This window comes from Boseongicola aestuarii (genome assembly GCF_900184815.1).
Taxonomy (GTDB): Bacteria; Pseudomonadota; Alphaproteobacteria; order Rhodobacterales; family Rhodobacteraceae; genus Boseongicola; species Boseongicola aestuarii.
Window position 1 is genome coordinate 56,249 of the sequence record NZ_FXXQ01000012.1, and the last position, 54,818, is coordinate 111,066.

At 59.0% G+C, this 54,818-nt stretch carries 60 protein-coding genes and 1 riboswitch (1 of these 61 cut by a window edge); of the genes, 39 read left to right on the plus strand and 21 right to left on the minus strand.

What is annotated here, in order from left to right:
* Positions 1-81 precede the first annotated feature (81 nt).
* From rpoZ to BOA8489_RS16020, 9 genes are all read left to right on the plus strand, one after another.
* The gene (gene rpoZ / locus BOA8489_RS15980) at positions 82-435 is read left to right on the plus strand and encodes a DNA-directed RNA polymerase subunit omega (RefSeq protein WP_093975314.1); all 354 of its coding nucleotides are present in this window, start codon (positions 82-84) and stop codon (positions 433-435) included.
* A 30-nt stretch (positions 436-465) separates the two neighbouring features.
* Positions 466-2,583: a RelA/SpoT family protein gene (locus BOA8489_RS15985; protein ID WP_093975315.1), complete on the plus strand. Its 2,118-nt coding sequence runs from the start codon at positions 466-468 to the stop codon at positions 2,581-2,583.
* Positions 2,537-3,286: a DUF2062 domain-containing protein gene (locus BOA8489_RS15990; protein WP_093975316.1), complete on the plus strand. Its 750-nt coding sequence runs from the start codon at positions 2,537-2,539 to the stop codon at positions 3,284-3,286. The genes BOA8489_RS15985 and BOA8489_RS15990 overlap by 47 nt, the downstream gene beginning before the upstream one ends.
* A 46-nt stretch (positions 3,287-3,332) precedes the next feature.
* The gene (gene mtgA, locus BOA8489_RS15995; RefSeq protein WP_093975317.1) at positions 3,333-4,058 is read left to right on the plus strand and encodes a monofunctional biosynthetic peptidoglycan transglycosylase; all 726 of its coding nucleotides are present in this window, start codon (positions 3,333-3,335) and stop codon (positions 4,056-4,058) included.
* 78 nt (positions 4,059-4,136) lie between these two features.
* Complete coding sequence (fzlA, locus tag BOA8489_RS16000; RefSeq protein ID WP_093975318.1) at positions 4,137-4,802, plus strand: FtsZ-binding protein FzlA; 666 nt, start codon at positions 4,137-4,139, stop codon at positions 4,800-4,802.
* 30 nt (positions 4,803-4,832) lie between these two features.
* Positions 4,833-5,882, plus strand: coding sequence for a tRNA epoxyqueuosine(34) reductase QueG (gene queG, locus BOA8489_RS16005; RefSeq protein WP_093975319.1), 1,050 nt, complete (start codon positions 4,833-4,835; stop codon positions 5,880-5,882).
* Positions 5,883-6,137: 255 nt separating this feature from the next.
* Positions 6,138-7,076 carry a DMT family transporter gene (locus BOA8489_RS16010; RefSeq protein WP_093975320.1) on the plus strand — a complete coding sequence of 313 codons (939 nt, stop codon included), beginning with the start codon at positions 6,138-6,140 and terminating at the stop codon, positions 7,074-7,076.
* Between the two features lie 121 nt (positions 7,077-7,197).
* Positions 7,198-7,608, plus strand: coding sequence for a hypothetical protein (locus BOA8489_RS16015; RefSeq protein ID WP_093975321.1), 411 nt, complete (start codon positions 7,198-7,200; stop codon positions 7,606-7,608).
* A gap of 1 nt (position 7,609) precedes the next feature.
* Positions 7,610-7,906 carry a DUF1294 domain-containing protein gene (locus tag BOA8489_RS16020; protein WP_217897960.1) on the plus strand — a complete coding sequence of 99 codons (297 nt, stop codon included), beginning with the start codon at positions 7,610-7,612 and terminating at the stop codon, positions 7,904-7,906.
* A gap of 53 nt (positions 7,907-7,959) precedes the next feature.
* Here the strand turns inward: BOA8489_RS16020 and BOA8489_RS16025 are convergent, their stop codons facing one another.
* A complete protein-coding gene (locus tag BOA8489_RS16025) occupies positions 7,960-8,829 on the minus strand; it encodes a branched-chain amino acid aminotransferase (RefSeq protein ID WP_093975373.1) in 870 nt (289 codons plus the stop codon).
* A gap of 140 nt (positions 8,830-8,969) precedes the next feature.
* Here BOA8489_RS16025 and BOA8489_RS16030 point away from each other — a divergent pair, with 140 nt between their 5' ends.
* The 6 genes from BOA8489_RS16030 to dxs are packed head-to-tail and all read left to right on the plus strand — an operon-like array spanning position 8,970 to position 14,177.
* A complete protein-coding gene (locus tag BOA8489_RS16030; protein ID WP_093975323.1) occupies positions 8,970-9,476 on the plus strand; it encodes a MarR family winged helix-turn-helix transcriptional regulator in 507 nt (168 codons plus the stop codon).
* Complete coding sequence (locus BOA8489_RS16035; RefSeq protein WP_093975324.1) at positions 9,473-10,174, plus strand: response regulator; 702 nt, start codon at positions 9,473-9,475, stop codon at positions 10,172-10,174. The genes BOA8489_RS16030 and BOA8489_RS16035 overlap by 4 nt, the downstream gene beginning before the upstream one ends.
* A 25-nt stretch (positions 10,175-10,199) precedes the next feature.
* Positions 10,200-11,135, plus strand: a complete 936-nt coding sequence (locus BOA8489_RS16040; RefSeq protein WP_093975325.1) for a histone deacetylase family protein — start codon at positions 10,200-10,202, stop codon at positions 11,133-11,135.
* On the plus strand, positions 11,132-11,374 hold the full coding sequence (locus BOA8489_RS16045) for an exodeoxyribonuclease VII small subunit (RefSeq protein ID WP_093975326.1): 243 nt from the start codon (positions 11,132-11,134) through the stop codon (positions 11,372-11,374). The genes BOA8489_RS16040 and BOA8489_RS16045 overlap by 4 nt, the downstream gene beginning before the upstream one ends.
* The gene (locus tag BOA8489_RS16050) at positions 11,371-12,234 is read left to right on the plus strand and encodes a polyprenyl synthetase family protein (protein WP_093975327.1); all 864 of its coding nucleotides are present in this window, start codon (positions 11,371-11,373) and stop codon (positions 12,232-12,234) included. The genes BOA8489_RS16045 and BOA8489_RS16050 overlap by 4 nt, the downstream gene beginning before the upstream one ends.
* Before the next feature lie 17 nt (positions 12,235-12,251).
* On the plus strand, positions 12,252-14,177 hold the full coding sequence (gene dxs / locus BOA8489_RS16055) for a 1-deoxy-D-xylulose-5-phosphate synthase (protein WP_093975328.1): 1,926 nt from the start codon (positions 12,252-12,254) through the stop codon (positions 14,175-14,177).
* Here the strand turns inward: dxs and BOA8489_RS16060 are convergent.
* Complete coding sequence (locus BOA8489_RS16060) at positions 14,174-15,022, minus strand: SDR family oxidoreductase (RefSeq protein ID WP_176440339.1); 849 nt, start codon at positions 15,020-15,022, stop codon at positions 14,174-14,176. The two genes, dxs and BOA8489_RS16060, sit on opposite strands and share 4 nt — an antisense overlap.
* A 144-nt stretch (positions 15,023-15,166) precedes the next feature.
* Here BOA8489_RS16060 and BOA8489_RS16065 point away from each other — a divergent pair, with 144 nt between their 5' ends.
* Together BOA8489_RS16065 and BOA8489_RS16070 are read left to right on the plus strand one after the other, a co-directional pair.
* Positions 15,167-16,648 (plus strand): AMP nucleosidase, encoded by a 1,482-nt coding sequence (locus tag BOA8489_RS16065; protein WP_093975330.1) that lies wholly within the window; start codon positions 15,167-15,169, stop codon positions 16,646-16,648.
* Between the two features lie 133 nt (positions 16,649-16,781).
* Positions 16,782-17,069, plus strand: coding sequence for an HU family DNA-binding protein (locus BOA8489_RS16070; RefSeq protein WP_093975331.1), 288 nt, complete (start codon positions 16,782-16,784; stop codon positions 17,067-17,069).
* Between the two features lie 299 nt (positions 17,070-17,368).
* On the opposite strand, the gene BOA8489_RS16075 is transcribed toward BOA8489_RS16070, so the two are convergent.
* Positions 17,369-18,379: a TIGR00341 family protein gene (locus BOA8489_RS16075; protein WP_093975332.1), complete on the minus strand. Its 1,011-nt coding sequence runs from the start codon at positions 18,377-18,379 to the stop codon at positions 17,369-17,371.
* An 89-nt stretch (positions 18,380-18,468) separates the two neighbouring features.
* On the opposite strand from BOA8489_RS16075, the gene BOA8489_RS16080 reads away from it, so the two are divergent.
* The 4 genes from BOA8489_RS16080 to BOA8489_RS16095 are packed head-to-tail and all read left to right on the plus strand — an operon-like array spanning position 18,469 to position 21,172.
* Positions 18,469-19,344: a DMT family transporter gene (locus BOA8489_RS16080; protein ID WP_093975333.1), complete on the plus strand. Its 876-nt coding sequence runs from the start codon at positions 18,469-18,471 to the stop codon at positions 19,342-19,344.
* 56 nt (positions 19,345-19,400) lie between these two features.
* Complete coding sequence (locus tag BOA8489_RS16085; RefSeq protein WP_093975334.1) at positions 19,401-20,114, plus strand: cytochrome c biogenesis CcdA family protein; 714 nt, start codon at positions 19,401-19,403, stop codon at positions 20,112-20,114.
* Between the two features lie 15 nt (positions 20,115-20,129).
* Positions 20,130-20,540, plus strand: coding sequence for a thioredoxin family protein (locus BOA8489_RS16090; RefSeq protein ID WP_093975335.1), 411 nt, complete (start codon positions 20,130-20,132; stop codon positions 20,538-20,540).
* Between the two features lie 53 nt (positions 20,541-20,593).
* Complete coding sequence (locus tag BOA8489_RS16095) at positions 20,594-21,172, plus strand: cupin domain-containing protein (protein ID WP_093975336.1); 579 nt, start codon at positions 20,594-20,596, stop codon at positions 21,170-21,172.
* Here the strand turns inward: BOA8489_RS16095 and BOA8489_RS16100 are convergent.
* From BOA8489_RS16100 to BOA8489_RS16110, 3 genes are all read right to left on the minus strand, one after another.
* Positions 21,169-21,621 carry a hypothetical protein gene (locus BOA8489_RS16100; protein ID WP_093975337.1) on the minus strand — a complete coding sequence of 151 codons (453 nt, stop codon included), beginning with the start codon at positions 21,619-21,621 and terminating at the stop codon, positions 21,169-21,171. The two genes, BOA8489_RS16095 and BOA8489_RS16100, sit on opposite strands and share 4 nt — an antisense overlap.
* Positions 21,621-22,721 carry a chorismate synthase gene (gene aroC, locus BOA8489_RS16105; protein WP_093975338.1) on the minus strand — a complete coding sequence of 367 codons (1,101 nt, stop codon included), beginning with the start codon at positions 22,719-22,721 and terminating at the stop codon, positions 21,621-21,623. Before aroC ends, BOA8489_RS16100 begins: the two co-directional genes overlap by 1 nt.
* A gap of 69 nt (positions 22,722-22,790) precedes the next feature.
* A complete protein-coding gene (locus BOA8489_RS16110) occupies positions 22,791-23,234 on the minus strand; it encodes a GNAT family N-acetyltransferase (protein WP_141138314.1) in 444 nt (147 codons plus the stop codon).
* Between the two features lie 118 nt (positions 23,235-23,352).
* A riboswitch (TPP riboswitch) is annotated at positions 23,353-23,454 on the plus strand.
* Between the two features lie 34 nt (positions 23,455-23,488).
* Between BOA8489_RS16110 and thiB the strand changes: the two genes are divergently transcribed.
* Genes thiB through BOA8489_RS16125 form a run of 3 tightly spaced genes read left to right on the plus strand, consistent with a single transcriptional unit; the run spans position 23,489 to position 26,689 of the window.
* A complete protein-coding gene (thiB, locus tag BOA8489_RS16115) occupies positions 23,489-24,475 on the plus strand; it encodes a thiamine ABC transporter substrate binding subunit (protein WP_093975340.1) in 987 nt (328 codons plus the stop codon).
* On the plus strand, positions 24,451-26,013 hold the full coding sequence (locus BOA8489_RS16120) for a thiamine/thiamine pyrophosphate ABC transporter permease ThiP (protein ID WP_093975341.1): 1,563 nt from the start codon (positions 24,451-24,453) through the stop codon (positions 26,011-26,013). Before thiB ends, BOA8489_RS16120 begins: the two co-directional genes overlap by 25 nt.
* Positions 26,006-26,689: a thiamine ABC transporter ATP-binding protein gene (locus BOA8489_RS16125; RefSeq protein WP_093975342.1), complete on the plus strand. Its 684-nt coding sequence runs from the start codon at positions 26,006-26,008 to the stop codon at positions 26,687-26,689. Before BOA8489_RS16120 ends, BOA8489_RS16125 begins: the two co-directional genes overlap by 8 nt.
* 267 nt (positions 26,690-26,956) lie before the next feature.
* Here the strand turns inward: BOA8489_RS16125 and arfB are convergent, their stop codons facing one another.
* The 6 genes from arfB to BOA8489_RS16155 all read right to left on the minus strand — a co-directional run bounded on the left by arfB (position 26,957) and on the right by BOA8489_RS16155 (position 31,996).
* Entirely contained in the window at positions 26,957-27,370 is a 414-nt protein-coding gene (gene arfB / locus BOA8489_RS16130; RefSeq protein WP_093975343.1) for an alternative ribosome rescue aminoacyl-tRNA hydrolase ArfB, read from the minus strand.
* A gap of 248 nt (positions 27,371-27,618) precedes the next feature.
* Positions 27,619-28,239 carry a queuosine precursor transporter gene (locus BOA8489_RS16135; protein ID WP_093975344.1) on the minus strand — a complete coding sequence of 207 codons (621 nt, stop codon included), beginning with the start codon at positions 28,237-28,239 and terminating at the stop codon, positions 27,619-27,621.
* Between the two features lie 74 nt (positions 28,240-28,313).
* A complete protein-coding gene (locus BOA8489_RS16140; RefSeq protein ID WP_093975345.1) occupies positions 28,314-29,186 on the minus strand; it encodes an esterase-like activity of phytase family protein in 873 nt (290 codons plus the stop codon).
* Complete coding sequence (gene mepA / locus BOA8489_RS16145; protein WP_093975346.1) at positions 29,162-30,022, minus strand: penicillin-insensitive murein endopeptidase; 861 nt, start codon at positions 30,020-30,022, stop codon at positions 29,162-29,164. Before mepA ends, BOA8489_RS16140 begins: the two co-directional genes overlap by 25 nt.
* Entirely contained in the window at positions 29,995-31,389 is a 1,395-nt protein-coding gene (locus tag BOA8489_RS16150) for an MFS transporter (protein ID WP_093975347.1), read from the minus strand. Before BOA8489_RS16150 ends, mepA begins: the two co-directional genes overlap by 28 nt.
* Before the next feature lie 58 nt (positions 31,390-31,447).
* The gene (locus BOA8489_RS16155; RefSeq protein ID WP_093975348.1) at positions 31,448-31,996 is read right to left on the minus strand and encodes an acyl-CoA thioesterase; all 549 of its coding nucleotides are present in this window, start codon (positions 31,994-31,996) and stop codon (positions 31,448-31,450) included.
* 119 nt (positions 31,997-32,115) lie between these two features.
* Between BOA8489_RS16155 and BOA8489_RS16160 the strand changes: the two genes are divergently transcribed.
* Positions 32,116-32,403 carry a YggT family protein gene (locus BOA8489_RS16160; protein ID WP_093975349.1) on the plus strand — a complete coding sequence of 96 codons (288 nt, stop codon included), beginning with the start codon at positions 32,116-32,118 and terminating at the stop codon, positions 32,401-32,403.
* An 88-nt stretch (positions 32,404-32,491) separates the two neighbouring features.
* On the plus strand, positions 32,492-34,540 hold the full coding sequence (gene recQ / locus BOA8489_RS16165) for a DNA helicase RecQ (RefSeq protein WP_093975350.1): 2,049 nt from the start codon (positions 32,492-32,494) through the stop codon (positions 34,538-34,540).
* Positions 34,541-34,852: 312 nt separating this feature from the next.
* Here recQ and BOA8489_RS16170 read toward each other — a convergent pair whose 3' ends face one another.
* Entirely contained in the window at positions 34,853-35,728 is an 876-nt protein-coding gene (locus tag BOA8489_RS16170) for a TIGR01459 family HAD-type hydrolase (protein ID WP_093975351.1), read from the minus strand.
* A 6-nt stretch (positions 35,729-35,734) separates the two neighbouring features.
* Positions 35,735-36,655: a manganese-dependent inorganic pyrophosphatase gene (locus BOA8489_RS16175; protein ID WP_093975352.1), complete on the minus strand. Its 921-nt coding sequence runs from the start codon at positions 36,653-36,655 to the stop codon at positions 35,735-35,737.
* Between the two features lie 150 nt (positions 36,656-36,805).
* On the opposite strand from BOA8489_RS16175, the gene BOA8489_RS16180 reads away from it, so the two are divergent.
* Positions 36,806-37,519 carry a DUF2161 domain-containing phosphodiesterase gene (locus tag BOA8489_RS16180; RefSeq protein ID WP_176440340.1) on the plus strand — a complete coding sequence of 238 codons (714 nt, stop codon included), beginning with the start codon at positions 36,806-36,808 and terminating at the stop codon, positions 37,517-37,519.
* Positions 37,516-38,289: a sulfite exporter TauE/SafE family protein gene (locus tag BOA8489_RS16185; protein ID WP_093975353.1), complete on the plus strand. Its 774-nt coding sequence runs from the start codon at positions 37,516-37,518 to the stop codon at positions 38,287-38,289. Before BOA8489_RS16180 ends, BOA8489_RS16185 begins: the two co-directional genes overlap by 4 nt.
* 96 nt (positions 38,290-38,385) lie before the next feature.
* Here the strand turns inward: BOA8489_RS16185 and BOA8489_RS16190 are convergent, their stop codons facing one another.
* On the minus strand, positions 38,386-39,990 hold the full coding sequence (locus tag BOA8489_RS16190) for a phosphoenolpyruvate carboxykinase (RefSeq protein WP_093975375.1): 1,605 nt from the start codon (positions 39,988-39,990) through the stop codon (positions 38,386-38,388).
* Between the two features lie 395 nt (positions 39,991-40,385).
* Here BOA8489_RS16190 and BOA8489_RS16195 point away from each other — a divergent pair, with 395 nt between their 5' ends.
* The 6 genes from BOA8489_RS16195 to BOA8489_RS16220 are packed head-to-tail and all read left to right on the plus strand — an operon-like array spanning position 40,386 to position 44,853.
* Positions 40,386-41,090, plus strand: coding sequence for a response regulator transcription factor (locus BOA8489_RS16195; RefSeq protein WP_093975354.1), 705 nt, complete (start codon positions 40,386-40,388; stop codon positions 41,088-41,090).
* Positions 41,091-41,114: 24 nt separating this feature from the next.
* Positions 41,115-42,818, plus strand: coding sequence for a sensor histidine kinase (locus BOA8489_RS16200; RefSeq protein WP_245813911.1), 1,704 nt, complete (start codon positions 41,115-41,117; stop codon positions 42,816-42,818).
* Positions 42,819-42,827: 9 nt separating this feature from the next.
* A complete protein-coding gene (locus BOA8489_RS16205; RefSeq protein ID WP_093975356.1) occupies positions 42,828-43,265 on the plus strand; it encodes an HPr kinase/phosphorylase in 438 nt (145 codons plus the stop codon).
* Positions 43,262-44,185, plus strand: coding sequence for an RNase adapter RapZ (rapZ, locus tag BOA8489_RS16210; protein ID WP_245813913.1), 924 nt, complete (start codon positions 43,262-43,264; stop codon positions 44,183-44,185). The genes BOA8489_RS16205 and rapZ overlap by 4 nt, the downstream gene beginning before the upstream one ends.
* Positions 44,182-44,565 (plus strand): PTS sugar transporter subunit IIA, encoded by a 384-nt coding sequence (locus tag BOA8489_RS16215; protein ID WP_093975357.1) that lies wholly within the window; start codon positions 44,182-44,184, stop codon positions 44,563-44,565. The genes rapZ and BOA8489_RS16215 overlap by 4 nt, the downstream gene beginning before the upstream one ends.
* Positions 44,566-44,574: 9 nt before the next feature.
* Positions 44,575-44,853 carry an HPr family phosphocarrier protein gene (locus BOA8489_RS16220; protein ID WP_093975358.1) on the plus strand — a complete coding sequence of 93 codons (279 nt, stop codon included), beginning with the start codon at positions 44,575-44,577 and terminating at the stop codon, positions 44,851-44,853.
* Positions 44,854-44,858: 5 nt separating this feature from the next.
* Here the strand turns inward: BOA8489_RS16220 and BOA8489_RS16225 are convergent, their stop codons facing one another.
* Positions 44,859-45,734: a 3-hydroxybutyryl-CoA dehydrogenase gene (locus BOA8489_RS16225; protein WP_093975359.1), complete on the minus strand. Its 876-nt coding sequence runs from the start codon at positions 45,732-45,734 to the stop codon at positions 44,859-44,861.
* 155 nt (positions 45,735-45,889) lie between these two features.
* On the opposite strand from BOA8489_RS16225, the gene BOA8489_RS16230 reads away from it, so the two are divergent.
* The gene (locus BOA8489_RS16230) at positions 45,890-46,750 is read left to right on the plus strand and encodes a DUF6473 family protein (protein ID WP_093975360.1); all 861 of its coding nucleotides are present in this window, start codon (positions 45,890-45,892) and stop codon (positions 46,748-46,750) included.
* A gap of 16 nt (positions 46,751-46,766) precedes the next feature.
* Here BOA8489_RS16230 and BOA8489_RS16235 read toward each other — a convergent pair whose 3' ends face one another.
* Both BOA8489_RS16235 and BOA8489_RS16240 read right to left on the minus strand, forming a co-directional pair.
* Positions 46,767-47,693, minus strand: a complete 927-nt coding sequence (locus tag BOA8489_RS16235) for an electron transfer flavoprotein subunit alpha/FixB family protein (protein ID WP_093975361.1) — start codon at positions 47,691-47,693, stop codon at positions 46,767-46,769.
* Positions 47,690-48,451, minus strand: coding sequence for an electron transfer flavoprotein subunit beta/FixA family protein (locus BOA8489_RS16240; RefSeq protein WP_093975362.1), 762 nt, complete (start codon positions 48,449-48,451; stop codon positions 47,690-47,692). Before BOA8489_RS16240 ends, BOA8489_RS16235 begins: the two co-directional genes overlap by 4 nt.
* A gap of 163 nt (positions 48,452-48,614) precedes the next feature.
* Between BOA8489_RS16240 and BOA8489_RS16245 the strand changes: the two genes are divergently transcribed.
* The gene (locus BOA8489_RS16245) at positions 48,615-48,980 is read left to right on the plus strand and encodes a VOC family protein (RefSeq protein WP_093975363.1); all 366 of its coding nucleotides are present in this window, start codon (positions 48,615-48,617) and stop codon (positions 48,978-48,980) included.
* On the opposite strand, the gene BOA8489_RS16250 is transcribed toward BOA8489_RS16245, so the two are convergent.
* The 3 genes from BOA8489_RS16250 to BOA8489_RS16260 all read right to left on the minus strand — a co-directional run bounded on the left by BOA8489_RS16250 (position 48,977) and on the right by BOA8489_RS16260 (position 50,661).
* Positions 48,977-49,549 (minus strand): cob(I)yrinic acid a,c-diamide adenosyltransferase, encoded by a 573-nt coding sequence (locus BOA8489_RS16250; RefSeq protein ID WP_093975364.1) that lies wholly within the window; start codon positions 49,547-49,549, stop codon positions 48,977-48,979. The two genes, BOA8489_RS16245 and BOA8489_RS16250, sit on opposite strands and share 4 nt — an antisense overlap.
* Before the next feature lie 4 nt (positions 49,550-49,553).
* Positions 49,554-49,760, minus strand: coding sequence for a twin transmembrane helix small protein (locus BOA8489_RS16255; protein WP_093975365.1), 207 nt, complete (start codon positions 49,758-49,760; stop codon positions 49,554-49,556).
* Between the two features lie 61 nt (positions 49,761-49,821).
* On the minus strand, positions 49,822-50,661 hold the full coding sequence (locus BOA8489_RS16260; protein WP_093975366.1) for an SDR family NAD(P)-dependent oxidoreductase: 840 nt from the start codon (positions 50,659-50,661) through the stop codon (positions 49,822-49,824).
* 106 nt (positions 50,662-50,767) lie between these two features.
* Between BOA8489_RS16260 and parC the strand changes: the two genes are divergently transcribed.
* The 3 genes in view from parC to BOA8489_RS16275 are tightly spaced (at most 3 nt apart) and all read left to right on the plus strand, a layout consistent with a single transcriptional unit that may run on beyond the window.
* Positions 50,768-53,086 carry a DNA topoisomerase IV subunit A gene (gene parC, locus BOA8489_RS16265; protein WP_093975367.1) on the plus strand — a complete coding sequence of 773 codons (2,319 nt, stop codon included), beginning with the start codon at positions 50,768-50,770 and terminating at the stop codon, positions 53,084-53,086.
* A 3-nt stretch (positions 53,087-53,089) separates the two neighbouring features.
* Positions 53,090-54,277 carry a YjgN family protein gene (locus tag BOA8489_RS16270; RefSeq protein WP_245813915.1) on the plus strand — a complete coding sequence of 396 codons (1,188 nt, stop codon included), beginning with the start codon at positions 53,090-53,092 and terminating at the stop codon, positions 54,275-54,277.
* Positions 54,274-54,818, plus strand: partial view of a M48 family metallopeptidase gene (locus BOA8489_RS16275; protein WP_093975368.1) — the 5' end (the start) only. Its footprint extends 583 nt past the window's final position; the window shows 545 of its 1,128 coding nt (coding positions 1-545); its start codon is at positions 54,274-54,276; the stop codon falls past the right edge of the window. Before BOA8489_RS16270 ends, BOA8489_RS16275 begins: the two co-directional genes overlap by 4 nt.

Below are 54,818 nucleotides of genomic sequence, written 5' to 3' on the forward strand. Positions count from 1 at the left end.
AATATAGCATAGAATCACCTTGTGTTTCGCGCCTGTGCGTCCTATGTGCCCTGACTGATCCCCTTCTGTACGGAGAGACACATGGCCCGCGTGACGGTTGAAGACTGCGTTGACAAGGTTCCGAACCGGTTTGAGTTGGTAATGCTCGCTGCTCATCGTGCCCGCGAGATTGCGACGGGTGCGCCACTGACGGTTGATCGTGATAACGACAAGAATCCCGTTGTCAGCCTTCGCGAAATCGCCGACGAGGCACAATCTGCCGAGGAACTTCGCGAGCGGATGATTGAAAGCCACCAGACTCAGATTGAAGTCGACGAGCCTGAAGAAGATGCCATGGCTCTGTTGATGGGTGCCGAAGCCGACAAGCCGGCCGAGGATGACATGAGCGAAGAGAAACTGCTCCGCGCCCTGATGGAAGCCCAACGGCAACCTTAAAGACCAAAGCGCGGTCCTGGGAGTGGGCCGATGATTGACGCCGACGACCTGATCGCGCTTGTCCGCAATTACAATCCGAAGACCAACGCCAAGTTGATCGCCGAAGCGTATGCTTATGGCGAAAAAATGCATGAAGGGCAGAGGCGTCATTCCGGCGAACCCTATTTCACGCACCCTGTCGCGGTTGCCGCGATCCTGACCGAACAGCGGTTGGACGACGCGACGATCGTTACGGCGCTGCTGCACGATACCGTTGAGGACACGCGCTCGACTTACTCCGAAATCAAGTCGCTCTTCGGAACCGAAGTTGCCGAACTTGTCGATGGCGTGACGAAGCTGACGAATTTGCAACTGTCGTCTTCGGAAACCAAACAGGCCGAAAATTTCCGCAAGCTTTTCATCGCCATGTCGAAAGACCTGCGGGTGATCCTCGTCAAATTGGCTGACCGTCTGCACAATATGCGCACGATCCGCTCGATGCGGGTCGACAAGCAGGCTCAGAAAGCGCGGGAAACAATGGATATCTTTGCGCCGCTTGCCGGTCGCATGGGTATGCAATGGATGCGCGAAGAACTGGAAGACCTTGCGTTTCGGGTGCTTTACCCGGACGCGCGCAATTCGATCATTCGCCGCTTCATTACCCTGCAGCGCGAAACCGGGGATGTGATCCAGAAGATCACCGCCGATATCGAGGGCGAAATGGACAAGGCGGGGATCGTCGCCGAGACCTACGGGCGCGCCAAAAAACCCTATTCGATCTGGCGCAAGATGGAAGAAAAAGAGATCGGCTTTTCTCGACTGTCCGACATCTACGGCTTCCGCATATTGGTTAAGACCGAAGCTGACTGCTATGCGGCTCTGGGTGCTGTGCATCAACGCTGGCGCTCGGTTCCGGGGCGCTTCAAAGATTACATCAGCCAGCCGAAATCCAACGGCTACCGGTCAATCCATACAACGGTCTCGGGTCGCGACGGCAAACGTGTCGAAGTGCAGATTCGCACGCATGTCATGCACGAAGTGGCCGAAGCGGGCGTTGCAGCGCATTGGTCCTATCGCGACGGTGTGCGTGCGCAGAACCCGTTTGCGGTCGATCCCGCAAGCTGGATCGCCACACTGACCGAACGTTTCGATGAAGAGGACCACGACGAATTCCTCGAACACGTCAAACTCGAAATGTACGCCGACCAGGTTTTTTGCTTCACGCCGAAAGGCGAGGTGGTCAAACTTCCGCGCGGAGCCACTCCACTGGACTTTGCCTATGCGATCCACACCCGGATCGGTGACAGTTGTGTTGGTGCCAAGGTCGATGCCATTCGCGTACCTCTCTGGACACGTCTGAAGAACGGCCAATCTGTCGAGATCATGACGGCGGAAGGCCAGCGCCCGCAGGCAACATGGATCGATATCGTCAAGACTGGGCGGGCCAAAGCGTCCATCCGGCGCTCGTTGCGTGAAGAAGATCGCGAGCGGTTTATCAAGCTCGGTCGCGAGTTGGTGCGCGTGGCCTTCGAACATGTCGGCAAACGCGCGACCGAAAAGGCTCTCAGCACGGCAGCCAAACACCTCAGCCTTGAAGACCGTGATACTCTGCTTGCGCGGATTGGCTCGGCCGAACTTACGGCGCGCCAGGTCATCGAAACGCTTTATCCTGATCTTGCAAACAAAACCGGGGATGAAATCGATGCGGCCCGCGCGGTTGTTGGGCTGAAGCCCAGCCAGACATTCCGCCGCGCCGCCTGTTGCCAGCCCGTTCCCGGTGAACGCATCGTAGGCATCAGTTATCGCGGCAAGGGTGTCATGATTCACGCCATTGACTGTGAAGCCCTTGCGGAACTCGCCGAGGACTCAGGCCGCTGGGTGGACCTTCACTGGCAAGAAGGACGCCACCCCGCCGTCCATGCCGTCAGCTTTGATTTGACGATCGCGAATGACACAGGCGTGCTGGGGCGGATTTGCACATTGATTGGCGAGCAAGGGGCGAATATCTCTGACCTTGTGTTCATTGACCGAAAACCGGACTTTTACCGCCTCATTGTCGACGCGGAGTTGCGGGATATAGAGCACCTTCATGCGGTGATGTTGGCATTGGAAGCCGATAGCGATGTTGCTGCAATCACAAGGCACCGCGATCTCGGTCGCAAGCCCTAAGGCGGAGACGGACGAGCAGTTGGTATTTAAGCGGCGGACACCACGGACATATCTCCAGTCGATTACGCAGGCGCTTTATCCGCGCGGCGGTTGGTCGCGTGCGGTGCAATACATCGGCCATCGTATCCGTCGGCTTCCCGATCCTGCACACAAGATCAGCCGGGGTATCGCCGTCGGCGTTTTCACATGTTTCACGCCGTTCTTCGGTATGCACTTCTTCATCGCCGCGTGGCTGGCCTGGTTGGTGCGTGGCAATGTGATGGCCGCGCTTCTGGCGACCTTTTTCGGAAATCCTCTTACATTTCCGTTCATCGTCGCCGTCTCGATGGAACTCGGCGCATTCTTGATGGGCCGCCCGCCGATCCCGCTTCAGGATGTGGTGCCTGCTTTCTCGGACGCTGCGCTTGAAATGTGGCAGAACATGATGGCGATGTTTACCGCGGATCAAACGGCGTGGGGCAGTCTGCGTGGCTTCTTCGATCGCTATTTCCTGCCTTATCTGATCGGCGGCCTCATCCCGGGCTTCCTCTTCGGGACAGCCGGCTACTTCCTGTCCAACCCGGTCCTCAACGCCTACCAAAAAGCCCGTGTGGCTCGCCTGAAAAAGAAATTCGCAAAGAAGCGCGAAAAAGCAGAAGCCCGTCGCGCGGAATCGCGGATGCAGGGAGACGTGGAAGATCCACATGATCGGGCAGCCGAGTGATCGCCGCTGACTTGTCAGCCCCCTTCAGGCATGCGACGTGACGCCTATGGCTAAGAAGGCGACCGCAAGAAGACCCCGAAAGACAACCAAGGCCGCAGCGACACGCAAACGCGGTGTCTTGCGCGGTCTGCGGCGTGGTGCCTTTGCCTTTGCGGGGGCAATCGTTCTGAGTGTCGGTATATATGCAATTCTTCCACCTCCCACGACTCCCTACATCCTGAGTGAAGGCCTCCGGCTTGGTGACATCCGCCGCCAATGGGTATCCGCCGACTCGATTGCCCCAGAGGCCTTGCGGGCTGTGGTCGCCGCCGAGGACGCGAATTTCTGTCACCATTGGGGCTTTGACATGGAGCAGCTTCGCGCTGCAATTGAGGAAGGTGCAGATCGCGGCGCCTCGACGCTGACGCAACAGATGGTGAAGAACGTCTGGCTTTGGCAAGGGCGAAGCTGGCCGCGCAAAGCCCTCGAAGCACTGATGACGCCTGTGGTCGAGGCCATTTGGACCAAGCGCCGCATCGTGGAAGTTTACGTGAATGTTGCCGAGTTCGACGAAGGTGTCTTTGGCATCGAAGCGGCCGCCCAGCATCATTTCGGTGTCCGTGCTGCGGACCTCACGCTGCGGCAAGCCTCCTTGCTTGCTGCGGTCCTTCCCAATCCCAAGGCGCGACAGGCGGTCAACCCCTCAAGTTTCGTCGATCGGCGCGCGCGCGCTATCGCTGACGGGGCGGCGACGATCCGCGCAGATGGGCGCGCCGACTGTTTTGCCGGCTAGCGCATGCGCAGCGGTGTTGAAACCGCGCGCGGGCTCAGGCATTGAAGGAACACGCAGTCAAACAGGCCAAGCTCACCGATGATCCGGCTCTACCATGTCCCGTTGTCCCCCTATTGTCGCAAAGTGCGGCTTTCGCTTGCCGAGAAAAAGCTTGAAGTCGAGCTGATCGAGGAACGCTACTGGGAGCGTGATCCGGATTTCCTGCGACGCAATCCCGCCGGCAAAGTACCGGTGCTGAAGATTGACGGTCATACGTTCTCCGAAAGCGGCGCGATTTGTGAATACCTCGAAGAGGCCTATCCCGAACCGCCGCTGCTACCCAAAGACCCTGCTGCCCGACACGAGGTGCGCCGTCTCGTCGGGTGGTTCGACGACAAATTCCATCATGAGGTGACCTCGAAACTGCTCTACGAGCGGGTGAACAAGAAGATAACCAAAGAAGGTTATCCCGACAGCAAGAATGTCAAATCCGGTGCGCGTGCAATCAAGCTGCATCTCGACTATATGAGCTGGCTTCTTGATCAACGCCGCTGGCTGGCCGGAAACGAGCTTTCGCTGGCTGATTTCGCGGCCGCGGGCCATCTTTCCGCGCTGGATTACATTTCAGATGTGGACTGGAACGCCTACCCGACGGTGCGTGACTGGTATGCGCGGATCAAATCCCGCCCGGCCTTTCGTCGACTTCTTGCAGATACCGTTCCAGGTTTTCCACCCCCTCCACATTATGCCGACCTCGATTTCTAGAGCCGCAATCAGGGGGCAGAAGCGCACCCCATGCCTTTAGACGATCTGAAAGAGCGATTGGTGAAAGAGGCGATCCAAGCCGGTTTCGCAATGGCCCGCGTGTGCGCGCCTGATGCTGTTCCAGAAGTTCCCGAGCGTCTTTCAGCCTTTCTTAAAGCCGGGCGCCATGGGCAAATGGCGTGGCTTGAAGATCGCGCCAACTGGCGGGGTGACCCGTCCGCACTCTGGCCCGAAGCGCGGTCAATCGTCATGCTCGCCGAGCCATACACCCCTGATCATGACCCCTTGGATGACCTCAAGAACCAGGATCGCGGAGTCGTCTCGGTTTACGCCCGCAACAAGGATTACCACGACGTCGTCAAAAAGCGGCTGAAACGAGTAGCGCGCTGGCTTGTGGCTGCAGCGGATTGTGAGGTCAAAGTCTTTGTCGACACGGCCCCGGTCCCCGAAAAAGCTCTGGGTCAGGCTGCAGGGCTTGGCTGGCAGGGCAAACACACGAACCTTCTAAGCCGCGATTTGGGGAACTGGTTTTTCCTCGGCGCGATCTTCACGACAGCCAATCTCGATCCCGACACCCCGGAAACCGATCACTGCGGAAGCTGCCGTCGTTGCCTCGACATTTGTCCGACGGATGCCTTCCCCGCGCCTTATCAGCTGGATGCACGGCTTTGCATTTCCTACCTGACGATTGAACACAAAGGTCCGGTAGACGAAGCGCTTCGCCCGAAACTGGGAAACCGCATCTATGGATGCGATGACTGCCTTGCCGCTTGCCCCTGGAACAAATTCGCTTCGGATGCGAGGGACCACCGCTATGCCGCGCGGCATGATCTAAGTGCACCACCCCTTGCCAAGCTCGCCAATCTTGATGACGCCAGTTTCCGCGCCTTCTTTTCGGGCTCTCCGATCAAACGCATCGGACGCGACCGATTTGTGCGTAATGTGCTCTACGCGCTAGGGAATTCAGAGGACCAGTCCCTGATCGAATCCGCTCGGAAATGCGCTGTCGATGCGGATCCCACGGTGCGTGATGCGGCCATCTGGGCGGTCCGCCGCCTACAGGCGGTTTCAAAAAAGTAGCGTTTTGTGCTATGAAGCGATCCACCAGAGAAAGGGAGGATACCTATGCACACCCATTTGTTGCGACGCAAACGCACTCGTGGCGCCGGGCATATGACACATCTTTCAAGCGCTGCACCGGATCGCCCGACAGTACTTCAAAGCTTTAAGAACGCCAGAACGCGCGGCGCGACAAAGCTGAAAAGATACCTGCGTATCGCACGCGCCCAGAGTTAGACCACTGGTCGCGACCGCTGGCGGTTGGTAGGGAGGGGCATGAGTATTGCCCAACCCAACCCTTTTCGCGCCATCGCACTCAAAATCGCTTCGGTGCTTTTGTTCGTACTCATGGCAACGCTGATCAAGGCAGCGTCCGATGAGGTGCCGCCGGGCCAGACTGTGTTTTTCCGCTCGCTTTGCGCGATGCCGGTTATCCTTGGCTGGCTTATTTGGCAGGGCAAGTTCCCGAGCGGGTTGCGGACCGCCAATCCGCTTGGCCACCTCTGGCGCGGCCTTATCGGCTCGACTGCCATGGGCCTCAGCTTCGCCGGGTTGGCCATTCTGCCGCTTTCCGAAGTGAAGGCCATACAATACGCCATGCCGCTTTTTGTGGTGGTCCTTGCGGCATTGATGCTGGGTGAGCGCGTGCGCGCGGTGCGTCTAACCGCCGTTGGCATGGGTATGGTCGGCGTTCTCATTATTTTGTGGCCGCGCCTGACGTCCTTCACGAACGGCGAAGTCGATCCCCAATTGGCCTTTGGCGCGCTGATCGTCTTGACCGGATCGCTCTGCGCCGCCTTCGCTCAGATATTCGTGCGAAGGCTAGTCGAAACCGAAGAAACGGCCGCAATTGTCTTCTGGTTTTCCGTCACTGCGACTTTGCTATCGCTCCTGACACTGCCATTTGGCTGGCAAGTTCCGTCGGCGACCGCTCTGGCATGCCTTGTCGGGTCCGGCCTTCTCGGCGGTCTCGGTCAAATCCTACTTACAAGTGCTTACCGCTTCGGCGACGCGTCGATTATCGCCCCCTTCGAATACGCATCCATGCTGTTTGCCATTGCCATCGGCTACGCGGTTTTCGGAGAAGTCCCGACTCTCGTGATGTTGATCGGAGCCAGCATCGTCATTGCGTCCGGCGTTCTTATCATCCTGCGCGAGCACTATCTCAAGATTCAGCGTGGCAAAGGCCGCCAGCACGTCACAAAATACGGCTGATCGCCTGCGAAAAACCGCCGAAATTCAGTGTTTCGTCGTGCCCTGAACTCAGCAATGGACCAAAGCCCCGCCACTGGTGCAAGCTGCCGCCATTAATCAAGATCAATTTTGAGAGGGCCTCATGGGCTACGATGTTCATATTACCCGGAAGGACGATTGGTCCGAGACAGAAGGGCCAGCGATTTCACGCGACGAATGGTTGGAATATGTCAGTGGCGACAAGTCGATGCAGCTTGAGCGCGAGGCCATTGTCTCGAACGAGAATGGCCAGTCCTTCAGCGTTCAGGATGAGACGCTTTCGGTTTGGAAACACTGGTCAGCGCGGGTTGAAGGCAAGAACGAAGCCTGGATGTGGCATTCCGCCGGGAATGTGATGGCCAAAAACCCCGACAGCGAGATGCTGCGCAAGATGTTCCTGATCGCCGATGCGCTTGGCGCAAAGCTTCAGGGCGATGACGGAGAAATCTACAATTCAATCGGTTTGGTGGATCGCCAGGATCGTGCGAAAAAGAAGTGGTGGAAGTTCTGGTAAGGTGACTGCCGCCCTTTGGATCGCGTCCTATGTCGCCGCCATCAATCTCGCCGCGTTCCTCGCGTTCTGCTGGGATAAGCGGCAAGCGCGCCGCGACAGCCAGCGGATCAGTGAAAGCGCCCTGCTGAACATCGCGTTATTCGGGGGCAGTATCGGCGCGAAAATCGCGCAGTCGAGGTTTCACCACAAGACGCACAAGCAACCCTTTGCGCGGCAGTTGAACCTTATCGTTGTGCTGCAAGTCGCCATCATCTCTGGCGCAGTTTTTTGGGCGTTGTCTCATAATACCCAGCCTTGATTCAAAAAACGCCCGGCCTTGCGGACCGGGTGTTTCCAAATAGCTATCGCCAATCAGGCGCGAACCAGCTTCTCATAGCTTTCTGCGACATCGCGCGCCATCGCACCGACTTCGAAGTTATAGTCACCGATCTTGCCAACCGGCGTCACTTCGGCCGCCGTGCCTGTCAGCCAGCATTGCTGAAAGCCTTCCAGCTCGTCCGGCATGATGTGGCGCTCATGCACCTTCACCTGACGATCCTTCAACATGCCCACGACGGTTTGCCGCGTAATGCCATTCAGGAAGCAATCGGGCTTGGGCGTATGCACTTCGCCGTCCTTCACGAAGAAGATATTCGCGCCGGTCGCTTCGGCCACATAGCCGCGGTAGTCGAACATCATCGCGTCCGAACAGCCTTTGGCTTCTGCGGCGTGTTTGGACAGGGTGCAAATCATATAGAGACCGGCTGCTTTCGCATGGCTCGGAATTGTTTCAGGTGACGGCCGTTTCCATTTGGCAATGTCAAGCTTCGCGCCTTTCATCTTTGCGTCGCCATAGTAAGCGCCCCATTCCCACGAAGCGATCGCAAGCCGCACTGGGTTTCGCGCAGAAGCGACACCCATATCCTCACCCGCGCCGCGCCATGCAATAGCGCGGACATAGGCGTCCTTGAAACCGTTCGCGGTCAGAACTTCCTGCTTGGCGGCTTCGATCTCATCGACGGTCCAGGGGATCTGAAAGTCCAGTTGACCGGCAGAGAAATGCAGCCGCTCCGAGTGTCTGCGGCTTTCGAAGATCTTGCCGTTATAGGCACGTTCGCCTTCGAAGACGCTGGAGGCATAGTGCATCGCATGTGTCAGGATGTGCACATTGGCGTCTCGCCAATCCACCAACTTGCCATCCATCCAGATCAGTCCGTCGCGATCATCATATGCGCCTGCCATATCGGCCTCCATTTGCAAAAGTTGCGCGTTTAGGTCCGCAACGGTCATAAAGTTGCGGAAAATTCGCGAATCGCTACCAGTCGAGACTTGGAATGTCAACAAGGCTGACATAATGTCGAAGGCAACAAACGGAGGTCGAAATGGCAGACAGCGGTGGTCCCCCAAGCGGTGAAAGCCTGCTTTTCCTCACCGATGATCAATTGCGCAAAGCCATCGAAGCGATGTTTTTTGCCTATCGCGGCTTCACCGCCGACCCCGATCGTATACTTTCCGAGAAGGGGTATGGGCGGGCGCACCACCGGGCCGTTCATTTTATCAATCGCTCTCCCGGCACGACGGTCAACAACCTTCTGTCGATTCTCGGGGTCACCAAGCAGTCGCTGAACCGCGTGTTGCGCACTCTTATCAGTGACGGTCTTGTGGAAAGCCGCGTCGGCAAGCAGGACAAAAGGGAACGGCACCTTTTTCTGACCGAACCGGGTGAAGTTCTGGAGCGCGCGTTGTCGGATGCACAGCGCGATAGGATGCGCAGCGCGTTTCGGCGGGCCGGTCCTGACGCGGTATCAGGTTTTCGTCAGGTGCTGGAAGCGATGATGGACGCCGACACGGCGCGCCACTACAAGCGCCTAAAGGAGGGCGGAGCATGAGCCTCTCGGATGTCCATCTGCTGATCGTCGACGACGACGAGCGTATTCGCGGTCTGCTTCAGAAGTTTCTGATGCGTCACGGCTTTCTCGTCTCGTCTGCACGGGATGCAGCGCATGCGGAGCGTATCCTGAGCGGGCTCGATTTCGATCTGGTTGTCCTTGACGTCATGATGCCCGGCGAAGATGGGGTCAGCTTTTGCAGGCGGCTGCGGGAAACCCGCGATCTGCCGATCCTGCTTTTGACCGCCAAGAATGAAACCGATGACCGCGTTGCCGGTTTGGAAGCCGGAGCCGACGATTATCTCGCCAAACCGTTCGAGCCAAAGGAACTCCTGCTGAGGATCAATTCGATCCTCCGCCGTGTGCCTGCGACCGAACCTGCAGACATCGCACCAAAGGTGCTTCACCTCGGAACGCTTCGCTATGATGTTGAGAAGGGATCGCTTTGGCATGGTGAAAACCCGGTTCGGCTGACGGCCACGGAATCTCAATTGATGCGCATATTCTCACGTGCGCCCGGCGAAGCAATGTCCCGCACGAAGCTGGTTGAGGACCTCGGTCGGGACGGCGGACAGGCGCAGGAACGCGCGGTCGATGTGCAGATCACACGACTGCGCCGCAAACTCGAGGCCGACCCCAAGCAACCTCGTTATCTTCAAACGGTGCGCGGCGCAGGCTATATGCTGTCCCCCGACTAAGTCGCTGAATTGGACGTTAACGCTCATGACCACCGCGCTTTTTTCACACGATTCCGCTTTGAAACACATCACGCCTCCGGGTCATCCGGAAAGTACGTTTCGCTACGAGGCGATTCAGAAAGCGCTTTCGGACAAACGTTTCGCCAAGCTGGATCGCCGCGAAGCACCGCTGGCGGATCGGACCGAAGTCCTTCGGTGCCATCCCGCCCGCTACTTCGACCGCGTAAAGAACGCGATCCCGACGTCTGGCACGATTGCGCTGGATGGTGACACTCATGTCGTTCCCGGATCCCTAGAGGCGGCGCTTCGCGGCGTCGGTGGCTGTGCTGCGGCAATAGACGCCGTGATAGCGGGTGACGTAGCAAACGCTTTCGTCGCGATGCGCCCCCCCGGACACCATGCCGAATCCGAAACGGCGATGGGCTTTTGTCTTTTTGGCAACGCGGCCATCGCCGCCAAACGCGCCCTGGACCACTACGGCCTGGAGCGTGTTTCTGTTCTTGATTTTGACGTCCATCACGGGAACGGGACGCAGGATCTTCTGTGGGATGAGGAGCGCAGCCTTTTCGCCTCGTCTCACCAGATGCCTCTCTATCCCGGCTCCGGATCGGTACATGAAACAGGGGCGCATGATAATGTGCTCAACGTCCCGCTTGCCCCGATGAGCGGCGGCGCCGAAATGAAACGCGCATGGGGTGATCTCATTCTCCCTGCCATCGACGATTTTGCTCCGGACCTCATCATCATATCGGCAGGCTTCGACGCTCACGCTGCCGACCCGCTTGCCAACCTCAAGTGGAGCACCGAGGATTTTGCATGGCTGACCCATGCCATCTGCGATGTCGCGGATGCGCATGCAAAGGGCCGGGTGGTCTCGACACTTGAAGGCGGGTATGATCTGAACGCCTTGGCCGCCAGCGTTGCGGCGCATGTGGACGTGCTGATGGAGCGAGGGGCATGAGCGAAAAACCAGTAGCCGAGATGAGCTTTGAAGACGCGATGAGCGCGCTTGAAGGCGTTGTGAATCGCCTGGAAGCCGGAGACGTGCCGCTTGAGGACTCGATCAAGCTCTACGAGCGTGGCGCGGAATTGAAAGCGCATTGTCAAAAGAAGCTGGCCGAAGCTGAAGAAAAGGTCGCGCAGATCACTTTTGACGAAAACGGTCAGCCCAAAGGGACGACGCCAGTCGATCCCGCATGACGTTTCAAGACCGGCTGAAAAGCGTTGCGGCCGAGGTCGACGCGACGCTCGAGACGTATTTCAATGCACCTGCCGAACCGCTTGAAGATGCGATGCGCTATGCAGTTATGGGTGGCAAAAAGCTGCGTGCGTTTCTGGTGGTCGAAAGCTGCGCGCTTCATGGCATCAAGCACCAAGAGGCCCTCAAAGCCGCTGCCGCCATCGAGTGTATCCATGCCTATTCGCTTGTGCACGATGACCTTCCAAGCATGGACGACGATGACCTTCGCCGCGGCAAGCCTACAGTCCACAAGGCGTGGGACGAGGCAACGGCCGTTCTGGCAGGCGATGCGCTACAATCGCTTGCCTTCCTGATCCTCGGTACGCTCGATGTTCCGTCCGACCGCATCGTTCAAGCTGTCATTGGCCTTGCGACAGACGCAGGCAAGGACGGAATGGTCCTTGGACAAGCGCGCGATATCGCCGCTGAAAGCGCGGATGCGCCTTTGTCACTGGAAGCAATCACCGCGCTTCAGGCGCAGAAAACCGGCGCATTGATCCGCTGGTCCGCCACGGCGGGACCGACTCTGGCGGGCGATGACGTCGCGCCTCTTGCGGCCTATGCCACAGCCCTTGGTCTGGCGTTCCAGATTGCTGACGACATTCTGGACGAAACCGGGGACGAGGCAAAGATCGGTAAGCGCCTGCACAAGGATGCCGACGCCGGCAAGGCAACGTTTGTTTCACTTCTGGGCATTAAGGGTGCACAGGACATGGCGTGCGCACTGGTCGCACAGGCAAATGACGCGCTCTGCATATATGATGCACAGGCGGATGGTTTGCGCGACGCCGCTAATTTCGTTATCTCGCGCGAACACTGACGCGCCCCGGAGTTTCCATGACTGACCGACCCAAGACCCCAATTCTCGACCGCGTGAACGTGCCTGCCGACATGAAGCGGCTCACGGATGACGAGTTGCAGCAACTCGCGGACGAATTGCGCGCCGAAACGATCAGCGCGGTCAGCGAAACAGGTGGTCACCTTGGGGCGGGACTTGGCGTTGTTGAATTGACCGTCGCCCTGCACGCGGTATTCGATACCCCGAAGGACAAACTGATCTGGGACGTCAGTCACCAGACCTATCCACACAAGATCCTCACCGGACGTCGCGACCGCATCCGGACCCTGCGCCAGAAAGACGGCCTTAGCGGCTTCACCAAACGCTCGGAGTCGCCCTACGACCCTTTCGGCGCGGCGCATAGTTCAACCTCGATTTCCGCCGCGCTTGGCTTTTCCGTTGCGCGCGATTTGGGCGGTGCCACCCCAGAAGGTCTCGGTGACGGCATTGCTGTGATTGGTGACGGTGCAATCAGCGCCGGCATGGCCTACGAGGCGATGAATAATGCGGGCCATCTGGGCAAGCGTCTGATCGTCATTCTAAATGACAACGAAATGTCGATCGCGCCACCTGTCGGGGCAATGTCATCTTACCTGTCGCGCCTTTACGCCGGTGATCCGTTCCAGGAGTTGAAGGCCGCGGCCAAGGGCGCGGTCAGCCTTCTGCCTGAACCGTTCCGCGAAGGGGCCAAACGCGCCAAGGACCTTTTGAAGCACAGCGTGGTTGGCGGCACACTGTTCGAGGAACTGGGCTTCAGCTATCTCGGTCCGATCGATGGTCACGACCTTGAGCAATTGCTTCCTGTCCTGCGCACCGTTAAAGCACGGGCGCGTGGCCCCATTCTGATCCATGCGATCACCAAGAAAGGCAAAGGGTATGCCCCCGCCGAAACTGCGCGCGACAAGGGTCACGGCGTTGCGAAATTCAATGTCGTCACCGGCGAACAGAAAAAAACCCCGTCGAATGCACCTTCTTACACAAAAGTTTTCGCGCAATCCCTGATCGACGAGGCGTCTCGCGATGACAAGATCGTGGCGATCACCGCAGCGATGCCCGACGGCACCGGGCTGGACCTTTTCGCCGAACGCTATCCAAGCCGCTGCTTTGATGTTGGTATTGCTGAACAGCACGGTGTCACGTTCGCTGCCGGGCTTGCTGCAGGTGGAATGAAGCCGTTTTGTGCGATCTATTCCACGTTCCTGCAACGCGGTTATGATCAGGTTGTCCACGACGTCGCATTGCAGCGCCTTCCGGTGCGTTTCGCAATTGACCGGGCGGGATTGGTCGGTGCCGATGGTGCAACGCACGCGGGCGCTTTCGATATCGGTTACATGACGAACTTGCCGGGCATGGTCGTGATGGCGGCTGCCGACGAGGCGGAACTGGTCCACATGGTTGCGACGGCGACAGCCTATAACGATGGCCCTATCGCTTTTCGCTATCCACGCGGCGAAGGCGTCGGCGTCGAAATGCCGGAACGTGGCAAATTTCTTGAGATCGGCAAGGGCCGGATCATCCGCGAAGGATCACAGGTCGCCATTCTGTCGTTCGGCACACGTCTGTCCGAGGTCGAAAAAGCAGCCGAAGCTCTGGCCGCCAAGGGCATCACTCCGACGATTGCGGATGCCCGGTTTGCCAAACCTCTTGACCGCGACATGATCCTCGACCTTGTCAGCAACCACGAAGCTCTTATTACCATCGAGGAAGGCGCAATAGGCGGTTTTGCGAGCCATGTCGCCGATCTTCTTGCGAACGAGGGCGTCTTTGATCGTGGCCTCAAATTCCGCTCAATGGTGCTGCCGGATATCTTTATCGATCAGGCAAGTCCCAAGGATATGTATGACAGCGCGGCGATGAATGCAGAACACATCGAAGCGAAAGTGCTTGATGTCATGGGTATCGCAGACATTTCCAAACGGGCTTAAGTTTCCGGGGTCTCGTCTTCCAAAAGGGCGCGAAGCCCGGCGCGATAGTCCGGATAGATCAGTCTTACGCCAAGTTCGTCCTTGATGCGGTCGTTTCGAACGCGCTTGGATTCAGCATAAAAGCTGCGCGCCATTGTGCTTAGCTCGGCATCCTCCAATGCGATCGCGTCCGGCACCGGCAGACCGAGTAATTCGGCTGCATATGCAATAACATCCTGCGGCGGGGCCGGGTCATCATCGCAGACATTGTATGCACGCCCCGGATCAGGGCGGTCCATCGACGCCTCGAGGATTTGCGCAATGTCTTCCACATGGGTGCGACTGAACACCTGACCTTCCTTGATGATCCGCCGCGCTTTACCTGACCGAACCTTCGAAAATGGCCCGCGACCGGGACCATAGATGCCGGCCAGACGAAAAATGTGCAGAGGCACGCCAAGAGCGGTCCATGCGGCCTCGGCCTCAACGCGTGCAATGCCCCGTTCCGTCGATGGCTCGAGCGGCGTTTCTTCGTCGACCCAGTCTCCCTTGTGGTCGCCATAAACGCCGGTGGTGGACAAGTATCCGACCCACTCAAGATGTTTCGCTGCCGCGATATCGGGGCCATGCGCCGCCAGAACCGGATCTCCATCCTGGCCCGGGGATACGGATGTCAGGATATGCGAGACCTCACCTAACGGAAGACTATTTCCCGGCCAGACAATCGTCTCGACTCCGGACCTCTCCAATGCTTGCGCCTTCTCAGCACTTCGCGTTGTCCCGATGATGCGCCAGCCTTTTGGCAGCAATCGTCGCGCCAAAGCCTTTGCCGAATAGCCGTGCCCAATTGAAAGCAGTGTTTTCACCATGCTTCCGAAGCAATCTCAAATGCTGCTCGTAGGCAAGCGCGAACGTGCAAAACGATCTTGCAGCCATCCCGGTTCGGTGCCATTTTCAGGGATGGAAAAAAGAACAAATCTCCCCACAAAGATCATTCGGAGAGCCTCGTGATGAACGACGCAAGAAGCCGTGCAGTCTCGGCCCCCGATGTTCCCGACCATCAAAGCTTCACTGATCCGGCCGCGGCCGTTGATCGCCTTATCGAGCTCTACAACATCGCATCGACGTTCCTATGCGCACGCTTCAATGACGTGCTTAACACCGGCGAGCCAGATGTGCGCTACCGTGCATTCTACCCTGAAATACGGCTTACCACGACCAGCTTCGCGCCGATCGACAATCGCCTCAGCTTCGGCCACGTCAGCGAGCCCGGACGCTACTCCACGACAATTACACGCCCTGATCTGTTTGTAGGTTATCTGCGTCAGCAGATTGGACTGTTGGTTGAAAATCATGGCGCGGCGGTCGAAATCGGGGTGTCGACGACTCCAATGCCAGTGCATTTCGCGGTCGCCAACGACAACACTCTGGCGGTCCCACAGGACGGCGCGATGGATTTTACCCTGCGCGACGTCTTTGATGTGCCTGACCTGTCAACCACACACGACGATATCGTCAACGGTTACGGTTTCGTCCATCCGGATGGCTCGCACGCGCTTGCGCCGTTTACCGCCCAGCGGATCGACTACTCGCTTGCCCGACTGGCTCATTACACCGCGACCCAGCCTGAGCATTTCCAGAACCACGTCTTGTTTACCAACTATCAGTTCTACGTGGATGAGTTCGAAATGATCGCGCGTAAGGCGCTGAAAGATCCTGACAGCGGTTACACCGGCTTTGTCGGACCCGGTAATATCGAAATCACCAAACACGACGAACCTTTGCCGGTGCCGGCGAAGCTGCCGCAGATGCCGACCTATCATCTGAAGCGCGAAGGGGGCGCGGGCATCACACTGGTCAACATCGGTGTCGGTCCTTCCAACGCCAAGACCGCAACCGATCACATTGCGGTCTTGAGGCCGCACGCTTGGTTGATGCTCGGCCATTGCGCGGGCCTTCGAAACAGCCAACGGCTTGGCGATTTCGTTCTTGCCCATGCGTATCTTCGCGAAGACCACGTCCTTGATGACGACCTTCCGATCTGGGTGCCAATCCCGGCACTTGCCGAGATACAGATCGCCCTAGAAACGGCCGTTGCGGATGTCACGCAGCTTCGGGGTTACGAACTAAAGCGCATCATGCGGACGGGCACAGTGGCCACCATCGACAACCGTAACTGGGAACTGCGCGATCAATCAGGACCGGTGCAGCGCCTCAGCCAGTCCCGCGCAATTGGTCTGGACATGGAAAGCGCAACGATTGCGGCCAATGGCTTTCGCTTCCGGGTACCCTATGGAACGCTTCTCTGCGTGTCGGACAAGCCGCTCCACGGAGAGCTGAAATTGCCCGGAATGGCGAGCGATTTCTACCGCACTCAAGTGGCGCGACACCTTCTGATTGGCATCAAAGCGATGGAGACTTTGCGCGACATGCCGCTTGAACGCATCCACTCAAGGAAGCTTCGCAGCTTTGAAGAGACCGCTTTCCTTTAAAATAAGGCGTTTTCCGCCGATTTTCGGATGATTAGAGCTTGTGTTGCAACCACAATTCGTAGTGTTATGCCACCATATCCAGTTAAATAAGGGGAATGAGCCCCTAGAGAAGACCATATCGAGGAGATTCCACATGGCAAAACCGATGACGAAGACGCAGCTTGTAGCAGCGCTCGCCGAAAAAATGGGCAGCGACAAGAAATCCGCAGGCGAGGCTCTTGATGCCATCGTCGGCATCATCACCGACGAAGTGTCTGGCGGTGGTGCTGTCACGCTTCCCGGCGTTGGCAAAATCTACTGCCGCGAGCGTCCAGCACGCATGGTCCGCAACCCGGCCACCGGCGAGCAGATCCACAAAGAAGCCGACAAAGTGGTCAAGATGACGATCGCGAAGGCTCTCAAGGACAGTGTTAACGACTAATCTGTCTGACGATTTGATCTTGATTGGGTCGCCTCAGGGCGGCCCTTTCTTATTTTTGGGAGAGGCCCGAGATATTGCAATGGCCAACCACGGCAACCCCCGGGTCCCAAGCAGATTGATCCCTCTAAGTTTTCAATTCGTTTCTTAATCCGCAGCGAACAATGCCTACCAGATCAAGACCGACCTGCGGTCTATCATCCTCAAAACTACATTTATCTCGACGCCAGGTGGACAGGTTTCCAAGCGCAACAAGAAGTTACGCGGTCTTGGGTCGCCCGCCTCAGCGCGGCCCGCCTTTCTCAGACGCCCAAGCGCCACCACATCAACGCAGCAAGGATCGCCAGCGTTACAACCCAGAATACAGCCGCAACGATGCGCCCGACGCGCGCTTCTTTTTCTTCGTAGAACGTTCGCGGTCGAACGCCGCGCCAGAACAATACCGTCTGAGCCGAAAGATTGACCGAAGCAAGGTTCACGGCAAGAAGCAGTAAAGCGCCGGTTGCAAGAGATGTCTCGCCAGCGCCAATGAACAGTCCAAGTGCGGACGCTGGCGGCAGCAACGCGACTGCGACCATCACGCCCACCAACGCCGATGAAACACCTGTCACCAGCGACAACGCTGCCGCCGCGCCTGACGCGAGCGCAATTGCCATACCGCCGAAATTCACATCCGCTCGCCCCATCAGTTCGCCCGAGTCCGTATTCAGTGGCCAGGCGAACCCGATAAGAACCGAGCACCCAAAAGCGATTCCAAGCCCCGCGGCATTGGTCCTCAAAGCGCGCAGAATGAGACTTCGATCACCCAAGGCAACACCGACGGCAAAGGCGAGGTTCGGGCCAAGGAGAGGTGCGATCACCATCGCTCCCACGACCACGGCGACGTTGTCTTGCGCCAACCCAAGTGCAGCAACAATCGTCGAGAGAACCACGAACGCCAGATAGGTCTGATCCGTCTGCGCCTGCGCCCAGACATCGTTCCAGATTTCTTCGCGGGTGCGGCCGCCGATCTTGCGCTTGAGGTCCTTCTCGGCTTTCTCGACGGCCTCTTCCTCTTCACGGGGAAGCGGTATCGTCGTCTCTACCGGCAAGATTGTCAGTCTCCAGTCGGACTGTGATGACAAGGCACTTTGCATCGCGTCGACAACATCTTGCCGATTGTCGCCGGCAGAAAGCATCTGCAAAGTTGTACGGTCGTCGCAGTGAGATTCCTTGAAGGCGCGAACACCCGAAACGCCAAGCTCTTCCGTCTTCTTCAAAAGCGTCGGAATGGTCGAGTCCGGAGCGGAAATGGTGATCAGTCTGACTGTCATAAAGCTAAGCTATCCCAGCCTGTCCATCGTGACCACTGGCAACGGCAATTGCGACCTGCTAGTCGGCAAGAAACAATTCGGGCAAGGCCATGGATTTTCGCGCAATTCTGATGGGGCTGGCATTTGCCCTGATGTGGTCGTCTGCTTTCACATCGGCGCGGATTATCGTGACGAATGCGCCGCCATTGGCCGTGTCTTCGCTTCGCTTTTTCATCGCAGGTATTGTCACCTTGGCCATCGCGCGATTGCTAGGGCAAAGTTTCCGCCTCACCCGCGCGCAATGGCGACTGACGATCGTCTTTGGCCTCTGCCAGAACGCTCTTTATCTCGGGCTGAACTTTGTCGCGATGCAAACCGTGGATGCATCCGTGGCGGCGATCATCGCGTCATCTCTTCCACTCTGGGTCGCGCTGGCAAGCTGGCTGATCTGGGGGGAAAAGGTGCAGCCTTTGGGATTGGCGGGGCTCATAGGGGGCTTTGCGGGCGTCGCGATGATCATGGGAACGCGCCTGAATGCCGGGGTTGATCCGTTCGGTATGTTGCTTTGCGGCATCGGAGTTCTTGCGCTGACATTTGCAACGCTTGCGGTACGCGGCGCAAGTTCAGGCGGCAACATGCTGACCGTCGTCGGCTATCAGATGCTGATAGGTGCCTTCGCCTTGGCCGTCCCCGCGCAATTCGAGACCTGGGACTTCAACTGGTCACCAACTTTGATCGCCGCCATTACCTACACGATTTTCGTCCCCGGCGTCATCGCGACAATCGTCTGGTTCTGGCTGGTAAATCGGATAGGAACCGTAAGATCCGCGACGTTCCATTTCCTCAATCCTTTCTTTGGCGTGGCAATTGCAGCAGTCCTCTTGGGGGAAACGCTCGGGTTTCTAGATCTGGTCGGAGTTGGCATAATCACCGTTTCGATCCTTGCCGTGCAGATCTCGAAAACTCGCGCACTGACGCGAAATTGATCTAATGTCACAAGGATTTCGGTGACATTGCGCCCTGAACCGCGCAGGTAAGGGCTATGGATTTGCTTCTTGGATACGTGGCGGGCCTGCTCACGCTGATCAACCCTTGCGTGCTGCCGATCCTGCCAATCGTGCTTGCGACTTCGCTACAGGCTGGTCGGGCAGGACCGCTGGCATTGGCTGCGGGCATGAGTATTTCGTTCGTCGCGCTCGGTCTCTTTGTCGCGGTTCTGGGGCGCACCTTTGGAATCACCGAAGACACCGTTTCCAATGTCGCCGCTGTCTTGATGATCGGCTTTGGCGTGATCCTGCTGGTGCCTCGGTTGTCCGCCCGCTTTGCCACTGCAACCGCAGGCGTTTCCATGCAGGCAGATGCGGGGATTGACCGTATCGACCAAAACGGCCTCACAGGGCAATTCACCGCCGGCGTCTTGCTCGGGGCAGTCTGGAGCCCATGTATCGGGCCAACGCTGGGCGGCGCGATTTCGCTGGCCAGCCAAGGCGAAAGCCTGTTTCGGGCTGGCGCGATCATGATCACGTTCGCCTTGGGTGTTTCATCGATCATTCTGGCTTTGGGCTATGGCGCACAGTCGGTGATCCGCCAACGTCAGGCAATGATGCGCCGCTTCGCAACCGCTGCGCGTCCTGTCATGGGGGCTGTATTCATTGCTGTGGGCGTGGCGATCTTGCTCAAATTCCACCATGTACTCGAGATCTGGGCCTTGGATAATCTTCCCGTCTGGTTCACCGAACTGTCTGTTTCGATCTGATTTAGGAGACACACCATGCACCGCCGCACTTTCCTCACGTCTGCTGCCGCTATCACGCTTGCCGGCCCTGCATTTGCCGGGATCGGGACAGCCTACACGCCGGGCCTTCTTCAAAAGGAACTGGACGCGGGAAAGACCGTATTTGTCGATTTCTATGCCGACTGGTGCACGACATGCCGCCGCCAGGAGCGGGTGATCAATGCGCTGCTGTCGCAGGAACCGGCCTATGAAGCGAACATCAGCTTCGTCGCGGTTGATTGGGACAAACACGCCCGGTCTGACCTGTCCGTCCGACTAAACATCCCGCGCCGCTCGACACTGGTGGTGTTGCGTGGAAACGAGGAACTTGGGCGCATCGTGGCGGGCACGCGTGAAAGCGAAATCAAGGCTTTGCTGGACACCGCACTTACCTCAGCAACGGCATAAACCTTGCAAAACCGACAATAAACGGCTCCCCTTCAAAAGAGGGGGGTGTCGACATGGCATTAGAAAACGCGAAAGTGACCAATTCCCGTACGGGAACTGTGTTTGAGATCATAGAGATTAGCGAAACCCACGTCGTGATGCGCTACACGATGCAGCCTCACATGAAGGTCCCCGATATCGCCGAACATTTCCACTCGGTCTGGGACGAAGAGTTCAAGATACTCGAAGGCGAGGGCGAATATCGCCTCGATGGTAGCAAGGGCACGGTGAAGGCAGGCGAGACGCTCACTATGCCCCGAGGGATCAAACACATCCACCCGTGGAACACCGGCTCTGAGCCTATGGTCATGGAACAGACTGCCACAGTCGATGCGCCCCATCCGCGCGCCGTTCGCGATACGTTGGGGATCATTTTCACTCTCTACAAGGCCGAGGCAGAAGGTAGGATCTTGCTCGACAAAGTCGGTATCCCAAGGAACCCGATCAAGTTTGCCGCAACCGCCCGTATTTTTGCGCAAGGCGGCAGCTATGATGCAAGATTTCCCAAAGCGATGCAGGACGGAGGCGCGGCGACCATCGGGCGGTTCGTTGAAACCCTGGGAGTCGACATGATCGACCCGGAGTTCCGCTAATACATCTGGACGATGGCACGCAGCGGAATACCGGCCACCTTCTCCAGGACAGCGACTTCATCCTGGCTCAGTGGCCCACGCCCGACGTTCCGCGCACTGACAAACCATCGCGCGAACCCTTGGTGTGGGGTATACGTCAGCGCGTTGAGGTTGGTGTCCCGCTGGCAACAAGGCGTTTCGTGTCTGTGCAGGTGAAAGCCGTCCTCACCATGCCAGTCTTCGTCCATCCACTCGTGCCATTGCTCGATCGTTATATCGCCGCCACAGAACGGACAGGCAATCACTTCAAAGGCCTCTCCGCAGTCTATGAACTGCAGCTTTCCATAACGCTTGACCCGTGCCTCATTCGTGCCCGCAATTCTAGCCAAGGCATCGCGCAAGGTGTCCGCCACCTCCGGCAAGGCCGCTTGCGGGTCGGCCGGGATCACAACCAAAAAGTGATCAGACATCAGCCGATGGGCCCGCGTACGCCACCTGTCTGTGCGCGATCCAACAGCAAGTGATCCAGAACGACGGCCGCCGCCATGGCTTCGGCCACTGGAACCGCGCGGATGCCGACACATGGATCGTGGCGGCCCTTGGTGATAATCTCGGTTTCTTCGCCGGACTTGGTGATTGTCTTGCGCGGCGTCAGGATTGAAGATGTCGGTTTGACGGCAAATCGGACAACAACATCCTGACCCGTTGAAATACCGCCCAGAATTCCGCCAGAATGGTTCGACGAATAGATCGGCCCGTCCGGTCCCATCCTGATTTCGTCCGCATTCGCTTCCCCGGTCAGCCGCGCCGCCGCCATGCCTTCGCCGATCTCGACGCCCTTTACGGCATTTATCGACATCATCGCCGCTGCCAGATCGGTGTCCAGCTTTGCATATACCGGCGCGCCCAAACCCGCAGGACATCCGCGAACCGAAACCTCGATCATTGCGCCCACCGACGACCCGCTTTTGCGCAGCCCATCAAGATAACCGGCCCATTCCTCAGCAGCCACCGCGTCAGGCACCCAGAATGGATTACGCTCGATCTCGTCCCAGTCAAAGCGCGTTCGGTCAATGTCCTTCTCGCCCATCCCGACCATATAGCCGGTGACCCTTAGCCCCGGGACAAGCTGTGCCAGGGCCGCACGCGCCACACCTCCTGCCGCCACACGCGCCGCAGTTTCGCGCGCGGATGACCGTCCGCCGCCGCGATAGTCGCGGATACCGTATTTCTGCCAATAGGTGATGTCTGCGTGCCCGGGACGGAACTTTTCGGCGATATCGCCGTAATCCTTGGACCGCTGATCGGTGTTCTCGATCATAAGCTGGATCGGGGTTCCCGTCGTTTTTCCCTCGAATACACCGGACAGGATCCGTACCTCGTCAGCCTCCCGACGCTGCGTTGTATACTTGTTCTGACCTGGCTTTCTGCGGTCCAGCCATACCTGAATATCCGCTTCACTCAGAGCGGCTCCCGGCGGACAGCCATCCACCGTCGCCCCAAGGGCTGGCCCGTGACTTTCGCCCCAGGTCGTGACCCGGAAAACATGTCCGTAAGAATTCAGGCTCATCGCGTCGTCTCCTTTGAGCGATGGTCTAGTCTGAACAAACGCAGGATGGAAGCGGGGGCAGAGCTTTCTCTAGCGTTCTATGCCGCGTCGCATCATCACCTTGTTGCCGTCCTCGCCCGATACCTCCCAGCCAAGCCGCTTATAAAAAGCGATCACCCCACGCATCTTGCGATGTGTCGCAAGCGCCATCTCGTCCACCCCCGACATTGTTGCTTGTGCCACAGCAAATGCCATCAATGCCTGTCCCACGCCCCTTCGCCCATGATCTGGGGCCACCGCGATATTCGCCAAATGCCAGCGCCCCAAAACCACACTGCCAATCAAGCAACCGATTGTGACCTCACGCTCGGTAGCAATCCAAACCCGACCCGCGGCAATGTCCTCCGCCACGCCACTTGCAACATTTGGGAGATCAGGCAAAGTAACCGACCACACTGCGTAGGCCGCGTTGATGACGGCGCGGATCGCGTCCGCATCTTTGCTTTCCGCAGCCCTGATGCTCACGTCGTTCATGATGACCACCCTGCCACATTCACCCTTTGAAAAATACCTCGGGGAGGGCTCGCCCTTGCGAGACCGGGGCAGCGCCCCTCTTTTGACCTTGCACAGATACCCGAACCGCCCTACCTCATGAGGTACCTCGGGGGGCCCATTTGGGCTGAGATGCTGTTCCAGCGGACCCGTAGAACCTGAACCGGTTAGCACCGGCGGAGGGAAGGTCGAGATCCTCTCAACCCGCTCCTTCGCCCAGTTGAGAGGAACTTGAGATGCGTTATCCAATCCTTGCGGCAGGGCTTTTGGCAGTCACTCCGGCTTCGGCCCAAGACTTGCCCGTCCTGACCGTATACACTTACGACAGTTTCGTCGCCGATTGGGGGCCCGGTCCCGCAATTGAAACTGCTTTTGAAGCAACCTGTGAATGCGACCTTCAATTTATCGCCGCAGGCGATGGCGCGGCCCTTCTTGGGCGGGTCCGTCTTGAAGGTGCGCGAAGCGATGCTGACATTGTGCTTGGTCTGGACACCAACCTGCTCGCCGCAGCCAACGACACCGGGCTGTTTGCTCCCCATGGTCTCGAAACCCCAGCCCTCGACCTTCCAGTCGACTGGTCAGACGCGACTTTCCTGCCCTATGACTGGGGTTATTTCGCGTTCGTTCACAATGCTGGCATGGAAAATATCCCGACGGATTTCCGCGGGTTGGGTGCAAGCGATACGACCATCGTCATACAGGATCCGCGCTCATCCACGCCCGGACTTGGCCTGCTGATGTGGGTCAAAGCCGCTTACGGCGACGAAGCGCCCGGCATCTGGGAAGCGCTGGCGGATAATGTCGTCACCGTCACACCGGGTTGGTCCGAGGCCTACGGTTTGTTCCTCGAAGGCGAAGCCGACATGGTGCTCAGTTATACCACGTCGCCCGCCTATCACCTGATCGCGGAAGAAGACACTGGCAAGACCGCAGCCGCTTTTGCCGAAGGCCACTACCTCCAGGTTGAAGTGGCAGGCAAGCTTGCATCAAGCGATCAGCCCGAGCTTGCAACTGCGTTTCTCGACTTCATGCTGACCGACGCATTTCAGTCCGTCATTCCAACGACAAACTGGATGTATCCGGCCGTGATGCCCGAGGGCGGATTGCCCGAGGGGTTTGAAACGCTGATCCAGCCCGATCAGGCGCTCTTGTTGTCGCCTGTAGCCGCTGCCGAAGCGCGCGATGAGGCCTTGGACGAATGGCTGACCGCGCTCAGCCGCTAGGGCTTGCCGGTTGGACCGGGATCGCGGCAACTGTTGCGATCCCGGCTCTTATCGCGCTCACGGCAACTGCCGTCGTTCTTTCGGCCGAAGGGGGCCGTGGGTTGTCGGCAGCCGACTGGGCGGCGATCCGCTTTACACTTTGGCAGGCGCTTCTTTCCGCGATGATAAGCGTCGGTCTCGCAATTCCTGTCGCACGCGCGCTTGCACGGCGACAATTTCTGGGCCGCGAAGCTCTCATCACGCTTCTGGGTGCCCCATTCTTGCTGCCTGTGATTGTTGCGGTGTTCGGGCTTCTGGCGATCTTTGGACGCAGTGGACTTTTGAACAACGGTTTGGTCGCCATTGGAGCCCAGCCCATCAGCATCTTCGGATTGCACGGCGTCGTCCTTGCTCATGTCTTCTTGAACCTGCCCCTTGCAACACGCCTCTTATTGCAGGGCTGGCAAACAATTCCCGCCGAGCGTTTTCGCCTCGCGGCGTCGCTCGACATGAGGGCGGGTGCGATGTTTCGACACTTGGAAGTTCCAATGCTTGTGCGCGCGGCACCACCTGCAGCACTGATCATATTCGCTATTTGCACGACAAGCTTTGCCGTCGCTCTGACGCTTGGCGGCGGCCCTCGTGCAACTACCGTCGAGCTTGCCATCTTTCAGGCGCTACGGTTCGATTTCGATCTCACGCGTGCGGCCATGCTCTCGGTGGTGCAACTTGCCATCACAGGCTCACTGGCCCTCATTGCGTTGAAACTTGCACGCGCTCCGGATTTTGGAAAAGGGTTTGATCGCCCCGCCAAACGCTGGGATGTCGATGACGCGCCCCGTCGCATTTTAGATGGCATGTTTATTGCGGCGGCGGCGCTTTTTCTGATTGCGCCCATGGCGGCCGTTTTCGTGCGAGGCGCAACGAACCTTGCAGGGCTTCCCGACGTAGTCTGGACCTCTGCCGGGCGTTCATTGCTGGTGGCTGCGCTTTCGACGACGCTCGTTGTAAGCGCCGGCCTGTTCACGTCGATCGCTGCAGCACGTCTTCGCAGTGGAGCTGTCTGGATTGAAAGCGCCGGTCTTCTCGCGATTGCCGCGTCGCCCCTTGTCGTGGGAACAGGCTTGTTCATAATCGTGTTCCCCTTCGTCGAACCCGCGCGACTTGCGCTTCCGGTCACCGCGCTCGTCAACGCGGTTGTGACGCTGCCGTTTGTGCTGCGCGCCCTGATACCAGCCGTACGAGACGCCGAAGCTTCCTTCGGCCCACTCGCGGACAGCCTCGATCTTAAAAGTCTTGCAAGACTTCGATTGCTGATCCTGCCGCGCATCCGAAGACCACTTGGGTTCTCAGCCGGACTGGCCGCCGCTCTGTCAATGGGAGACCTCGGCGTGATAGCGCTGTTCGCAGACCCGGCGACAGCCACCTTGCCGCTGCAACTCTACCGATTGATGGGAGCTTACCGGATGGATGACGCCGCAGGTGCGTCACTCCTCTTACTCTCCTTGAGCTTCGCGCTGTTCTGGGCTTGCGACTGGGGAGGGCGCCGCGGTGCTTGAATTGAAAGACGTCAAACTCGTGCTTGGGGACTTCCGGCTTTCCGCAAATCTGGCAATCGACGGGCCCGGTGTGACAGCGGTGATCGGACCGTCAGGCGGAGGCAAGTCGACGCTGTTGTCGCTGATCGCCGGATTCCAACTGCCTGATGAAGGGCGGATTTTTTGGGATGGCTCGGACATTACGGATTTGACTCCCGGTGCAAGGCCGGTTGCCATGCTGTTTCAGGACAACAATCTCTTTCCACACCTAGACAGCCTCTCCAACGTGGCTCTGGGCGAAGTACCTGTCGCGCGTCCAAGTCAGGACACGAAAGAGCGGGCGCGAGATGCCTTAAGAAAGGTCGGTCTTTCCGGTCTGGAGACCCGTAAACCCGGCGCGCTTTCCGGAGGTCAACAAAGCCGCGTCGCGCTCGCGCGTTTGCTGCTCACAAAGCGCCCGGTCATCCTGATGGATGAACCGTTCTCGGCGCTGGGCCCGTCACAGAGACGGGACATGCTTGCCCTGGTGAAAGAACTGCTGCCAAAAGCGACAATCCTGATGGTCACGCACGATCCTGATGATGCGCGCGAATCGATGCAGACAGCAGTGGTTTCAGACGGATATGTTTCGCCACCGCGAGATACGGTCGCCGTCTTCGCAGATCCACCACCGATTCTTGATGCCTACCTCAGGTAGGGTATCTGTGGCAGCTCTGCCCTTAACGCCCCAGGGATTTCTCGACCCAAAGATCGAAAAGAAGCGACCTGCATCAGCCGACACAAGCCGTCCCTTCTTCAGGTCACAAGGCTGGCGTCCCTGCTGCCTTGCATCACAAATTCCGCCGGGAAACCTTTCAAACCAATTTACCCAACCAGATGTGTCTTGGTGGAGCGTCAAGGTTAACAGCTTCTTTGGGTCACGAAATCCTGGGGTGAGCCGCGTCAGCTGCCAGGGGCAATGCCCTTAATCGTCCACCGGTTTTCTGAGTGCCTTGATCTGGCCGCGCTGTTTCTTGGCTTCGACGCGCTTTCGCTTTTGCCCAAGAGGCACACGCGTTCGAATGCGTTTCTTGGGCTTTTCCGTTGCGCGTCTGATCAGATCGGCCAGCCTTGAGCGGGCTATTTCACGGTTACGCGCCTGACTCCGCTCGTCGCTCACCTGAATGATGATGGCGCCATCTTTCGTCCACCGTCGCCCCGCCAATCTTCGAAGCCTCTGTTTGACGGCCATTGGCAAGTGTGGAGAGCGCTCGGCCTCGAACCTGAGTTCCACTGCAGATGAAACCTTGTTCACGTTCTGCCCGCCCGGACCAGAGGCACGCACGAAACTTTCGGTCAGTTCCCAGTCGGCGATTCTTATGTCGGGCGTGATTTGCATCTTTGTGATATAAGAGAAGGGCCGCCAATAGGCGACCCTTCCGAGTGTCTTGGAGATGGGCCAGTTAGGGGTCGGTTATACCGACGGCCCAATCAAAGGTGTTCTGCCTTCAGGTTTGCCTTCAGGCGACGATCCCTTCAACTGTTCCGACACGTTTCTCCAATATCGCTCTAGACACTGGACCACCTCCTTTCGTTTGTTTCCGATAACTCAGAGGTTGGCACAGATATTGTGTCTGTCAACGTTTTTTACGCTAGGTTTGGCTTGAGACGTCTCACAATTATGCGAAATGGCACCAGTGCGATTAATGCGAGGGCGATTTTCACACCCCAATCGGCCACGGCAAGCGACACCCAAAGCGGACTTGCGGGGCCGAAACCCAGAATTGGAAGCACCTCGCCGGCCCAGCTCACATCGTTTGCAGGCTCAATAAAGGCCAGCGTTGCCGAAAAGGCGATGGTGAAGAACAGAGCCGTGTCGACTGCCGATCCAATCAGGGTCGACACCAGAGGCGCTCGCCACCAAGCTCCGCCGCGCAGTCGGTCGAAGATCGCGACGTCCAAGAGCTGTGCCGTGAGGAACGCCAGACCTGACCCAAGGGCAATGCGCCAGGTCACAAGCGGTCCGAACTCGCCTGCGATCTGCGTGCCGACCATCGAGCATCCCACGCCCACAAGAAAGCCCGAAAAAACGACTTTGCGCGCATCGCGCGCGCCGTAAACGCGGTTCATCACATCGGTCACAAGAAACGCCAGTGGGTAAGTGAACGCGCCCCAGGTCAGCCATTGGCCGAACAGGAATTGCACCAAAATATTCGAAGCCACAACGATGGCGGCCATGGCAATGATGCCAGGAAGGATTCGTGTCATGATTTTTTCCGTTTTGACAAGGTAGTCGGAGACTTGGACCCGTTATTGGGATGGGCGCACTTAGCTGGCAGCGTTCACTGCGTCAAGCGGAACTCGATGATCTGGGTTTCCTGAACGCTCAAATTGTTGTCGTCCGATATCATTGTCAGCCGCAACCGACTTTCGCTATCTCGCCAGACAGACAGGCCTTCCAGATTGTCGAACTGGCGCAGGTGCGATGTCCAGAGGATCTCGCCATCAGGATGGAACTCATTCGGCTGGAATGTTCGGATACGGCTCTGAAATCCGACCAAGTGAAACGCGCGTTCAAGGACGTAAAGTTTGCCGTCGGGTCCAACATCTGCGCCGACGGGTCTGAAACCCTTTGATCGCTTCAGGTGACCAAGTGTCTCCCAACCTGCTCGCATCTGCCGCCACAGCGGAAAGCCAGTTGTGCCTTTCGGTGCGGTTTCCGGAATTGCCAGAAATCGGCCTTCATTATCCACCGCCAAAGCTTCGACACCGCCGTTTTCAGGCAAGCCGGTGGCTTCCCGAGGGAGTTCTACGCGGGTGGGAAGCCCTGTCTCGCCATATATCAAAATCCTTGGAAACCGCTCAAACGACACTGCAAAGCGCCCACTTGAAAGCACGGCAAGACCTTCGCTGTCGCCAATATGTTCGATGTTCTTTTGAAAAAACGGCGTTCCGTCGGTGTCTACCAGCGCGCCAACCGGCCCAGGCTCCACACCGACAATCCGGTTGCCGGCGCGCAGGAACTTGCCCTCATAAATCTGGGCATTGTCGCCGATCGCAATGAACGAAGCGCCGCCATCCATGACCTCAATTGCGGACCATCCTCCGAAGTAGTCCTCGGGGCGCTCCCAAACGAAATGGGAGGTCTGTTCAAGTTCGGGCTCTGCGGCAAGCGGAGTTGCCGCAAGGATCAGCGCGACAAGACTTGTGCGCATTGCTGAGGCAGATCGGCCATCACCAGTTCACGTCGCGGCGGCGCTGGTTTGGCATTTGGGTCCGGGGGTGGCGGGTTCAGGATATTGTCGACCCACTCCTGCGCCTGATCGCAACCATCCCCCGCCGGAGGCGGGGCCTGATTGATGCAAGCGCCTGCATTCCTTGGACACTCCAAGCGGACATGGAAATGGTAGTGATGCCCCCACCAGGGGCGGATCTTGCGCAACCACGCGCGGTCGCCGCGTGCGTCCTTGCACATTTGCACCTTGGCTCCGGGGAAAATGAAAATGCGGGCGACAGCAGGATCACTGGCGGCGGCTTTAAGGATTTCATGGTGCTGTGGCGTCCAGTTTTCGTTCACAAAAGCGCCGTTCGCCCGGCGCGTCGAAATTGACGACAGGTTTTCGCGTGTTCCACGGCTGAGGGTCAGATCGCGGGCGGGCAGCATCCAGACGTCTATGTCCAGACCAAGTTGGTGGCTGCGGTGTCCGGTCAACATCGGACCGCCGCGCGGCTGCGAAATGTCGCCGATATAAAGCCCGTTCCAGCCCGGTTGCGTGGCCGCGAAACGAGATAGCCGGTTGATGAATTCAATGGTGTTCGGATGGCCCCAATTGCGATTTCGACTGAGGCGCATGGCCTGCCAGGTCGGTCCGGTCTCGTTAAGTTGAACGCCCCCGGCAAGACAGCCTTTAGCATAGCTTCCAAATGGCGCTGACGTGTGGCGGGACGCGTTTGATTTACCGCCGAATAACTCTTTCGCCAACGGCTGGGCTGCAAGGGGTGAAATGGATAGTACGATGGCCGTCAGGACGGCTGCGAACCGGTGTCCCATGTATCTGCTCTGTCTCCGCCTGCTTTTACCCATGGTAGCAAAACCAGTCCAAGAAGGAACAAAAAGATCAAAGGGGCAACGCCGAGGCGCGCGCTTTCGGTCAATGCGGTCACAGTTCCGATCAGTGCCGGGGCAAGAAACGACGTGGCGCGCCCGGAAAGCCCATAAAGACCAAAGCTTTCGGTCGGTGCTTCAGGGTCTGCGTGCCGCACCATCATTGAGCGGCTCGCCGCCTGAAGCACGCCTCCAAAGCCGCCGATCAGGATGCCACAGCCAAAGAAGACCATGTCGGGAAGGCTCGACGAAGCGTCCAGCGCGACGCCAAAGAAACTATCGCGGCTCATGTTCACGATCGTGAAGCACACAAGCATCAATCCGATGATGGTTGCGATAATGACTGGTTTCGGACCAAAGTGCTTGTCCAGCCCGCCACCGACCCACGAGAACCCGGCGGCAGCCAGAACACTGATAATCCCGAAAACGCCGACTTGCGTGACTTCCCAGTTCAAGACCAGCAAGGCATAGGTGCCACCAAACCCGTAAAGTCCGTTCAAGGCATCACGATATAACATTGAAGAAGCCAGATAGGACGCCAGCGAAGGCCGCTTGACCAGCCCCTTGATGGCTCCGCCTAGGCTGCTCAACGCGGCTTTCATGGAATACCCGCGGCGCTCGCTGCGCACTTCCCGAACCCAGAGGAAGTATGGAACCATGAACACCAGAAACCAAAGTGCTGCGAAAGGTCCAGCAAACCGCGTGCCTTCCCGCATTTCCGGGTCCAGACCGAACACCGGGGCAAGCCCGGCAACAGTGCGTCCGTTGGCTTGCTCGACAAAGAACACCAGAACAATCGCAAGCGAGATCAGTCCGCCGAGATACCCAAAGGCAAAACCGGACCCCGAGATCTTGCCGATCTCCTGCGGCGTTCCCAGTGCCGGCAACTGAGCGTTGGTGAAGATCAGCGCGTATTCAGCTCCAATGAAGCCGACTGCGAAAAACAAGAGTGCCCACATCAGGTTCGAACCGTCTGGCTGGGTCCACCAAAGACCCGTGGCTCCGACAACGAACATCATCGAGAACGCAATAATCCAGGGCATTCGTCGGCCTGCGGTGTCGGCCAAAGCGCCCATGATCGGACCGCCAAAACCAACAACCAGACCAGTCAGCGTGAGACACAACGACCAGACCGACTGCGCGCGTGCATCCGCTGCGGTTTCATCCATGCCCGCGGCCATATAGTGCTCCATGGCCACAGACGCGAAGAACGGCCCGAATATGAAAGTTAGCAATACTGTGTGATAGGGCTGGCTGGCCCAGTCGAAAAAGAACCAGCCCCAGATACGTTTCTTCAGGCTTGGTGCGCTCATAATCTTCCTCGCATATTATCAGCAACTTAGATAGAGCGTGTGCGAGTAAAGCAACCTCTTAGTTGTCGATCTTGGGGCCGCCTTCAGGTGGCCAGGGCCTTGTGGCCTCGGCGTCGATCCAATTTTGAGCCCAGTCCGGCATCGGCGGTTGCTCTGCAGCATAGCCATTTCTTTCCAGAAAATCGCTTGGCTTGATTGTGCCGTTCTTGTCCTTGATCGCGGCGCGCAAAAGAAGGTGGTTCATGCAGGTGCTGCCCTGCCACATCGATTGTTCTGCATAAGTGAAGCGATCATCGAAACCAACAAAACGCGTCTGAACGCGATAAGTCTGCCAGGTCGGAATGCGTTTGCGGTACCGCACCGAAACGCCCGCCACTGGAAACATCAGCCGCTGCTTAATGACATGGCTCACTATCCCCATCCGAGTGGTCGCAGCCCAGCGATCCAATTCGAACAATGTCAGAATACGACCGTGGTTCAGTTCTCCGAACAGATCCGTGTCCCAAGGCCATGCGCGGTGGGTCGCGACATGCCAGTCGTAAAGGCCGATCTTTGGCATCTTGCGGGCTTTCGCCATGAAATAAAGGGCGCGAAAATATGGATACATTTCGGTGCCTTCGCCGATTGAAAGCGGAGCGTCAAGAACGACGTGACGGAATGCGGGGGCTTGTCAGATGGTGGCGTGGCCCTTAGGTGAAGTGAGCCCAAAAGACGGAAAACTGACACATGCAATCGCTTCTTCAAATTCTGCTGCTGATCCTCGATGTCGCGTGGTTCATCATGATCGCGCATATCATCATGTCGTGGCTCATCAGCTTCAGCGTGCTGAACCTGCATCAACCGTTCGTGCGTCAGGTCTGGGACGGTCTGAACCGCCTGCTGGAACCTGTCTATGGGCGTATCCGCAGCTTCCTGCCGCAGACGGGCGGGCTTGATCTGGCGCCTCTGGTTGCGCTGATCGGGGTCTATGCTTTGCGGATCATTCTGATCAATAACGCGGGCGCGTTTATCTGACCTTTGAAGCCTTGATCGGACCTTGTTGACGGCCTGTTCACATGCGACAGTGTAGGCAACGAGAGCAGTTCAAGAACAAGGCACAGCAATGGACGGGTCCAGTCCCACCGCCCATTCGATTCTAAGCGAAGTTTTCGGCTTTGACGGGTTTCGCCCGATGCAGGCCGATATTGTGACGGCTGTGGCCGCTGGCACCGACGTGCTGGCCATTCTGCCGACCGGTGGCGGGAAATCTCTTTGTTTTCAGCTTCCTGCGTTGATGCGGCCCGGACTGACGGTGGTCATCTCGCCGTTGATTGCATTGATGCGCGATCAGGTGCGCGCTTTGAAAGAGGCCGGCGTATCGGCGGGGGCTTTGACGTCTGCCAATACCGAGGATGAAAACGCTGAGGTGTTTGATGCGCTGTATAAGGGCGATCTGAAGCTTCTTTATATGGCGCCGGAGCGGCTTGCTGCCGGGGGCACGGACCGGATGCTGGCGCATGCGGGGGTGACATTGCTTGCGGTTGATGAGGCGCATTGTGTGAGCCAGTGGGGGCATGACTTTCGACCCGACTATTTGCGCATCGGGGCTTTGCGTCGTGCGCTGGATGTGCCGCTTGCGGCCTTTACCGCGACGGCGGATGCCGAGACGCGCGACGAGATTGCGGCACGGTTGTTTGGGGGCGACGAACCCACCGTTTTCCTCGGGGGATTTGATCGCCCGAACATTCATCTGGCCTTTGCGGCGAAGGACAAGCCGCGTGAGCAGATCCTGAGTTTCGCGGCAGCGCGCAAAGGGCAGTCGGGGATTGTCTACTGCGGGACGCGGGCCAAGACCGAGACGCTGGCAAAGGCGATGTGCGATGCCGGGCATTCGGCTTTGGCGTATCACGGCGGGATGGAACCCGATGCGCGCCGCGAGGTTGAGCGGCGGTTTCAGACGGATGACGATCTGGTCGTTGTGGCGACGATTGCCTTCGGAATGGGGATCGACAAACCGGACATCCGATGGGTCGCGCATGCGGACCTGCCGAAGTCAATTGAGGCGTATTATCAAGAGATTGGCCGCGCCGGACGGGATGGGGCGCCAGCGGAAACGCTGACGCTGTTCGGGACTGATGACATTCGGTTTCGGCGGATGCAGATTGATGAGGGTTTGGCGCCTCCCGAGCGGCGGATGGCGGATCATGGGCGGCTGAACGCTCTACTTGGTTTGGCCGAGGCGCATCAGTGCAGGCGGTTGAATTTGCTTAGCTATTTCGGGGAAAAACCCGAGCCTTGCGGGCGCTGCGATCTGTGCGATACGCCGCCGGAGACCTTCGACGGAACCGAGGCAGTGAGGAAAGCGCTTTCGGCGATCCTGCGCACCGGCGAGATGTTCGGGGCCGGGCATCTGACAGATATTCTTGTTGGAAATCAAACGGATAAAGTACGTCAGCGCGGGCACGATGACTTGCCGACGTTTGGGGTCGGCAAGGACCTTGATCGTCGGATGTGGGGGGCTGTGTTCCGGCAGATGATGGGGCAGGACCTTGTGCGGCCCGATCCCGAGCGGCACGGAGGCTTGCGCATGACCGATGCGGCGCGGCCTATCTTGCGCGCTGAGGCGTCGATAACCCTGAGAAAAGACACGATGAAACCCGAGAGGCGGCCTGCGGCCAAGACCTTGGTGAGCGATGAAGATGCGCCTTTGTTATCGGCGCTGAAGGCGAAGCGGCGGGCTTTGGCGGAAAATGCGCGGGTGCCGGCCTATGTGATTTTCAATGATCGGACGCTGATCGAAATGGCCGAAACGCGGCCCAAATCGATGGACGATATGGCCGGGATCACCGGGGTTGGCGCGAAAAAGCTGGAACGCTATGGCGCTAAATTTCTTGAAATAATTACGGGTGAGGCGGAGGTTGTCGCGCATCCCGTACGGCGCAAGTTGGCGGGGCGCGCGGCGGGCGAGACCTATGACCGGCTGTTGGCAGTGCAGGCGGATTTGGCGCGCGGTGCGGACGGCACGGGCAAGCCCATGTCGTGTTCGGCGTCTTTGCTGGCAAAGGTTGCGGCGCTGGGCGCGGACCGGGCGGGGGATGTTGAACGCCTTCTCGGCGCGCGTCTGGCCGAGCGGTTTGGCGGCGCGTTTCAGGACGTTCTGCGCGAGAATTGACGCAACGTTCGCTGCGCGAGATCACACCTTTTTTCAGAATTGGTTAATTCGCGCGATTTCCTGAGAAAATGACTGAAATGGCACGTCGGTACAGCGTCGGTATGACGTCGGTATCGCGTCGGTGCGACCGTTCGGTGGTTGCCTGTTTTGCGCACCCTAACAGAGCGTGCGGTCGAATAAATGAAGAAAATATTAACATTTTCAGTGGCTTGCTGCGCATTGGGTGAACGTCGCCGCGCAAGGGTTTGGAGTTGTTAACGGATTGCCGCCTGCTCGGGCGTTCAGGGGCCGCAGCACGCGAGGTCCGCGATTTCAGCGTAGGAAACCCACGGCGTAGGTCGGGGTGATCTGCTGGCTTTCGATGAAATCATCCAGCGCCTTCTGGTTCGGCTGATCCACGGTCAGGGTTTCGACCAGTGCAAGGCCGCCGGTGATGAAAAGGCTGTCGATATCTTCGCCCATCGCGCCTTTGATATCGGTGCCGATACCGTCGCCGATCGCAAGAATGCGGCTGTCGGGAATGTCGGTGCCAAGCGCGGCAAGGCGGCGGCGGGCGAGGTCATAGACGGGCGGGTGCGGTTTGCCGAAGTAGAGGCTCTCTCCGCCCATTTCGGTGTAGAGTTTCGCCAGCGCGCCAGCGCACCATTCGCGGGTATCGCCCCGGTCGACGACGATATCGGGATTGGCGCAGAGCAGTTTCAGGCCCTTTTGCTTGGCATAGAGAAACTCGGGACGGTTCACGGATGGGTCGGCCTGCGCGTCGAAAGGGCCGAGGCAGGCGATGCCGGTGGCCTCTTCGAGAGGGACGCGGGTGATCTTGACGGGATCATCGACGAGGTGGATCGGCTCGAAAAAGGTCAGGTCATAGTCCTGGCCCATGAACCAGACCTTGTCGCCGACGACACCCTGGAACATGGCCGAACGCGCACTGTCACCGCTGGTGGCGATCACGTCCCAGCAATCGCGTGCGACGCCGATCTTCTGAAGCTGCCGTTCGACCGAGGCGCGCGGACGCGGAGCGTTGGTCAGCAAGACGACCTTGCCGCCGCGTCGGCGAAAGGCCTGAAGTGCGGCGACGGCTTCGGGGAAGGGTTCGATCCCGTTGTGCAGGCACCCCCAGAGGTCACAGAAGACCGCGTCGTAGTTGTCCGAGATTTCGGCAAGGTCGGCGACGATGGGGATGCTCATTTTGACTCAGACTTTCAGCGCAGGGATGATCTGCTTTTTGCGGCTGACCACGCCGGGAAGGGTGACCATTTTGCCCGGAGCAGACACGCCGAAGCTTTTCTCGGCGACGCGGCGCACGGTGTCGTTCTGGATGAACATGATGGCTTCTTCCGACAGGATGTCGATGAGGAAAAACAGAACGTGATCTACGCCGTCGTCTTCGGCAACGGCGGTCAGGTCTTCCATGATGCCGTCCTTGCGCGACAGAACTGTGCCGGGCGAGGTGGTTTCCAGAACCGAGACGCGGAATTTCATGCCGTCGACCTCGTAGGCTTTGCTATCCATCCGCAGAAGTTCGCTATCGGAATAGGACGAGACGTCGGATTTGGCGGCGAACATTTCGGCGGCATAGTCGCGGATGTCGATGTTCAGGTCAGCGGCCAGTTTTTCCGCCAGTTTGCGGTCAACATCCGTCGTGGTGGGCGAGCGGAATTCCAGCGTATCGGACAGGATGCAGGACAGCATCGCGCCCTTGATGTGGGTCGGCATCTTGTCGGCATCCGGGCCCATCAGGTCATACATGATCGTGGCGGTGCAGGCGACGGGGCGGACGGTGATGTTGATCGGGCCGCGTGTTTTCAAACCGCCTTGCAGCATGTGGTGGTCGATCACCTCGGTCACGCGGGCGTCGTTGATCGATGGGGGCAGTTCGGCGATGTTGTTGGTGTCGACGATCACGCATTCATCGCTCGATGTGACGTCTTCCAGCAATTCGGGGCGGTCGAGGTTCCAGCGGCGCAGCACGAACAGCGCTTCGGTGTTGGGTTCGCCAAGAAGGCGCGCTTTCGCGGGTGTGCCGCGGCATTCGGAGAGATACCAGGCCCAGATGATGGGCGAGCCGGTCGAGTCGGTGTCGGGGGATTTGTGGCCGAAGACTTGGATGGTCATGGGTGCTGTTCCGTCAGTGTTCGTGTGGTTGGCCGCCTTATAACAGTGGCGCGGGGGATGTCACGGGGGAGTGCGAGGTGGTTTTGACGCATGGACGGTCGGGAACAAAGCGGCCCCGCGCCGCTTGAAGCGGTGCGGGGTTCTGGGGCAATGTCGTCGCAAAAGAGCGGTTCAAAGGACAGGCGGTTGCGCGAGACGGAGCTATATGGGCCGATCAAGGTGTTTCTTGAGGGGCAAGGCTGGGACGTGAAGGCCGAGATCGGCGCGGTCGACGTCTTGGCCTGTCGTGACGGTGATCCTCCGCTGATCGTTGAGCTGAAGGTCGGGTTTTCCCTGTCGCTGGTCTATCAGGCGGTGGATCGTCAGGCGGTGACGGATCTGGTTTATATCGCCGTTCCGCGAAAGACCGGGAAGGCGTTTCAGACGGCATTGAAAAACATGAAAAAGCTCTGTCGGCGGTTGGGTCTGGGCCTGATGACGGTGAGGTTGAAGGATGACCTTGTGGAAGTGCATTGTGATCCGGGGCCGTTTCAGCCACGCAAGATCAAGGTGAAAAAAGCGCGGCTTCTGCGCGAGTTCGCGCGGCGCACGGGGGATCCGAATATTGGCGGCGCGGCACGGTCTGCGGGTTTGGTGACGGCCTATCGGCAGGACGCGCAGGTATGCGCGGTCTATCTTTTCGAGCGCGGGGCCTCGAAAGGGGCGGAAATCGCGAAGGACACCGGGGTAAAAGAGGCGACACGCATGATGCGCGACAACCACTATGGCTGGTTCGAACCGATTGAGCGCGGGGTCTATGGGCTGACGGAGGCCGGCGCCGAAGCGGTAGGTCAGGCGGCCAGCACGGACGGGACGACGCAATGAACTTCGAACTTGTCGCAAGCCTTGGGCCGGTATTGATGCTGGCCTGCGTTGCTCTGGCGCTGTTTGCGGGGTTCGTGAAAGGCACGGTGGGCTTCGCGCTGCCGATGATCATGATCTCGGGGTTGGCGTCTTTCCTGCCGCCGGATGTGGCGCTGGCGGGGCTGATCGTCCCGGCGGTGGTCGCGAACCTCTGGCAAGCGCTCAGAAACGGCATTGTGGCGGCAATGGCCTCGGCGCGCGTCCACTGGCGGTTCCTGGCTGTTCTGCTCGGGTTCATCGCGGCCAGCGCGCAGCTGGTGACGGTTCTGCCGGCGTCGGTGCTGTTCCTTATCCTCGGCATCCCGGTGTCGACCTTCGCGCTGATCCAGTTGATCGGCTGGCGCCCCCGGATCGACGCCAGGAACCGCCGCCCGGTCGAAATCGGCTCGGGGGCTCTGGCGGGGTTCCTTGGCGGAATATCAGGTGTCTGGGGGCCGCCCTTTGTTCTCTATCTTACGGCGCTCAACACGCCGAAGGCCGAACAGATGCGCGTGCAGGGCGTTGTCTATAGTGCCGGCGCGATCATGCTCGCTCTTGCTCACATCAAATCCGGCGTTCTCACTGCGCCCTCGGTGACGCTTTCGTCGCTCTTGCTGATTCCGGCGCTGGTCGGCCTCTACATCGGTTTTCTCGTTCAGGATCGCATGGATCAGGACAAGTTCCGCAAAATGACGCTTCTGGTGCTGATCGTCGCAGGCCTCAACTTGATCCGCCGGGGGATCATGGGCTGACCCGCCCCCTTCTTCTGTTCAGAAATATCCCGGGGAGGTCAGGAGGGGTGGAACCCCTCCTGTGGATCGACGCGCGAAGCGCGGTGAAATCCGGACTCACCCGATCGCAACCGCGCGGATATCGTCGTCGATGTGGTCTTCATACTGGCCGAAGTTCTCGGCAAACATCGCCACCAGTTTCGCCGCCTGGGCGTCATAAGCCTCCGGATCGTCCCAGGTCCGGCGCGGATCCAGCAGAATATCCGGTACGGTGGACGCCTTTACATGGGTTGGCACTTCGAACCCGAAGAACTTGTCCTTGCGGTATTCCGCGCTTGCCAGCGACCCGTCCAAAGCCGAGGTCAAAAGCGCCCGCGTGGCTTTGATCGGCATGCGCGACCCCGTGCCATAAGCCCCGCCGGTCCAGCCGGTGTTCACCAGCCAGCAGGTTGCGCCGTGTTTCGCGATCTTGTCGCGCAACAGGGCGCCATAGACTTCAGGACGGCGTGGCATAAAGGGTGCGCCGAAGCAGGTCGAAAACGTCGGTTGGGGTTCGGTCACACCGCGCTCGGTTCCCGCGACCTTTGCGGTAAAGCCCGACAGGAAGTGATACATCGCCTGCGCCGGTGTCAGCCGCGCAATCGGCGGCAGCACGCCAAAGGCGTCGCAGGTCAGCATGATGATGTTCTTGGGATGCCCGCCGATCGCGGTTTTCGAAGCGTTCGAGATATACTCCAGCGGATAGGCGCAGCGCATGTTCGCCGTCAGGCTGTCGTCGTCGAAATCCAGTTCTTTGGTTTCGGGGTCATAGACCATGTTCTCGATGACCGTGCCGAATTTCCGCGTCGTCGCGTAGATCTCGGGTTCGGCCTCACGGCTGAGGTTGATCGTCTTGGCATAGCAGCCACCCTCGAAGTTGAATGACCCGCGGTCTGACCAGCCGTGTTCGTCGTCGCCGATCAGAACGCGCTCGGGGTCGGCGGACAGGGTGGTCTTGCCGGTGCCGGAAAGGCCGAAGAACACCGCTGTGTCGACCGGGTTGCCGGGCGCGTGGTTGGCTGAGCAGTGCATCGGCATGATGCCCTTTTCGGGCAAGAGGTAGTTCAGCAGGGTAAACACCGACTTCTTGTTCTCGCCTGCGTATTCCGTGCCGCCGATCAGGATCAGCTTGCGGTCGAAGTTCATCGCGATGACCGTATCGGACCGGCAATCGTGCCGTTTGGGGTCGGCGCGGAAGGACGGCGAGTTGATCACCGTGAATTCCGGCACGAAGCTGTCAAGTTCTTCGCGGTCCGGACGGCGCAGCATGTGGCGGATGAAAAGCGAATGCCAGGCCAGTTCGGTCACGACCCGCACATCGAGGCGGTACGCCGGGTCGGCGCCGCCGAAGAGATCCTGCACAAAATAGTCGCGTCCGGCCATGTGGGCGACCATATCGTCGTAGAGGCAGTCGAACCCTTCTGGTGACATCGGCCGGTTGTTGTCCCACCAGATCGTGTCCTCAACGCTGGCCGAGCGCACGACGTGTTTGTCGTTGGGCGAACGCCCTGTGAATTTGCCGGTTGAGACAAGGAACGTTCCTCCCTGACCCAATTCACCTTCGCCCCGGCGGATGGCTTCGGCGATGACATCGGGTTCCATGAGGTTGTAATAGACCCCGCCAAGACCCGTGATGCCTTGTGTTTCAAGCGTGTGTTTGGTGTTCACTCGGCCCCGTGTCACGGCGTCTGTCATGCCCCGTCGCTCCCTTTTTCGCGATGTCAGCCTGTGGTTCGGGCGGCCGCCCGAAGCACGTTTCGGTGGTATCAAGTCCTTATAGTCAGGGGCTTTCGCGCTTGAACAGGACGCAAGCGCACAGTTAGCGCCACCAAATCGCCGCCGGGGCCGGTTTAGCGCCAACATGATCTTTTGGGGGTCACGATTTTCGCGAAATCCAGCCCAACCTGTGGCGAATTAGCCGAATCTAAACAAAAACAACGTCTCTCTAGCGTGGCGAATACCCATGATTCGCACATTATTGTTGAATTACCGCAAAGCAGACACGAGTATGCCCAGAAAAAGACACGACAGAATGCGCCACTCATAAGGCGCTTGAGAGCAGTAAAAGGAATTCACACATGTCCAGAATCGCACTGGTCGATGACGACAGGAATATTTTGACGTCTGTATCAATGACGCTTGAGGCCGAAGGCTTTGAGGTTGAAACCTACAATGATGGGCAGGCCGCCCTAGACGCCTTCAACAAGAAACTGCCCGATATGGCGGTGTTCGATATCAAGATGCCGCGGATGGATGGCATGGATCTGCTGCAGCGGGTTCGTCAGAAAACCGCGATGCCGGTTATTTTCCTGACCTCCAAGGACGATGAGATCGACGAAGTGCTCGGTCTGCGCATGGGGGCGGACGATTATGTCAAGAAACCGTTCTCGCAGCGTCTTCTTGTGGAACGCATTCGCGCTTTGCTGCGCCGTCAGGAAGTGATTGCCGGTGACGTCGAAGGTGGCGAAGTCGATCAGGCGCAGGTCATGACGCGTGGCGAACTTCGCATGGACCCGCTGCGTCACTCGGTGACGTGGAAGAGCCGCGACGTGTCTTTGACGGTGACCGAGTTCCTGCTGTTGCAGGCGCTGGCGCAGCGACCCGGTTTCGTCAAGAGCCGCGATCAACTGATGGACGTGGCCTATGACGATCAGGTTTACGTCGATGACCGCACGATCGACAGCCACATCAAGCGTCTGCGCAAGAAAATGCGGATGGTTGATGATGAGTTTTCGGCAATCGAAACACTTTACGGAATCGGTTACCGATATAACGAAGAGTAATTGTTCGCGTCGGGGGTGAATGTGGTGGGCGCAAAGCCAGCCAAACACGCCGACGTCGTTTTGGGTGAGGACTGGATCGGTCCTGACGCAGCGGCGGAAAGCGAGGCACGGGCCAAGCGGGACCGGCGTGGTGTCATAGCCATGAACCGGTCGCCGCTGGCGCGCAAAATCATTACGTTCAACCTGTTGGCAATCCTCGTCCTGGTGGCGGGGGTTCTGTTTCTTAATCCGTTCCGCGACAGTCTGGTGATCCAGCGCGAACGCGGCATTGTCATCGAAGCCGAGCTGATCTCGGGTTTTTTAGAAGCGCAACTTCCCGAAAACGCACCGGTCAACCTGACCGTTGGCGATGGCCCTGATGTTGCGGGGACTTTGGCTGCTTTGGAAATACCCAATGCGGTCAACATTTTCGTATACGACAACGCAGGTGGGCTGATTGCGTCCACTGTCGGGCAGGAGCGTCGACCAAGTCCGGTGCCAAGCCTTGAAGGCGACAACCGCTCGACGCTGATCACCGATTTTCTCGACAATATCTGGGGCGGTTTGTCCGGGATATTCGGCAAGGAAAACGATGGGCCCGTCGTTGAAACCGCCAATGAAGCGCTGGTTGCGTCGCTTGTTTCGGCGGCGCTGAAAGGCGGCACCGAAGTGCAGTCCAGCACCGACGTTTTCGGCAATACCATCTTCACCGTCGCGACGCCGATCCTGCAGGGCGGCACGCCCGTCGGCGCGGTCGCGATTGCCAGTGCAGCGGGCGAGATCGACCAGCTTGTAAGGTCCGAACGCGAGCAGGTCCTGCAGATGTTCGTGATCGCCATTCTGGTATCGATCGGCCTTAGTCTGGTGCTGGCTTCGACCATCGCGAACCCGCTGTCGGACCTTGCCGCAGCCGCCGAAATCGGACGCGAGAAGAACGCGCGCCGGTTCAGTCCGAACCGGGTGCGCATCCCGGATCTGACCGCGCGCCCCGACGAGATCGGTCGTTTGTCCGGCGCGCTGCGCGGTATGGTGGCCGCCCTTTACGACCGCATCGATGCGAACGAACAATTCGCCGCCGATGTGGCGCATGAGATCAAGAACCCGCTGGCGTCGCTGCGCTCGGCGGTGACATCGCTTCGCCAGTCCAAGCGCGAGGATCACAAGATCAAGCTGATGGACGTGATCGAACACGACACGATCCGTCTGGACCGGCTGGTCAGCGATATTTCCAACGCTTCGCGTCTGGACAGCGAGTTGGTGAAAGAGGACGAGGAGCCGTTCGATCTGTTGACGATGATCGGCAATATCGGCGACTTTTTGGGCAACGACGCGCGCGAAAAGGGCGTCGAATTCATCACCGACATGCCGTCCGATCCCATTGTCATCGACGGTCTGGAAAGTCGTCTGGCGCAGGTTTTCGTAAACCTGATTTCCAACGCTATTTCGTTTTGCGAGGATGGCGATGCGATCCGGGTCTGGGTGCGCAAGCGCGAGAACCGCGTTCTGGTCGTGGTCGAAGACACCGGTCCCGGCATCCCCGAACAGGCGCTGACGAAGATCTTCAACCGTTTCTATACCGAGCGGCCCGTAGATCATTTCGGCAATAACTCGGGTCTGGGTCTGGCGATTTCGAAACAGATCGTCGAAGCGCATGGCGGTGTGATCTGGGCCGAAAACATTCGCCCGACCGATGCTGATGTGACGTCCGATCCTTTGGGCGCACGTTTCGTCGTCGGCCTTCCGGTGTAACTCCCTGCCATGACCGTGCGCACGCCAGAGCCGGTCAACCTTCATGCCTCGGCGGTTACGTTCGGGCCGTCTGGCTTGTTGATCATGGGGGCATCGGGGTCGGGTAAGTCCTCGCTGGCGTTGCAGTTGATGGCCATGGGCGCGACGCTGGTGGCGGATGACCGCGTGATCGCGACGCCCGATGGTCAGGGCGGTTTGCGTCTGACTGCGCCGGCACCTCTGAAGGGTCTGATTGAGGCGCGCGGGGTCGGTCTGATCCGGGTCGATCATCGTCCCGCGATGGCCGCATGGGTCGTCACACTGGATGACGTCGAAAACGCGCGACTGCCGGAAGGGCACGAAACCGTGATCGCGGACGTCACGTTGCCGCTTTTGCGAAAGGTTGAGAGCCCGGTTTTCCCCGCTATGATCTGCGCTCTGATGAACGGAGGGCGCAGCGCCCCATGAGTGATGATCAAATGCAGTCTTCCAGCGGCCGGACCCATGTGGTGCTGGTCACCGGCGCGTCCGGCGCGGGGCGGTCGACGGCCATCAATGCGTTGGAGGATTTGGGGTTCGAGGCGATCGACAACCTGCCGCTCAGTTTGGTTGAGCGGTTGTTGGACGGGCCGGCCCGCAGCGCACCGCTGGCGCTGGGGATCGATGTGCGCAACCGTGACTTTTCGACCGACGCGATGGTGGCGCTGTTGGATGAACTGGCCGCGGATCCTGCGATTGACGTCGAGCTGTTGTATCTCGACTGTCATCCCGACGTTCTGATCCGCAGATATTCGGAAACGCGCAGGCGGCACCCGCTTGCGCCGTCTGAGAGCCCCGACATCGGCATCGCCCGCGAGATGGAGTTGCTGGTGCCGGTGCGCGCGCGCGCTGACCGGCTGATCGAGACGTCGGAGTTGACGGTGCACGATCTGAAGGCCGAAATCGGTGAAAAATTCGGAACCTCGGCCAGCGAGCGCCTTTCGATCTCGGTCGAGAGTTTTTCGTTCAAGCGCGGTTTGCCGCGTGGGGCGGACATGGTTCTGGACGTTCGGTTTCTGGCGAACCCGCACTGGGAAGAAGGATTGCGCGCGCTGGACGGTCGCACCGCCGAAGTACAGGAGTTCGTCGCCAGAGACCCGAGGTTCGACGATTTCTTCGCGCGTGTTCTAGACCTTACACAATCGCTGCTGCCGGCGTTCAAGGAGGAAGGCAAGACGTCCCTGACGCTGGCGTTCGGATGCACCGGCGGGCAACACAGATCGGTCGCGCTTGCGGAAAAAACCGCAAAGGCACTTGCGGCGGCCGGGTGGCAGGTGTCAACTCGCCACCGGGAGCTTGAGCGGCGTGGTCTGACATCGCCGGGCGCGGATATGGGAACGCAGGCGTGATCGGGATTGTCATCGTCGCACACGGCGGTTTGGCGCAGGAGTACCTTGCGGCGGTAGAGCATGTCGTCGGCAAACAGTCTGGCGTGCGCGCCATTTCCATCGAACCGGACCATGACCGCGACAAGAAGCAGGCCGAAATTTGCGCTGCCGCCGACAGTGTCGACACCGGCGGGGGGGTTGTGGTCGTGACCGATATGTTTGGCGGATCGCCGTCGAACCTGTCACTGCGTGCGTGCAGTCCAAGCGATCGGAAGATCATCTATGGGGCCAATCTGCCCATGTTGATCAAGCTTGCGAAATCGCGTCATAAACCTGTGGCAGAGGCCGTGCGGGCCGCGCTTGAGGCGGGCCGGAAATACATCGACGCATTTGACGGATAGGGGGCTTTTGTGGCCGACACTGCGACCAAGACATTGACCATCGTCAACGAAAAAGGCCTGCACGCGCGGGCGTCGGCCAAGCTGGCCGAATTGGTTGAGGATTACGACGCGGAAGCCGAGGTGTCGAAGGACGGTCTGTCGGCGTCGGGGGATTCGATCATGGGTCTGTTGATGCTGGCGGCGTCACGCGGCACGCAGATCGACGTGGTCACGCGCGGGCCATCTGCCGTCGAACTGGCAGAGGCCATCGAAGCCCTGGTTGCGGACCGCTTCGGCGAGGAAATGTAGCCCGATCAGCGGGTTGGAACGGGTGTTTCGCCGCGATAATCGTAAAATCCGCGGTCGGTCTTGCGCCCAAGCCAACCGGCTTCCACGTATTTCGTCAGCAGCGGGCAGGGCCGGTATTTTGTGTCGGCCAATCCGTCGTGCAGCACGTTCATGATCGCAAGGCAGGTGTCCAGACCGATGAAATCCGCCAGCTCCAGCGGGCCCATCGGGTGGTTCGTGCCTAGCTTCATTGCGCTGTCGATGGACGCCACGGACCCGACGCCTTCGTAAAGCGTGTAGACAGCTTCGTTGATCATCGGCATCAGAATGCGGTTCACGATGAAGGCCGGGAAATCTTCGGAAGTTGAGGCGGTCTTGCCGATCTTTTCGACCACGGCGAGGCAGGATTTGAAGGTGGCCTCGTCAGTTGCGATGCCCCGGATCAACTCGACCAGTTGCATCACCGGCACCGGGTTCATGAAGTGGAAGCCCATGAATTTCTCCGGGCGGTCCGTGCGGCTGGCCAGGCGGGTGATCGAGATTGACGAGGTATTGGACGTCAGGATCGTTTCGGGTTTCAGGTGCGGGACGAGGTCTTCGAAGATCGCGACCTTGACGGATTCACGCTCGGTGGCGGCTTCGATCACCAGATCGGTCTGCCCGAGGTCGGTGAGCGTCAGAGTGGTTTTGATACGGCCCATGGCCGCGTCGCGGTCAGACTGGCTGATTTTCCCGCGGCTGACCTGTCGGTCGAGGTTGCCTTCGATCAGAGTAATCGCCGCATCCAGAGCTTCGCGGCTGACGTCGTTCATCAGCACATCATACCCGGCAAGCGCAAACACATGGGCGATGCCGTTGCCCATTTGTCCCGCGCCGACGATGCCAACCGTTTTGATGTCCATGTCAAACCCTTCCAAATCTAGCTTGGACCATAGGCTTAGGGCCGTTCTGGGTGCAAGTGGGCATGGCATCGCTGCGGTGCAGAAATATCCGAATTAGGCAAATATCAACGTCCTTGCGCGATGATCGATTCGAGGGATAGTCGGGGACCCGCCTTGTGACACGCTTTGAAAAACCAGACTCCGCGCTTGACTACGACCTGTGCCGCTACGGCGCGTCGCGGGTCAAGTTTCGGGGGCCGAAACGTCCGCTGGATGGGGAATATGTGGCCGCGATTGGCGGCAGTCAGACCTATGGAAGATACGTCGAGGTGCCGTTTGTCGACGCGCTTGAGGCGCAGATTGGTGAACCGGTAGTCAATCTCGGGGGCATGCAAGCGGGTCTGACGCTGATTGCCGACGATCCCGATATTCTGCGGGTCGCCAAGAAAGCGCGCCTCACCGTCTTGCAGGTGTTGGGCGCTCAGAACATGTCCAATCGCTTTTATTCCGTGCATCCGCGGCGAAACGATCGGTTCGTGTCGGCTTCGGCGTCGCTTCAGGGGGCCTTTCCGACGATCGATTTCACCGAGTTTCATTTTACCGGACATCTGCTGAAGGCACTGACCGACAGCGGGCAATCGGCCCTGACGCCGGTGATCGCCGAGTTGAAAACCGCATGGGTCAGCCGAATGGAGATGATTCTGCGCGCGATTCCGGGCGAAACGGTACTTTTGTGGATGGCGGATCGTCGTCCCGAAGACCCGTCGCAATTGGGCAATCCGCTGGATCCGCATTACGTCGATCGTGAGATGTTGGAGAAAGTGTCTCATCGCACGGCCGGGATTGTCGAGGTCGTGGCCGACGATATCGCGCGGTCGGAAGGGTTGCAGGGCAAGGTCTGTCTTGAGCATGAAACGCAAGCCGCCGAAGCGATGCCGGGTCCGTTGTATCACAGTCAGGTCGCGACCGCGCTGGCATCGGTCATCCGGCAACCCGGAAACGCAAGACGCGCCGACATAAGCCGGCGCGTTTCATGACATTGCTGAGACTGGATCAGAGCTTTTCCAGCAACTCCGGCACCGCGGTGAACAAGTCCGCAACAAGACCGTAGTCAGCAACCTGGAAGATCGGCGCTTCTTCGTCCTTGTTGATCGCGACGATGATCTTGCTGTCCTTCATTCCTGCAAGGTGCTGAATAGCCCCGGAAATTCCGACAGCAACATAGAGATCGGGTGCTACGACCTTGCCGGTTTGTCCGACCTGCCAGTCGTTCGGGGCATAGCCGGAATCGACCGCCGCACGGGACGCGCCGACGGCGGCGCCCAGTTTGTCGGCAAGGCTTTCGATCAGCGCGAAATCCTCTTGCGAACCGACACCACGACCGCCGGACACAACCACGCCGGCCGATGTCAGCTCGGGGCGGTCGCTTGCGGCAACCTTGTCTTCGACCCATTCGGACAAGCCTGGATTTGCGGCGGCACCGATGGTTTCGACCGGGGCATTTCCACCTTCGGCGGCGCCGTCGAAGGACGACACGCGCACGGACACGACTTTGGTCGCGTCCAGCGATTTGACAGTCTGGATTGCGTTGCCCGCATAGATTGGACGCTCGAACGTGTCCGCATCAACAACACCCGAAATATCGGTGATGACCATGACGTCCAGCAGGGCCGCGACCCGTGGCAGCACGTTTTTCGCATCGGTCGTGGCTGGGGCGACGATGTGCGAATAATCGCCCGCAAGCGATACGATCAGTGCGGCGGTCGGCTCCGCCAGACGGTGACCAAGCGACGGATCTTCGGCGACCAATACCTTGGAAACACCGTCGATTTTCGCAGCTTCCGCGCCCGCAGCCGCCGCCGAAGCGCCCGCGCAAAGAACGGTCACATCGCCCATTAGTTTCGCAGCCGTCACGGCCTTTGATGTGGCATCCAGTGACAATTCGCCGTTGTTGACTTCCGCCAAGAGTAGAACGCTCATGCCAACGCCCCCGCTTCCTTGAGTTTCGCGACCAGTTCATCGACCGAACCGACGATCACGCCCGCTTTGCGCTGATCCGGCTCGCCGGTTGAGACGATCTGGAGGCGTGGGCTGACGTCGACGCCGTATTCTTCCGGCGTTTTCTCATCCAGCGGCTTTTTCTTCGCCTTCATGATGTTCGGCAAAGAGGCGTAGCGCGGTTCGTTCAGGCGCAGATCGACCGAAATAATTGCAGGCATTTTGACTTTGATTGTTTGCAGACCACCGTCGACTTCGCGGGTCACCACGGCACTGTCGCCGTCAAGCTGGATATCGGAGGCAAACGTCGCTTGCGCCCAACCCGTCAGCGCAGCCAGCATCTGGCCGGTTGCGTTCATGTCGTTGTCGATCGCCTGTTTGCCGCACAGAACAACGCCGGGTTGTTCTTCGTCGCAGACGGCTTTCAGCAGTTTTGCCACTGCCAGCGGTTCGATGTCGTTGTGGACGTCGTCCGTCGCAACGATCAGGATCGCGCGGTCCGCGCCCATCGCCAGAGCGGTGCGCAGGGTTTCCTGACTTTGCTTCACGCCGATTGACACGGCGACAACTTCGTCTGCCTGACCCGCTTCCTTCATGCGGATCGCCTGTTCGACGGCAATTTCGTCAAACGGGTTCATCGACATCTTAACGTTCGCCAAATCGACACCCGATCCGTCCGCTTTGACGCGCACTTTCACGTTGTAATCGATGACGCGTTTGACAGGCACCAACACCTTCATTTGCGTTAACTCCTTCGCGTTCGGGGTTGCCCCCGCTGATTTCTCAGCCGGTTTAGCGAAGGCGGCGGGGGGAAAACAGTGCAAAATCGACGCGTTTCGTCGCTGCGACGCCGCGTTTTGGGCGCTCTGTGCTAGGATCGGAAAGAATCGTGGGAGAAAAGCGATGGAAAAGGTGGTTGGCGTTGGCGGCGTGTTCTTTCGGGCGAAAGATCCCGGCACCTTGGCGAAATGGTATGAAACGCATCTTGGCATCAATCCCGCACCGACGGATATGACGACGCCGCCGTGGGTCGGCGAGGCGGGTGTGACGGTGTTTGCGCCCTTCGCGGCGGACACGGATTATTTTGCGCAAGATCGCGCTTTCATGGTTAATTTCCGGGTGAACGATCTGGACGCGATGGTCGCGCAGTTGCGCGCCGCCGGGATCGAGATCGGCCACGAGCAAACTATGGAGGGTGTGGGCCGTTTTGCGCGGATCCACGACCCCGAAGGCAATCCGATTGAATTGTGGGAGCCGCCTGCGGGTTAGCGGTTCGCGCCCGGAACCCAAAGCACGTCGCTGCGGCCTTCATCGTTGGCGATGCGGGCGGCAACGAAAAACCAGTCGGACAGGCGATTGAGATAGGTGACCGCGGCTTCGTTCACCGATTCCATCGTGGCCAGTTCGACCGTCAGACGCTCGGCGCGTCGCGCGACGGTGCGGCACAGGTGAAGCTGGGTCGAAAGCGCGGAGCCGGCGGGCAGAATGAACGAACGCAGAGGTTCAAGCCGCTTGATCATCTCGTCGATTTCGGTTTCCAGACGCGCAGTTTGCGCGGTGACCATGCGCAGAACGGGGTAGCCAGCTTCGCTGTCTTTTTCCATGTCGGGGCGGCAGAGATCCGCGCCGAGATCGAAAAGATCGTTTTGGATCAATGACAAGAGGCGGTCCATGTCGCCTTCGGCGTGAAGGCGTGCCATGCCGACCGTGGCGTTCAGTTCGTCCACGGTGCCATAGGCGGTGACGCGCACCGCATGTTTGGCGACGCGCGCGCCATTGCCCAATGCGGTTTCGCCGGCATCACCTGTTTTGGTGTAGATTTTGTTGAGTACGACCATGAAATTATCCCCCGGATCGGCGCAGATAGACAAAAAGCAGGATGAGCGCGATGGCGACGGCCTGCGCGTAAATGCGGTAGCGCATGATGCGGTTTGCGTGTTTGCGGTTGAAATCGCCACCCTTGGCAAAGCCGCCGATGCCGGTCAGCAATACCCCAAGAACGATCAGGCAGGCGATGCCGACAACGATGAAAAGCGGATCTTCTAACATGGAAACCTCGGTTGCTTGGCACGTGACCTAGCGCGGTTTTTGGTGAAGGCGAACGCGACGTTCAGGCGCGCCTCATCACGCGATCTAAGAGACTTGTCGGCAGAATGCGACGCAAAAGATCTGTCGCGTAGGTCGGGATCGTGACGAAGTAGCGCGCTTTCGGGCGCGGGCTTTCGATGGCGTGGATCAGTTTCTCGGTGACGGCTGCGGGCGATTTGGCGAAGATGCTTTTGTTCGAGCCCTTTTGGAGTTTGTCCAGAAGGTGGCTGCGGTAGTCTTCGACGCGGGGCGAGTTTTCCCAATCGATCCATTGTTCAAACCGTTTGACGGCGTTCTTTCGAAAGTCGGTCTGGATGGGGCCGGGCTCGATAAGGGCGACGTGAATGCCAAGGTCCGCCATTTCCATGCGCAGGGCGTCCGACCAGGCTTCGACGGCGTATTTCGAGGCGGCATAGGCGCCGCGATAGGGGGTCGACACAAAGCCCATCACCGATGAGCAATTGACGATCCGCCCGTGGCCCTGGCCGCGCATTGCGGGCAGGATCTGGACCGTCAGGTCGTGCCAGCCGAGGAAATTGGCGTTGAGATTGGCGCTGAGAGCGGCGCGCGAGAGGTCTTCGAGGGGGCCGGGAATAGCGTAGGCACCGTTGTTGAAAAGTGCGTCGAGGGTGCCGCCGGTCTCGGTCAGTACATGGTTAACGCACGCGGTGATCGAGGCGGGGTCTTCGTAATCAAGATGAACGGCATCGGGCAGGCCGTTTGCTTTGAGGCGGTCGGCGTCGGCCTTTTGGCGGCAGGCGGCGAAGACGCGCCAGCCTCTTGATTGAAGCGTCGTTGTCGCGTCAAATCCGATGCCGCTGGAGGCTCCGGTGATCAGGATGGATTTCGCCGCTTTGGTCATGTGGTGCATGTGCTATGGCGCGCGCCGCAATGCAAGGCCGTGAATTCCTGTTGATAAGCGACGTTCCCGCCTTGCCGCCAGAATCCCGCGTCGCTACACATCATCTATGGCGAATGACACAGATACCCCCAAGATCAACCCGAATTTCACGGCCGAGCCTTTGCGCCGCGCGATCGGTGACCGGTATCTGACCTATGCGCTCTCGACAATTATGCACCGTGCCTTGCCGGATGCGCGCGACGGTCTGAAGCCGGTACATCGACGTATTCTGTTTGCGATGCGCGAGTTGCGGCTGTCCCCGACCGGGGGTTTCAGAAAGTCGGCGAAAATCACTGGCGACGTGATGGGCAACTATCACCCGCACGGCAACCAGGCGATCTATGACGCCATGGCGCGTCTGGCGCAGGAATTTAACGTTCGTTACCCGCTGGTTGACGGACAGGGTAACTTTGGCAACATCGACGGCGATAATCCGGCGGCTGAACGCTATACCGAAGCGCGGTTGACGGTGGCGGCCGAGGCGTTGATGGAAGGTCTGACCGAGAACGCGGTTGATTTTCGCCCGAACTATGAAGGCACGCTGGAAGAACCGGTGGTATTGCCTGCTACGTTTCCGAATTTGCTGGCCAACGGGTCGTCCGGGATTGCTGTTGGCATGGCCACGAATATCCCGCCGCACAATCTGGACGAGTTGTGTGACGCCTGCATTCATCTGGCGAAAAAGCAGAACAGCGAATTGGTGCGCGATGACACGCTGATCGAGATGGTGAAGGGGCCTGATTTCCCGACGGGCGGCACGATTGTCGAGCCGCCCGAGTCGATTGCCGAGGCCTATCGCACGGGGCGCGGGGGGTTCCGGGTGCGCGCGAAATGGGAGGTCGAGGACCTTGGTCGCGGGCAGTGGCAGGTCGTGGTCACCGAAATCCCCTATCAGGTGCAGAAAAGCCGTCTGATCGAGAAGCTGGCCGAGGTGATCCAGACCAAGAAGGTGCCTATTCTGGCCGATGTGCGGGACGAAAGCGCCGAAGATATCCGCATCGTGCTTGAGCCGAAATCGCGCAATGTCGATCCCGAAGTGCTGATGAATATGTTGTATCGCAACTCGGATCTTGAGACGCGGTTCAGTCTGAACATGAATGTGCTGATCGACGGTGTGACGCCGAAGGTGTGTTCGCTGAAAGAGGTGCTGCGCGCCTTTATGGAGCATCGCCGCGACGTGTTGGTGCGGCGGTCCGAGCATCGGTTGGCGAAGATCGATCACCGGCTTGAGGTGCTGGAAGGGTTTATCACGGCGTTCCTCAATCTGGACCGTGTGATTGATATTATCCGCTATGATGACGAGCCGAAGGCGGCACTGATGCGCGAAGACTGGTCGCGGGATTTTGTGCGCGCGATGGATGAGGCGGATTATGTGTCGCCGCCCGAAGGTGATGGCGAATTGAGCGAAGTTCAGGTCGAAGCGATCCTGAACATGCGTTTGCGGGCGTTGCGGCGTCTGGAAGAAATGGAGTTGCGCCGGGAATACGACGAATTGCTGGTTGAGCGTGCCGCTTTGGAGGATTTGCTGGGCGATGAAGGTCAGCAGTGGACCAAGATTGCAGGTGAGCTTCGCGAGGTGAAGAAGCTTTTCGGCAAGGACGCCGAGGGTGGCGCGCGCCGCACGGTGTTTGCTGAGGCTGTCGAGGTGGCCGATGTACCGCTGGAAGCGATGATCGACCGCGAGCCGATCACGGTGGTTTGCAGTCAGATGGGCTGGATCCGGGCGATGACGGGTCATATCGATCTGGAGCGCGAGTTGAAGTTCAAGGACGGCGACGGGCCGCGGTTTGTGTTCCATGCCGAGACGACGGACAGGTTGCTGATTTGTGGCTCGAACGGGCGGTTTTACACGCTTTCGGCGTCGAACCTGCCGGGCGGGCGCGGGATGGGCGAGCCTGTGCGACTGATGGTCGATTTGCCGAACGAGGCCGAGATCGTGGCGCTGTTCATCCATCAGCCGGGGCGCAAGTTGCTGGTGGCGTCAACGGCGGGCGATGGTTTTGTCGTGTCGGAAGACGAGATCGTGGCGCAGACGCGGGCCGGCAAACAGGTGCTGAACGTGCGTGGCGACACGCGCGCATCGGTGTGCAAACCGGTCAAGGGCGATCACGTGGCGGCGGTTGGCGAGAACCGCAAGGTGTTGATCTTCCCGATTGCCGACCTGCCGGAAATGGGGCGCGGCAAGGGTGTTCGGTTGCAGAAGTACAAGGACGGCGGGCTGAATGATGCGCGCACGTTTACCCTTTCGGAAGGCTTGAGCTGGCGCGACCCGGCGGGGCGGACACGAACGGTTAGCGCGGAGGATCTGGCCGAATGGATCGGGGCGCGCGCGGGTGCCGGGCGGATGGCACCGCGGGGCTTCCCTCAGGACAACAGGTTCACCTGAGCCGTGGCGGCGGATACGCTTAATACGGATTTCATCGGTCGACTTGGGCGCATCTTTCGGATGGCCTTTGGCATGGGTTTGCTGTCTGTCCTGACGCTTGGGATTTACCGGTTCTGGATGAAAACCCGTCTGCGGCGGTATTACTGGTCGTCGATCCGTCCGGGTGGGCGGCCGCTGGAATATGTGGGTGATCCTTTGGAAAAGCTGCTGGGCTTTTTCATCGCGGTGGTGATCCTGGCCTTTTACATCGGCATCGTGAACCTGATCCTGATGTTCGTCAGTTTCTCGCTGTTTGACGGCAATACCGCTGCCTATGTTGCGTCGTTCGTCGGAGTGATCCCGCTTTGGTTTTATGCGCGTTATCGGGCGCGGCGCTATGTACTGGCGCGCACGCGCTGGCGGGGAGTTCGTTTTGGCGTGGACCCCGGCGCCTGGGGTTATGCGTGGCGCGCGATGCTTTACTGGGCGCTGGCGCTTGGGTCGGGCACTTTGCTCTGGCCGTTGATGACGCACCGCCTGGAGAAATTCCGGATTGACCGGACGTGGTACGGCGACCGGCAGTTTCATCAGGGCGGCACAGCACGGATGCTGGCCAAGGGCATGATGCCGTTCTGGCTGATCCTGGCCATTTGCGCAGTTGTGATCTTTTCGAACTGGACGGAGGATAGTATCGAAACAGTGCTTGGGATCGCGATTGTCAGCCTACCGCTGCTGGGGATTGCGTTCACGTGGTATTCGGTGCGTAGTTTCCGGCTTTTGACCGAAACCAAAACGGCGGGATCGGTTGGGTTTCGCTCGCATCTGCGCGCGCCGCGCATCATTGGCATTTACATTTTTGGCTATGGTTTGGCGGCTGTCATCACCGGGGCCGCCGCGATTGCGGCAAGTCTTTTGTTCGCAGCCCTGCTGTTTGCCAGCAATGACGCGCAATTCTCGCTGGACGATCTGGACAACCTTACTGCGCCGGGGTTTGCCCTGCAGGCTATTGGTTTTGCGACCTATTTTCTTGTGTTTGTGATCTGGGCGGCGCTGCGTCACGTGCTTGTGACCTTGCCGGTCTGGCGGCACTATGCTGATACGCTTGAAATCGTCGGGGCGCAGTCGCTGCACGATATCCGGCAGCGCGACCGCGACGAGCATCGCGAAGCGGAAGGCTTTGCCGAGGCGCTGGATCTGGGGGCGGCCATATGATCTGGCCCGCCTCGAACCCATCCGCCGCCCCGCCCGCGATCTTTTGCGATCTCTTCGATGGCCGAAGTGCCGCGATCCGTCGGGTCAGCGCCAGGGTCGACGACACCGCCCTGATCCTGACGATGCCGGAAGGCGAGACGCTGAGCTGGCCGCTTGCGTCGCTGCGCACCGTGCCCGATCAGGCTGACGATGCGCTGCTGGTGCTGACCACGACGACGCGCGCGCTGGCCCGCATCATGATCGAGGACAAGGGCCTGATCAAAAGCATCCGCGCGCGCGCTGGGCGGCTTGATGCGAAACCGCCCGTGCGCGGGCGTGGGAGGGTGTTCGGCTGGGCCGCGGCAGCGGTTGCCTCGGTCTTTGCGATCGTGTTCGTGCTGGTGCCGGTGATGGCGGACCAGTTGGCGCGGGTGTTGCCTCCTGCGGGGGAAGAGGCGCTTGGGACCGCGACATTGGAGCAAATCCAGAATGCGCTGGGTGAGGATTTCCTGCCCTTGGATTTCTGCACGTCGCAGGATGGTGATGCGGCAATGGACTTGAT

Coding starts and splice junctions, on each gene's coding strand:
- rpoZ (WP_093975314.1), top strand. CDS start 82: ATGGCCCGCGTGACGGTTGAAGACTGCGTTGACAAGGTTCCGAACCGG.
- BOA8489_RS15985 (WP_093975315.1), top strand. CDS start 466: ATGATTGACGCCGACGACCTGATCGCGCTTGTCCGCAATTACAATCCG.
- BOA8489_RS15990 (WP_093975316.1), top strand. CDS start 2,537: ATGTTGCTGCAATCACAAGGCACCGCGATCTCGGTCGCAAGCCCTAAG.
- mtgA (WP_093975317.1), top strand. CDS start 3,333: ATGGCTAAGAAGGCGACCGCAAGAAGACCCCGAAAGACAACCAAGGCC.
- fzlA (WP_093975318.1), top strand. CDS start 4,137: ATGATCCGGCTCTACCATGTCCCGTTGTCCCCCTATTGTCGCAAAGTG.
- queG (WP_093975319.1), top strand. CDS start 4,833: ATGCCTTTAGACGATCTGAAAGAGCGATTGGTGAAAGAGGCGATCCAA.
- BOA8489_RS16010 (WP_093975320.1), top strand. CDS start 6,138: ATGAGTATTGCCCAACCCAACCCTTTTCGCGCCATCGCACTCAAAATC.
- BOA8489_RS16015 (WP_093975321.1), top strand. CDS start 7,198: ATGGGCTACGATGTTCATATTACCCGGAAGGACGATTGGTCCGAGACA.
- BOA8489_RS16025 (WP_093975373.1), bottom strand. CDS start 8,829: ATGGCAGGCGCATATGATGATCGCGACGGACTGATCTGGATGGATGGC.
- BOA8489_RS16030 (WP_093975323.1), top strand. CDS start 8,970: ATGGCAGACAGCGGTGGTCCCCCAAGCGGTGAAAGCCTGCTTTTCCTC.
- BOA8489_RS16035 (WP_093975324.1), top strand. CDS start 9,473: ATGAGCCTCTCGGATGTCCATCTGCTGATCGTCGACGACGACGAGCGT.
- BOA8489_RS16040 (WP_093975325.1), top strand. CDS start 10,200: ATGACCACCGCGCTTTTTTCACACGATTCCGCTTTGAAACACATCACG.
- BOA8489_RS16045 (WP_093975326.1), top strand. CDS start 11,132: ATGAGCGAAAAACCAGTAGCCGAGATGAGCTTTGAAGACGCGATGAGC.
- BOA8489_RS16050 (WP_093975327.1), top strand. CDS start 11,371: ATGACGTTTCAAGACCGGCTGAAAAGCGTTGCGGCCGAGGTCGACGCG.
- dxs (WP_093975328.1), top strand. CDS start 12,252: ATGACTGACCGACCCAAGACCCCAATTCTCGACCGCGTGAACGTGCCT.
- BOA8489_RS16065 (WP_093975330.1), top strand. CDS start 15,167: ATGAACGACGCAAGAAGCCGTGCAGTCTCGGCCCCCGATGTTCCCGAC.
- BOA8489_RS16070 (WP_093975331.1), top strand. CDS start 16,782: ATGGCAAAACCGATGACGAAGACGCAGCTTGTAGCAGCGCTCGCCGAA.
- BOA8489_RS16075 (WP_093975332.1), bottom strand. CDS start 18,379: ATGACAGTCAGACTGATCACCATTTCCGCTCCGGACTCGACCATTCCG.
- BOA8489_RS16080 (WP_093975333.1), top strand. CDS start 18,469: ATGGATTTTCGCGCAATTCTGATGGGGCTGGCATTTGCCCTGATGTGG.
- BOA8489_RS16085 (WP_093975334.1), top strand. CDS start 19,401: ATGGATTTGCTTCTTGGATACGTGGCGGGCCTGCTCACGCTGATCAAC.
- BOA8489_RS16090 (WP_093975335.1), top strand. CDS start 20,130: ATGCACCGCCGCACTTTCCTCACGTCTGCTGCCGCTATCACGCTTGCC.
- BOA8489_RS16095 (WP_093975336.1), top strand. CDS start 20,594: ATGGCATTAGAAAACGCGAAAGTGACCAATTCCCGTACGGGAACTGTG.
- BOA8489_RS16100 (WP_093975337.1), bottom strand. CDS start 21,621: ATGTCTGATCACTTTTTGGTTGTGATCCCGGCCGACCCGCAAGCGGCC.
- aroC (WP_093975338.1), bottom strand. CDS start 22,721: ATGAGCCTGAATTCTTACGGACATGTTTTCCGGGTCACGACCTGGGGC.
- BOA8489_RS16110 (WP_141138314.1), bottom strand. CDS start 23,234: ATGAACGACGTGAGCATCAGGGCTGCGGAAAGCAAAGATGCGGACGCG.
- thiB (WP_093975340.1), top strand. CDS start 23,489: ATGCGTTATCCAATCCTTGCGGCAGGGCTTTTGGCAGTCACTCCGGCT.
- BOA8489_RS16120 (WP_093975341.1), top strand. CDS start 24,451: ATGGCTGACCGCGCTCAGCCGCTAGGGCTTGCCGGTTGGACCGGGATC.
- arfB (WP_093975343.1), bottom strand. CDS start 27,370: ATGCAAATCACGCCCGACATAAGAATCGCCGACTGGGAACTGACCGAA.
- BOA8489_RS16135 (WP_093975344.1), bottom strand. CDS start 28,239: ATGACACGAATCCTTCCTGGCATCATTGCCATGGCCGCCATCGTTGTG.
- BOA8489_RS16140 (WP_093975345.1), bottom strand. CDS start 29,186: ATGCGCACAAGTCTTGTCGCGCTGATCCTTGCGGCAACTCCGCTTGCC.
- mepA (WP_093975346.1), bottom strand. CDS start 30,022: ATGGGACACCGGTTCGCAGCCGTCCTGACGGCCATCGTACTATCCATT.
- BOA8489_RS16150 (WP_093975347.1), bottom strand. CDS start 31,389: ATGAGCGCACCAAGCCTGAAGAAACGTATCTGGGGCTGGTTCTTTTTC.
- BOA8489_RS16155 (WP_093975348.1), bottom strand. CDS start 31,996: ATGTATCCATATTTTCGCGCCCTTTATTTCATGGCGAAAGCCCGCAAG.
- BOA8489_RS16160 (WP_093975349.1), top strand. CDS start 32,116: ATGCAATCGCTTCTTCAAATTCTGCTGCTGATCCTCGATGTCGCGTGG.
- recQ (WP_093975350.1), top strand. CDS start 32,492: ATGGACGGGTCCAGTCCCACCGCCCATTCGATTCTAAGCGAAGTTTTC.
- BOA8489_RS16170 (WP_093975351.1), bottom strand. CDS start 35,728: ATGAGCATCCCCATCGTCGCCGACCTTGCCGAAATCTCGGACAACTAC.
- BOA8489_RS16175 (WP_093975352.1), bottom strand. CDS start 36,655: ATGACCATCCAAGTCTTCGGCCACAAATCCCCCGACACCGACTCGACC.
- BOA8489_RS16180 (WP_176440340.1), top strand. CDS start 36,806: ATGTCGTCGCAAAAGAGCGGTTCAAAGGACAGGCGGTTGCGCGAGACG.
- BOA8489_RS16185 (WP_093975353.1), top strand. CDS start 37,516: ATGAACTTCGAACTTGTCGCAAGCCTTGGGCCGGTATTGATGCTGGCC.
- BOA8489_RS16195 (WP_093975354.1), top strand. CDS start 40,386: ATGTCCAGAATCGCACTGGTCGATGACGACAGGAATATTTTGACGTCT.
- BOA8489_RS16205 (WP_093975356.1), top strand. CDS start 42,828: ATGACCGTGCGCACGCCAGAGCCGGTCAACCTTCATGCCTCGGCGGTT.
- rapZ (WP_245813913.1), top strand. CDS start 43,262: ATGAGTGATGATCAAATGCAGTCTTCCAGCGGCCGGACCCATGTGGTG.
- BOA8489_RS16225 (WP_093975359.1), bottom strand. CDS start 45,734: ATGGACATCAAAACGGTTGGCATCGTCGGCGCGGGACAAATGGGCAAC.
- BOA8489_RS16235 (WP_093975361.1), bottom strand. CDS start 47,693: ATGAGCGTTCTACTCTTGGCGGAAGTCAACAACGGCGAATTGTCACTG.
- BOA8489_RS16240 (WP_093975362.1), bottom strand. CDS start 48,451: ATGAAGGTGTTGGTGCCTGTCAAACGCGTCATCGATTACAACGTGAAA.
- BOA8489_RS16245 (WP_093975363.1), top strand. CDS start 48,615: ATGGAAAAGGTGGTTGGCGTTGGCGGCGTGTTCTTTCGGGCGAAAGAT.
- BOA8489_RS16250 (WP_093975364.1), bottom strand. CDS start 49,549: ATGGTCGTACTCAACAAAATCTACACCAAAACAGGTGATGCCGGCGAA.
- BOA8489_RS16255 (WP_093975365.1), bottom strand. CDS start 49,760: ATGTTAGAAGATCCGCTTTTCATCGTTGTCGGCATCGCCTGCCTGATC.
- BOA8489_RS16260 (WP_093975366.1), bottom strand. CDS start 50,661: ATGACCAAAGCGGCGAAATCCATCCTGATCACCGGAGCCTCCAGCGGC.
- parC (WP_093975367.1), top strand. CDS start 50,768: ATGGCGAATGACACAGATACCCCCAAGATCAACCCGAATTTCACGGCC.